This window comes from Intrasporangium mesophilum (assembly GCF_054783095.1).
Genome location: NZ_BAAGRF010000005.1, coordinates 1 through 55586, shown reverse-complemented (window position 1 = coordinate 55586; position 55586 = coordinate 1). Strand labels below are relative to the sequence as shown.

At 68.1% G+C, this 55586-nt stretch carries 54 protein-coding genes, 1 pseudogene and 1 riboswitch (1 of these 56 running past the window's edge); of the genes and pseudogenes, 27 read left to right on the top strand and 28 right to left on the bottom strand.

Annotated features, from left to right (window positions below):
- The 6 genes from ACYVLP_RS06005 to ACYVLP_RS05980 all read right to left on the bottom strand — a co-directional run.
- Positions 1 to 142 carry the 5' end (the start) of a phosphatase PAP2 family protein gene (locus tag ACYVLP_RS06005; RefSeq protein ID WP_460626431.1) on the bottom strand. Its footprint begins 410 nt before the window's first position, so the window shows 142 of its 552 coding nt (coding positions 1-142); it begins with the start codon at positions 140 to 142; the stop codon falls past the left edge of the window.
- A gap of 233 nt (positions 143 to 375) precedes the next feature.
- The gene (gene mhpA, locus ACYVLP_RS06000; RefSeq protein ID WP_460626430.1) at positions 376 to 1950 is read right to left on the bottom strand and encodes a bifunctional 3-(3-hydroxy-phenyl)propionate/3-hydroxycinnamic acid hydroxylase MhpA; all 1575 of its coding nucleotides are present in this window, start codon (positions 1948 to 1950) and stop codon (positions 376 to 378) included.
- Positions 1947 to 2300 carry a DoxX family protein gene (locus tag ACYVLP_RS05995; protein ID WP_460626429.1) on the bottom strand — a complete coding sequence of 118 codons (354 nt, stop codon included), beginning with the start codon at positions 2298 to 2300 and terminating at the stop codon, positions 1947 to 1949. Before ACYVLP_RS05995 ends, mhpA (ACYVLP_RS06000) begins: the two co-directional genes overlap by 4 nt.
- A complete protein-coding gene (locus ACYVLP_RS05990; protein WP_460626428.1) occupies positions 2297 to 4180 on the bottom strand; it encodes an acyl-CoA synthetase in 1884 nt (627 codons plus the stop codon). The genes ACYVLP_RS05995 and ACYVLP_RS05990 overlap by 4 nt, the downstream gene beginning before the upstream one ends.
- Positions 4180 to 5118, bottom strand: a complete 939-nt coding sequence (locus ACYVLP_RS05985) for a fumarylacetoacetate hydrolase family protein (protein ID WP_460626427.1) — start codon at positions 5116 to 5118, stop codon at positions 4180 to 4182. The genes ACYVLP_RS05990 and ACYVLP_RS05985 overlap by 1 nt, the downstream gene beginning before the upstream one ends.
- Entirely contained in the window at positions 5115 to 6248 is a 1134-nt protein-coding gene (locus ACYVLP_RS05980) for a VOC family protein (RefSeq protein ID WP_460626426.1), read from the bottom strand. The genes ACYVLP_RS05985 and ACYVLP_RS05980 overlap by 4 nt, the downstream gene beginning before the upstream one ends.
- 145 nt (positions 6249 to 6393) lie before the next feature.
- On the opposite strand from ACYVLP_RS05980, the gene ACYVLP_RS05975 reads away from it, so the two are divergent.
- From ACYVLP_RS05975 to phaZ, 3 genes are all read left to right on the top strand, one after another.
- On the top strand, positions 6394 to 7056 hold the full coding sequence (locus ACYVLP_RS05975) for a TetR/AcrR family transcriptional regulator (RefSeq protein WP_460626425.1): 663 nt from the start codon (positions 6394 to 6396) through the stop codon (positions 7054 to 7056).
- Between the two features lie 283 nt (positions 7057 to 7339).
- Positions 7340 to 9034: a PHA/PHB synthase family protein gene (locus tag ACYVLP_RS05970; RefSeq protein WP_460626424.1), complete on the top strand. Its 1695-nt coding sequence runs from the start codon at positions 7340 to 7342 to the stop codon at positions 9032 to 9034.
- Positions 9031 to 9834: a poly(3-hydroxyalkanoate) depolymerase gene (gene phaZ, locus ACYVLP_RS05965; RefSeq protein WP_460626423.1), complete on the top strand. Its 804-nt coding sequence runs from the start codon at positions 9031 to 9033 to the stop codon at positions 9832 to 9834. Before ACYVLP_RS05970 ends, phaZ begins: the two co-directional genes overlap by 4 nt.
- 36 nt (positions 9835 to 9870) lie before the next feature.
- On the opposite strand, the gene dmpG is transcribed toward phaZ, so the two are convergent.
- From dmpG to ACYVLP_RS05935, 6 genes are read right to left on the bottom strand one after another with little or no spacing between them, the layout of a single operon-like run.
- A complete protein-coding gene (gene dmpG / locus ACYVLP_RS05960; protein ID WP_460626422.1) occupies positions 9871 to 10878 on the bottom strand; it encodes a 4-hydroxy-2-oxovalerate aldolase in 1008 nt (335 codons plus the stop codon).
- Positions 10875 to 11909 (bottom strand): acetaldehyde dehydrogenase (acetylating), encoded by a 1035-nt coding sequence (locus ACYVLP_RS05955; protein WP_460626421.1) that lies wholly within the window; start codon positions 11907 to 11909, stop codon positions 10875 to 10877. The genes dmpG and ACYVLP_RS05955 overlap by 4 nt, the downstream gene beginning before the upstream one ends.
- Positions 11906 to 12751, bottom strand: a complete 846-nt coding sequence (locus ACYVLP_RS05950; protein WP_460626420.1) for a 2-keto-4-pentenoate hydratase — start codon at positions 12749 to 12751, stop codon at positions 11906 to 11908. Before ACYVLP_RS05950 ends, ACYVLP_RS05955 begins: the two co-directional genes overlap by 4 nt.
- The gene (gene mhpA / locus ACYVLP_RS05945; RefSeq protein WP_460626419.1) at positions 12748 to 14496 is read right to left on the bottom strand and encodes a bifunctional 3-(3-hydroxy-phenyl)propionate/3-hydroxycinnamic acid hydroxylase MhpA; all 1749 of its coding nucleotides are present in this window, start codon (positions 14494 to 14496) and stop codon (positions 12748 to 12750) included. Before mhpA (ACYVLP_RS05945) ends, ACYVLP_RS05950 begins: the two co-directional genes overlap by 4 nt.
- Positions 14493 to 15521 carry a VOC family protein gene (locus ACYVLP_RS05940; protein ID WP_460626418.1) on the bottom strand — a complete coding sequence of 343 codons (1029 nt, stop codon included), beginning with the start codon at positions 15519 to 15521 and terminating at the stop codon, positions 14493 to 14495. The genes mhpA (ACYVLP_RS05945) and ACYVLP_RS05940 overlap by 4 nt, the downstream gene beginning before the upstream one ends.
- Positions 15518 to 16393, bottom strand: a complete 876-nt coding sequence (locus ACYVLP_RS05935; RefSeq protein ID WP_460626417.1) for an alpha/beta fold hydrolase — start codon at positions 16391 to 16393, stop codon at positions 15518 to 15520. Before ACYVLP_RS05935 ends, ACYVLP_RS05940 begins: the two co-directional genes overlap by 4 nt.
- 176 nt (positions 16394 to 16569) lie before the next feature.
- On the opposite strand from ACYVLP_RS05935, the gene ACYVLP_RS05930 reads away from it, so the two are divergent.
- From ACYVLP_RS05930 to ACYVLP_RS05905, 6 genes are all read left to right on the top strand, one after another.
- Positions 16570 to 17211, top strand: a complete 642-nt coding sequence (locus tag ACYVLP_RS05930) for a TetR/AcrR family transcriptional regulator (RefSeq protein WP_460626416.1) — start codon at positions 16570 to 16572, stop codon at positions 17209 to 17211.
- Between the two features lie 382 nt (positions 17212 to 17593).
- A complete protein-coding gene (locus tag ACYVLP_RS05925; RefSeq protein ID WP_460626415.1) occupies positions 17594 to 18040 on the top strand; it encodes a hypothetical protein in 447 nt (148 codons plus the stop codon).
- 107 nt (positions 18041 to 18147) lie between these two features.
- The gene (locus ACYVLP_RS05920; protein ID WP_460626414.1) at positions 18148 to 18744 is read left to right on the top strand and encodes an HdeD family acid-resistance protein; all 597 of its coding nucleotides are present in this window, start codon (positions 18148 to 18150) and stop codon (positions 18742 to 18744) included.
- 142 nt (positions 18745 to 18886) lie between these two features.
- Positions 18887 to 19342, top strand: a complete 456-nt coding sequence (locus tag ACYVLP_RS05915) for a DUF1003 domain-containing protein (RefSeq protein WP_460626413.1) — start codon at positions 18887 to 18889, stop codon at positions 19340 to 19342.
- Positions 19339 to 20283, top strand: coding sequence for a diacylglycerol/lipid kinase family protein (locus ACYVLP_RS05910; protein WP_460626412.1), 945 nt, complete (start codon positions 19339 to 19341; stop codon positions 20281 to 20283). The genes ACYVLP_RS05915 and ACYVLP_RS05910 overlap by 4 nt, the downstream gene beginning before the upstream one ends.
- A gap of 45 nt (positions 20284 to 20328) precedes the next feature.
- Positions 20329 to 20454 (top strand): hypothetical protein, encoded by a 126-nt coding sequence (locus tag ACYVLP_RS05905; RefSeq protein ID WP_460626411.1) that lies wholly within the window; start codon positions 20329 to 20331, stop codon positions 20452 to 20454.
- A gap of 183 nt (positions 20455 to 20637) precedes the next feature.
- Here the strand turns inward: ACYVLP_RS05905 and ACYVLP_RS05900 are convergent, their stop codons facing one another.
- The 3 genes from ACYVLP_RS05900 to ACYVLP_RS05890 form a co-directional block, all read right to left on the bottom strand.
- Positions 20638 to 21069: a hypothetical protein gene (locus tag ACYVLP_RS05900; protein WP_460626410.1), complete on the bottom strand. Its 432-nt coding sequence runs from the start codon at positions 21067 to 21069 to the stop codon at positions 20638 to 20640.
- Between the two features lie 54 nt (positions 21070 to 21123).
- Positions 21124 to 21369, bottom strand: coding sequence for a hypothetical protein (locus ACYVLP_RS05895; protein ID WP_460626409.1), 246 nt, complete (start codon positions 21367 to 21369; stop codon positions 21124 to 21126).
- A gap of 110 nt (positions 21370 to 21479) precedes the next feature.
- A complete protein-coding gene (locus ACYVLP_RS05890) occupies positions 21480 to 24233 on the bottom strand; it encodes a helix-turn-helix transcriptional regulator (RefSeq protein ID WP_460626408.1) in 2754 nt (917 codons plus the stop codon).
- 140 nt (positions 24234 to 24373) lie between these two features.
- Between ACYVLP_RS05890 and ACYVLP_RS05885 the strand changes: the two genes are divergently transcribed.
- Both ACYVLP_RS05885 and ACYVLP_RS05880 read left to right on the top strand, forming a co-directional pair.
- Positions 24374 to 25339 carry an MBL fold metallo-hydrolase gene (locus tag ACYVLP_RS05885; protein WP_460626407.1) on the top strand — a complete coding sequence of 322 codons (966 nt, stop codon included), beginning with the start codon at positions 24374 to 24376 and terminating at the stop codon, positions 25337 to 25339.
- 135 nt (positions 25340 to 25474) lie between these two features.
- Positions 25475 to 26158, top strand: coding sequence for a DNA-3-methyladenine glycosylase family protein (locus ACYVLP_RS05880; protein WP_460626406.1), 684 nt, complete (start codon positions 25475 to 25477; stop codon positions 26156 to 26158).
- Between the two features lie 48 nt (positions 26159 to 26206).
- Here the strand turns inward: ACYVLP_RS05880 and ACYVLP_RS05875 are convergent, their stop codons facing one another.
- Genes ACYVLP_RS05875 through ACYVLP_RS05830 form a run of 10 tightly spaced genes read right to left on the bottom strand, consistent with a single transcriptional unit; the run spans position 26207 to position 37446 of the window.
- The gene (locus ACYVLP_RS05875; RefSeq protein ID WP_460626405.1) at positions 26207 to 27127 is read right to left on the bottom strand and encodes a sugar phosphate isomerase/epimerase family protein; all 921 of its coding nucleotides are present in this window, start codon (positions 27125 to 27127) and stop codon (positions 26207 to 26209) included.
- Between the two features lie 8 nt (positions 27128 to 27135).
- Complete coding sequence (locus ACYVLP_RS05870; RefSeq protein ID WP_460626404.1) at positions 27136 to 28170, bottom strand: Gfo/Idh/MocA family protein; 1035 nt, start codon at positions 28168 to 28170, stop codon at positions 27136 to 27138.
- A gap of 11 nt (positions 28171 to 28181) precedes the next feature.
- Positions 28182 to 29111, bottom strand: a complete 930-nt coding sequence (locus ACYVLP_RS05865; RefSeq protein WP_460626403.1) for a sugar phosphate isomerase/epimerase family protein — start codon at positions 29109 to 29111, stop codon at positions 28182 to 28184.
- Positions 29108 to 30112: a Gfo/Idh/MocA family protein gene (locus ACYVLP_RS05860; RefSeq protein ID WP_460626402.1), complete on the bottom strand. Its 1005-nt coding sequence runs from the start codon at positions 30110 to 30112 to the stop codon at positions 29108 to 29110. The genes ACYVLP_RS05865 and ACYVLP_RS05860 overlap by 4 nt, the downstream gene beginning before the upstream one ends.
- Positions 30113 to 30161: 49 nt before the next feature.
- On the bottom strand, positions 30162 to 30941 hold the full coding sequence (locus tag ACYVLP_RS05855; RefSeq protein ID WP_460626401.1) for an SDR family oxidoreductase: 780 nt from the start codon (positions 30939 to 30941) through the stop codon (positions 30162 to 30164).
- The gene (locus tag ACYVLP_RS05850) at positions 30938 to 31918 is read right to left on the bottom strand and encodes an NAD(P)-dependent oxidoreductase (protein ID WP_460626400.1); all 981 of its coding nucleotides are present in this window, start codon (positions 31916 to 31918) and stop codon (positions 30938 to 30940) included. The genes ACYVLP_RS05855 and ACYVLP_RS05850 overlap by 4 nt, the downstream gene beginning before the upstream one ends.
- The gene (locus ACYVLP_RS05845) at positions 31911 to 33161 is read right to left on the bottom strand and encodes a Gfo/Idh/MocA family protein (protein ID WP_460626399.1); all 1251 of its coding nucleotides are present in this window, start codon (positions 33159 to 33161) and stop codon (positions 31911 to 31913) included. The genes ACYVLP_RS05850 and ACYVLP_RS05845 overlap by 8 nt, the downstream gene beginning before the upstream one ends.
- Positions 33162 to 33186: 25 nt before the next feature.
- A complete protein-coding gene (locus tag ACYVLP_RS05840) occupies positions 33187 to 33990 on the bottom strand; it encodes an HpcH/HpaI aldolase family protein (RefSeq protein WP_460626398.1) in 804 nt (267 codons plus the stop codon).
- Positions 33987 to 35957, bottom strand: a complete 1971-nt coding sequence (gene iolD, locus ACYVLP_RS05835) for a 3D-(3,5/4)-trihydroxycyclohexane-1,2-dione acylhydrolase (decyclizing) (protein ID WP_460626397.1) — start codon at positions 35955 to 35957, stop codon at positions 33987 to 33989. The genes ACYVLP_RS05840 and iolD overlap by 4 nt, the downstream gene beginning before the upstream one ends.
- A gap of 58 nt (positions 35958 to 36015) precedes the next feature.
- Positions 36016 to 37446 carry an aldehyde dehydrogenase family protein gene (locus tag ACYVLP_RS05830; protein WP_460626396.1) on the bottom strand — a complete coding sequence of 477 codons (1431 nt, stop codon included), beginning with the start codon at positions 37444 to 37446 and terminating at the stop codon, positions 36016 to 36018.
- A 242-nt stretch (positions 37447 to 37688) separates the two neighbouring features.
- Here ACYVLP_RS05830 and ACYVLP_RS05825 point away from each other — a divergent pair, with 242 nt between their 5' ends.
- The 8 genes from ACYVLP_RS05825 to ACYVLP_RS05790 all read left to right on the top strand — a co-directional run bounded on the left by ACYVLP_RS05825 (position 37689) and on the right by ACYVLP_RS05790 (position 45464).
- Entirely contained in the window at positions 37689 to 38732 is a 1044-nt protein-coding gene (locus ACYVLP_RS05825) for a LacI family DNA-binding transcriptional regulator (protein WP_460626395.1), read from the top strand.
- Between the two features lie 265 nt (positions 38733 to 38997).
- A riboswitch (SAM riboswitch) is annotated at positions 38998 to 39110 on the top strand.
- Positions 39111 to 39141: 31 nt separating this feature from the next.
- Positions 39142 to 39213 (top strand): putative leader peptide, encoded by a 72-nt coding sequence (locus tag ACYVLP_RS05820; RefSeq protein WP_460626670.1) that lies wholly within the window; start codon positions 39142 to 39144, stop codon positions 39211 to 39213.
- Between the two features lie 287 nt (positions 39214 to 39500).
- Positions 39501 to 40073 (top strand): NADPH-dependent FMN reductase, encoded by a 573-nt coding sequence (ssuE, locus tag ACYVLP_RS05815; protein ID WP_460626394.1) that lies wholly within the window; start codon positions 39501 to 39503, stop codon positions 40071 to 40073.
- Positions 40074 to 40129: 56 nt separating this feature from the next.
- Complete coding sequence (locus ACYVLP_RS05810) at positions 40130 to 41149, top strand: ABC transporter substrate-binding protein (protein ID WP_460626393.1); 1020 nt, start codon at positions 40130 to 40132, stop codon at positions 41147 to 41149.
- A 6-nt stretch (positions 41150 to 41155) separates the two neighbouring features.
- A complete protein-coding gene (locus ACYVLP_RS05805) occupies positions 41156 to 42067 on the top strand; it encodes an ABC transporter ATP-binding protein (RefSeq protein ID WP_460626392.1) in 912 nt (303 codons plus the stop codon).
- A complete protein-coding gene (locus ACYVLP_RS05800; RefSeq protein ID WP_460626391.1) occupies positions 42067 to 42978 on the top strand; it encodes an ABC transporter permease in 912 nt (303 codons plus the stop codon). Before ACYVLP_RS05805 ends, ACYVLP_RS05800 begins: the two co-directional genes overlap by 1 nt.
- 75 nt (positions 42979 to 43053) lie before the next feature.
- On the top strand, positions 43054 to 44424 hold the full coding sequence (locus ACYVLP_RS05795; protein ID WP_460626390.1) for an LLM class flavin-dependent oxidoreductase: 1371 nt from the start codon (positions 43054 to 43056) through the stop codon (positions 44422 to 44424).
- A complete protein-coding gene (locus ACYVLP_RS05790) occupies positions 44421 to 45464 on the top strand; it encodes a TauD/TfdA dioxygenase family protein (protein ID WP_460626389.1) in 1044 nt (347 codons plus the stop codon). The genes ACYVLP_RS05795 and ACYVLP_RS05790 overlap by 4 nt, the downstream gene beginning before the upstream one ends.
- A gap of 377 nt (positions 45465 to 45841) precedes the next feature.
- On the opposite strand, the gene ACYVLP_RS05785 is transcribed toward ACYVLP_RS05790, so the two are convergent.
- Complete coding sequence (locus ACYVLP_RS05785; RefSeq protein WP_460626683.1) at positions 45842 to 45973, bottom strand: hypothetical protein; 132 nt, start codon at positions 45971 to 45973, stop codon at positions 45842 to 45844.
- 6 nt (positions 45974 to 45979) lie between these two features.
- Here ACYVLP_RS05785 and ACYVLP_RS05780 point away from each other — a divergent pair.
- From ACYVLP_RS05780 to ACYVLP_RS05745, 8 genes and pseudogenes are all read left to right on the top strand, one after another.
- Positions 45980 to 46027: pseudogene (locus tag ACYVLP_RS05780) on the top strand (hypothetical protein); the annotation flags it as partial.
- Positions 46028 to 46179: 152 nt separating this feature from the next.
- Entirely contained in the window at positions 46180 to 46359 is a 180-nt protein-coding gene (locus ACYVLP_RS05775; protein ID WP_460626682.1) for a hypothetical protein, read from the top strand.
- A gap of 349 nt (positions 46360 to 46708) precedes the next feature.
- Positions 46709 to 47557 carry a substrate-binding periplasmic protein gene (locus ACYVLP_RS05770; protein WP_460626388.1) on the top strand — a complete coding sequence of 283 codons (849 nt, stop codon included), beginning with the start codon at positions 46709 to 46711 and terminating at the stop codon, positions 47555 to 47557.
- A gap of 1 nt (position 47558) precedes the next feature.
- Positions 47559 to 48266, top strand: a complete 708-nt coding sequence (locus ACYVLP_RS05765; RefSeq protein ID WP_460626387.1) for an amino acid ABC transporter permease — start codon at positions 47559 to 47561, stop codon at positions 48264 to 48266.
- Entirely contained in the window at positions 48263 to 49126 is an 864-nt protein-coding gene (locus ACYVLP_RS05760) for an amino acid ABC transporter ATP-binding protein (RefSeq protein ID WP_460626386.1), read from the top strand. Before ACYVLP_RS05765 ends, ACYVLP_RS05760 begins: the two co-directional genes overlap by 4 nt.
- 78 nt (positions 49127 to 49204) lie before the next feature.
- Positions 49205 to 50452, top strand: a complete 1248-nt coding sequence (locus ACYVLP_RS05755) for an NAD(P)/FAD-dependent oxidoreductase (protein ID WP_460626385.1) — start codon at positions 49205 to 49207, stop codon at positions 50450 to 50452.
- Between the two features lie 285 nt (positions 50453 to 50737).
- Complete coding sequence (locus tag ACYVLP_RS05750) at positions 50738 to 51418, top strand: haloacid dehalogenase-like hydrolase (RefSeq protein WP_460626384.1); 681 nt, start codon at positions 50738 to 50740, stop codon at positions 51416 to 51418.
- Between the two features lie 377 nt (positions 51419 to 51795).
- Positions 51796 to 54045 carry a N,N-dimethylformamidase beta subunit family domain-containing protein gene (locus ACYVLP_RS05745; protein WP_460626383.1) on the top strand — a complete coding sequence of 750 codons (2250 nt, stop codon included), beginning with the start codon at positions 51796 to 51798 and terminating at the stop codon, positions 54043 to 54045.
- A 108-nt stretch (positions 54046 to 54153) separates the two neighbouring features.
- Here the strand turns inward: ACYVLP_RS05745 and ACYVLP_RS05740 are convergent, their stop codons facing one another.
- Both ACYVLP_RS05740 and ACYVLP_RS05735 read right to left on the bottom strand, forming a co-directional pair.
- Positions 54154 to 55053, bottom strand: coding sequence for an LLM class flavin-dependent oxidoreductase (locus ACYVLP_RS05740; protein WP_460626382.1), 900 nt, complete (start codon positions 55051 to 55053; stop codon positions 54154 to 54156).
- A gap of 89 nt (positions 55054 to 55142) precedes the next feature.
- A partial coding sequence (locus ACYVLP_RS05735) for a (Fe-S)-binding protein (protein WP_460626381.1) occupies positions 55143 to 55586 on the bottom strand: 444 nt, incomplete at its 5' end.

Sequence of the window (55586 nt, the reverse complement as noted above, 5' to 3'; positions counted from 1 at the left end):
CACTGCCGCCGACGGTCACAGCGAGCCAGAGCGCCAGCCGCCTCCGGCGGGCGAGCATGCAGGCGATGCACGTGGCGGTGGTAAGCACCACGATGGTGAGGCCGTTGCCCAGTGCGGTGACCCAGGTGGCACTTGCCTGCACCCAGGCATGGTGGGCCGTGTACGCGTAGCTTCGGGATGCCAAATCCTCGTCGAAGGCAACCAGCCGCGGCCAGCGCGTCCAGACCCACACGGTCAATATGGCGAATGCGAGGCCACACGCTCCGGCGGCCCTCGCGAGCCAAACGGGTGCAGGCTCACCGAACGTGACATCTGCCCGACGCCGCTCAGTCCCCGAAGGGAGAGATGGAACTGATCGGCTTGGAGAATGCCACGTCACTCGTGGCCACTTGCCGTTTCGGTGCGGGCGCGTTCCTCAGCAACCCGGAACGTGGGTGCTGCTTCGCAGAGTGCTGCGACGTCGCGGCCGGCCCGCATTACCGTGGAGTCCGGGCGTACCAGTGCGGCCGCGGCCTTGCCGTCCGCGAGCCACGTGTGCAGGGCCGAGCCGGGTGCCACCTCGAGGACCTCGGTCCCGCGGCCCGCCAGCAGCGCCCGCCGCTCGGGCGAGAGCGATACGCCGGTCACGAGAACGAACCCACCCCGGGTCACGTCGTCGTAGCGGATGTCGCCCGCCAGGACAGCGTTCGGGCACAGCCGCCCAGTAAGGGACTTTCGGATCGTGCGTCGATCCACCAGCTCGGACCGGGTCAGCGGTGGTGTCTCGCTGTCGAGGAGGCGGGCCCGCAGGCCCGGGACCCAGTGCAGCCGCGGGGCGATGGCCCTGCGGAGCAGGTCACCGGCCCTGCCGCCCTGCGTCATGGAGACCCCGATGAGCTTGGCGAGCTGGATGAGGGCCCGGGCGTGCGGTTTGCGCTCCACCTCATAGGTCTCGAGCACCGACTCGGGCAGGTCTGAGGAGAGGACGCCGGCGATCTTCCAGCTGAGGTTCATCGCGTCGCGGAGTCCCGCGCACAGCCCCTGTCCGACGAAGGGGGGAGTCAGGTGTGCGGCGTCGCCGAGGAGGAACACGTTGCGGTCGCGCCAGTGGTCTGCCAGCTGAGCCCGGAAGGTGTACTCCGCGACGCGCACCAGCTCGAGCTGGTCGCAGGGGATGCCCTTGACCCATGGTGCAATGAGGGGCTGAAGGGCTTCGATGGACTCGAAGTCAGCAGCGGTCTCGCCGGGCAGCAGCCGGAACTCCCAGCGGTAGCGGGTGTTGCCGATGCGCATGTACGTGGCTGCGCGCTCGGGGTCGCAGACCTGGTGCACGCCCTCCCACTGGTCGAGCTCGACCGTGCTGGCAACGTCGATCACGAGCCAGCGCTGCTCGAAGTTGAGGTCCTCCATCGTCGAGCCGATCGCCGTGCGCACCACGCTGTTGGCCCCGTCGCAGCCCAGCACATAGGTGGCCAGCACGGACTCGGGCTCGCCGGTGAGCCGGTCGGTGAAGTCCACCTGGACCCGGCCCTGGCCGTCCTGGGCGACGTCGGTGACCTCGACGTTCCCGCGCAGGGTGACGGTGGGCTGGTCCTGGAGGTTGGTGCGCATCAGCTGCTCGAGCTCGGGCTGGTCGAACATGTTGGCCTGGGGGTGCCCGTGCCGGCCGTTCTCGCCGTCCCGGTCGAATACTGCGAACACCCGGTGGTTCCGGTCGATAAGCTGCAGCCCTCGGGTGGGCCGGGACACGGCGGCGAACTGCTCGGCGATGCCGAGCCGTACCAGGACCCGGTAGATCTCGTCGTCGAGGTGCACGGCCCGCGGCTGGGGGTAGACGCCGTCCCAGCGGTCCAGGACGAGGCAGTCGATGCCGTACTGGCCGAGAAGGGTGGCGGCGGTGACGCCGACGGGGCCGCCCCCCACGACAACGACGGGAATCGGGTCGGCGCTGGTCCGCCGAGAACGGTTCATCGCAGGTCACCGACCACCAGCAAGAGGTAGCTCAGGGTCACCAGACCCAGAACGATGGCCGGGGCGACCTCGCGTATGCCGTCGCCGTTGCGCAGGTGGGCCACGACGGCCCCCGCAAGGAGCATCAGGAGTCCCGCAGCGGCCAGGGCGCCGATCACCGGGACGAACGCCCCGACGAGCAGGCCAACGACGCCGAGGACCTCGAGAAAGCCGATCTTTCGGTATGCCGCGACGCTGAAGCCGACGTGTTCGGCCCTGGCGCGCATGGCGGGCACGGCGGCCAGCTTGGCCGTGCCGAAGGCTGTGAAGGCGACGACGAGCAGGGCGGCAAGGATTGTGGTGGGGTTCATGGCAGTTCCAATCTCCAGGTGATGGCGAAGCGGTCGAGTGTTTCCCTGACCGGGGTCTGGTCGGCGCCCTGGGCCAGGGTGACGACGGCGACGACCGCACCGTCCTCGATGGCTCCTCGGATGCCGGTGACCGAGGCGAAGTCCGCGAGCGCGTGGGCGACGGCCTCTCGGGTGGCCTCGGCGCGTAGGGCGGGTTTGAAGTGTTTGCCCACGAGGGTGACCGGGAGTGCGTCCAGCACGGTGACGGCCTTGGGCGCTGCCGCCTGTTCGGGGACGCGGTGGGCGGCCCAGGCACGCAGCTCGTCAGGGGTCGCGTCGGCGCCCGGGGCAAGGGTGACGAACGCGACCGGCACCTCGCCGGCGTGCAGGTCCGGACGGCCCACTGCCTGCGCGGCCGTGACCGCCGGGTGTGTCATCAGCACGCTCTCGATGACCGACGGGTCGATGTTGTGACCGCCGCGGATGATCAGGTCCTTGGCTCGGCCGGCGAGGTGGATGAAGCCGTCTGCGTCGACCAGGGCCAGGTCTCCGGTGTCGAGCCAGCCATCGCGCAGCTTGCCCAGCCCGTCCAGCACGGGGCCGTCGGGACTCTGGTCAGTGACGTAGCCGGGGAACACGCTCGGCCCGCCGATGGCGAGCACGCCGACCTGACCGGCGGGCAGGTCGACCCAGTCACCGTCGTCGGTGACCTGGACGGCCTTCACGTGCTGGTACGGCAGGCGCTGGCCGACGGACCCCGGACGCGGATGTTGGGGAAAGCTCAAGGCGCTGACGCAGGTGGCCTCGGTGAGGCCGTAGCCCTCGACCAGCCGGATGCCAGTGGCGGACTCGAAGCCATCCCGGACCGCCTGTGGCAGGGGGGAGGCCCCGACGACGGCGAACCGCAGGCTGCTGATGTCGGCGTCGACAGGACAGCCGGCCAGGACGGCATACACCGTGGGCACAGCGCTCATCGTGGTGACCCCGTAGCGCTCGACGACCTTCCAGAAGTGCGAGAACAGCGCCTGGTCCCGGTAGCCTTGTGGGCCCGCCCAGACGACATGCAGGCCTCTGAACAGCGGGCCCAGAACGGTGACCAGGAGTGCGTTGACGTGGAACAGCGGCAGCGCCGCGAACACGACTGCGTCGTCGTGCAACAGGCTGTGGGCGGCGATCATCCAGGCGTCGCTGACCTCGTTGGCGTGGGTGTGCCCGGCGAGCTTCGGTGTGCCCGTCGTGCCCCCGGTGTGAAAGAGCGCCGCGAGGTCCGTGGCCGTGGGCGTTTCACCCGCGAAGGCGTCGTGCGGATGCTCCTCGGCCAGGGCAGACAGGTGGCCCACCCGGATGCCGTCGATCGAGTCCAGCTCTGCCTCTGCCGGGCGCGAGCCCGTCGGACTCAAGGCGAGGAGGGCATCGATTCCGGCTTCGGCGGCGAGCTGCCGTGCAGTCTCCCAGACCTGCGGCGCGAGGTCGGGACCGGCGGCCACGACGATTCGGGCGCCCGACCTTCGCAGCAGCTCGGCGATGTGCTCGCCGGAGAGCCCGATGTTGATCGGCGCGGCGATCCCGGCGAGCTCGGCGGCCAGGGTTGCGGTGACGAGCTCGTCGCAGTTAGGGGCGAGGAGGGCGACCGCGTCGGTGCGGCGCACCCCAAGCGTGTGCAGCACGTTGGCGTAGCGATGCACGTCCATCAGGAGCTCGGCGTGGGTGCGCTCGGCGGGCTGTTCCCACCGGTCGCCGTCTCGGAGCACGGATAGGGCGACGCGGTCCGGCCAGAGGCGCGCGGCCCGGACGAGGAGCTCGTACGTCGTGCCCGGCAGGCGGCGGTCGGCCAGCGGAACGGCTTCGATCGCGGCGAGGTCGCCCGGCGCGTCGTACGTGGGCCAGAGCAGGTCGCCCATCAGGCGGCCCTCACCACGGTCCGCTGCCGACCGAGGTCGATGGCGCCGTCCTCGGTGGCGATCGTGACCTCGACGACGTCGCCGTGCTTGAGGTACTTGGGGTTCCGGGCCTGGCTGGTGAAGAACATCTTCCACTTCACCGCCGGCGGCAGTATCGAGGCGATGAGCTCGACCGGCTTCGGCGGTGCGCTCAGTGCGGTTCCTTCGGGGGTCCCGGTCAGGATCAGGTCACCGGCGTCGAGCCTCTGGAATCGGCTCAAGGCCTGCAACGCCTCGAGCGGGGAGTAGATCATGTCGTCGGCGACCACCGAGTCCTGGCGCAGCTCGCCGTTGACCCACAGGCGCAAGCGCAGGTCGCTGAACTGCTTCAGCTCGTCGTCGTCGAGCAGCACGAGCGACGGTCCGACGGGCGTGAAGGTCGGGTAGGACTTGGACTCGAAGAACTGGGTCTTGGGAAGCTGCAGGTCTCGGGCCGAGATGTCGTTGGTCACCACCAGGCCGGCCACGAACGACGTCCAGTTGTCTGCGGTGACCTGTGTGCCGACCGGCAGCTCGCGGCCGATCACGAGTCCGATCTCCACCTCGTAGTCCAGAAACCGCACGTGAGACGGCCGGATGATGTCGGTGAACGGGCCGCTGATCGAGCCGGACGACTTGCGAAAGAACGTCAGCAGAATGGTGTCCGGGTTCAGGCCCGCGTCCTTGACATGGCTCGTGTAGTTCGTCATCTGCGCGACGACCCGGCAGGGTGTGGTCACCGGAGACACCAGCTCGAGGGTGGCCGGGTCGACGGCGTTCGAGCTACCCCGGGCGGCCTCGATCGTCTCCCGCTCGGCGAGCAGCGCGCCGGTGGTGGTCGCGTCGGTCTCGATGCGGATGGCGCCGCCAGGAGTCTGGACCCACCAGGCGTCGGGCGTACGAAGGATCGTGGTGCTCATGAGCTGGTCACTTTCAGAAGGCCGCGAAGGCGGGTCAGGTCGAACTCGTTGTTGTCGCGCAGCGAGCGAGCCATCGACACCAGCTCGTGCAACGCGTCTCGTCCCGGTGTGAGACCCAGGAAGTCCTTGCTGGCTGGTGGCCCCCACTGGGCGAGCCCGGACGCCGTCATCGGCGACCAGCCAGGCTCCAGGGTGGAGTCGAACAGGTCACCGTCGGCGAAGTGCTCGACCAGGAGCCCGTCGGGGTCGCGCCAGTAGTCGAAGATCTGGCTGCCCTCGATGTGCCGGCCGATCCCCCAGGAGCGGTTGAAGCCGAGCTGGCGCAGGTACTCCCCGCCGGCGGCCATCGCGTCGAGGTCTCCGACCTGGTACGCCGAGTGGACGTACCGGTCGCTGGGACCGAGCATCATCGCCAGCGTGTGGTGGTCGGTCGGAGTCGTGCCGCGGTCACAGCGGATGAAGCTCATCGTGGGGCCGCGCTCGCGTTGCCCCTGGTAGTACTTGAAGTCGCTGACGATGAGACCGAGGTGCTCCAGGTACCAGTTCAGGGTCTCGATGTACCTGGTGGTCTGCAGCACGACGTGGCCCAGTCGCTGGATCTTGGCGGGCTCACGCGGCGGGCGCTGCGTGGTGTTGGCGCGCCGCACGTCGTGCCCGAAGTTGAACTCCGTCGTCGGCTGGGGCGGTAGGGCTGCCAGCTCGTGGGTGTCGGCGACGACCCGGACCATGACCCCACTCGGGTCCCTCAGGTCCACGGTGAGCCCGCCCAGGCTCTCCGGCAACGTTTCGACGTTCGTGCCGGTGGCCCCGGCCAGCCGCACCAGGTCGGCGGTCTCCGCGGCCCGGAAGGCCGCACCGAGATATCGCGAGCGTGGTCCGCGGCGGACGATCACGCACGGGGCGCCGGGGTCGGTCCCACGCAGCTGTAGCTCGTCCGGCGTACGGCTCACGGTCGTGAACCCGAACGCGTGGGCGAAGCGCTCCGAGGCGGCCAGGTCGGGCTTGACGAACTCGAGCCAGGCCAGGTCGAGGACCTTGATGACAGGGTTCTTGGCGCGTCCGGGGTGCTCGGCGGGGTGCGCACCCTGCTCGCTGTGCAGGTCGCTGTGAGTCCCATGGTGACTGGTCATTGCTGCTCCTCAGTTGATCTACTGACGTAATCGTCACTCATGAGCGCATCCTCAGTCAAGAGGGTTCTGAATGAATCGTCATTACTGACTGGGCCGCGCTAGGATGGACACAGACAACCCGAGACGGAGACGCCCAGGAGCGGCCATGAGCAACGCACCAACGCAGCAGACCAACCGACTGGAGCGTCGCAAGGCGCAGACCCGAGCGGCACTCATCCGGGCCGCGCAGACGCTCATCGCCGAGGGCCGGACGAACGCGCCGATCATGGAGATCACCCAGGCCGCTGACGTGGGAATGGGCTCCTTCTACAACCACTTCGAGACCAAGGAGCAGCTGTTCGAGGCCGCCGTCGAGGACGTCATGGACGCCTACGGCCAGCTGCTCGACAAGCTGACGGCCGACATCGAGGACCCGGTGGAGGTGTTCGCCTGCAGCTACCGGCTCACCGGGCGGCTTTACCGGAGGGAGCCTGAGCTGAGCCGGGTCCTTCTCAACAACGTACTTCGGCTGCTCAGCGCCGACAGCGGTCTGGCGCCACGCGCCCGGCGGGACATCGCGGCCGCCGTGGATGCCGGCCGCTTCGACGTCGAGGACCTCGACGTCGCCGTCACGATGGCTGCCGGAGTGCTGCTCGCCCTCGGCCAGCTCCTGCACGACCAGCCGGACCGCGACGTGGAGGAGACCACCGACCGGGTGACCGAGGACCTGCTGCGGATGTTCGGAGTACCGCGGCGACGGGCGCAACGGATCTGCTCGCAGCCGCTGCCCGACATCGACGTGGCCCCCCGCAACGGCTCAGCGGCCTGACGGATCGTTCTGCCTTTCCTGGGCGGCTCCTCTCGGAGGGCTGGCGCACTCAAGCCCGACATGCCGCATACGGAACGAGGTATGCCGCCGGCGACGACGCCTTGACGGCCGGCCCAGCTTTCCTGCCCGTCTCCCGCGCCGCGGCTCTCTCCACTCCGGTGCTGCTGTGGTGAAGGTTACTGACGAAATCGTCACTCTAGAAGTATCCTTCAGTCGAGTGGTGGCCCATCGTCGAGCCACGACCCCCGACTGTCGCAACGTGAGACCCCCAGGAGACCCTTCGATGACCACTGCCACCACGACCACCGGGCTCGCGGAAAGCGCCGCGCCCCTCGACGTGCTTCTCGTCGATGCCGCCCTCGGTCCGCTGCACCGCTTCCTCCCGGACATGTCTACGGCGAAGTGGGCGATCTCCCTCGCGTGCAACCCGGAGACCACCGCTCGACGGCTGGGCGAGCTGGGCGCCGAGGCAGGACGGATCCTGACCGGCACCTCCACCGTGGCGCCGCACCGCGGGGACCGCCGGTTCACCGATGTCGCCTGGACCGAGAACCCGTTGCTGAAGCGTCTGGTCCAGCTCTACCTTGCCGGCAGCCACACCGCCGAGCAGCTGGTGGTCGAGGCTGACCTCGCCCCGCGCGACCGCGAGCGCGTGCGGTTCTTCGTGGAGAACGTCGCCGAGGCGGTTGCCCCCAGCAACGTCCCGCTGGTCAACCCGGTCTCGACCAAGGCGGTCATCGACACGGCGGGGCTCAGCCTGGTCCGCGGGGGCAGGCAGCTGGTCAAGGATCTGGCCTCGGCCCCCCGCGTGCCGGAGATGGTCGACGGCAGCGGCTTCGTCCTGGGCGACAACATCGCCGCGACGCCCGGTGCGGTCGTCCTCCGCACCGCGGTGCTGGAGCTGATCCAGTACGCGCCCCAGACCGACGAGGTCTATGACGTGCCGGCGCTGGTGATCCCGCCTACGATCAACAAGTTCTACGCACTGGACCTCGCCCCGGAGCGGAGCCTCGTCGAGTTCGGCGTCCAGCAGGGCAGGCAGATGTTCGTCATCTCCTGGCGCAACCCGGACTCGCGGCACGCCACCTGGGACCTCGACACCTACGTCCGTGCCGTCCTCGACGCCCTGGAGGCCGTGGAGGAGATCACGGGCAGCTCGCGGACGGTCCTTGGCGGTGTCTGCTCCGGCGGCATCCTCGCGAGCATCACCGCGGCCTACCTGAGCGGCATCGGCCGGCAGGACCGGCTGGCCGCGCTCTGCCTGGCCGTGACGGTCATCGACAACCACGACGCCGGGACGATGTCCGCCCTCGCGGACGAGCGGTTGGCGAGCCGGGCCAAGGCGAGGTCGGCGCGTCAGGGGTACCTCGACGGGCGGACGTTGGCCGAGGTCTTCGCGTGGCTCCGGCCGGGCGACCTGATTTGGAACTACTGGGTGAACAACTACCTGCTCGGCAGGCGACCCCCGGCGTTCGACATCCTGTTCTGGAACTCCGACACCACCCGGATGACCGCCGCACTGCACGCCGACTTCGTCGACCTGGCGATGGAGAACTCGCTGACCCGGCCCGGCGCCCTGACCGTCCTCGGCGTGCCGATCGACCTCGGCAGGATCACGGTCGACACCTACGTGGCGGCCGGCATCACCGACCACATCACCCCCTGGGAGAACTGCTACCGCAGCGCCCAGCTCTTCGGCGGCACGACCCGCTTCGTGCTGTCGTCCAGTGGCCACATCGCCGCCCTGGTCAACCCGCCAGGCAACCCCAAGGCGTCCTATCACACGAACGACGACCTGACCTCCGACGCCAAGGTCTGGCTCAAGGGCTCGGACCTCCACCAGGGCACGTGGTGGACCGACCTCGGGCTCTGGCTCGACGAGCGCTCCGGGCAGCTCCGTCGTTCGCCCAAGGAGCTCGGGTCGCACCGACTGGCCGTGCTGGCGGACGCCCCCGGCACGTACGTCTTCGACAAGTGACCCAGCTGCGACGGGTCCGGCTCCTCGGCCACGACGTCCGGGTCGCCGTCCGCCCGGGCACCGCACCCGGTCCGCCGCTGGTGCTCTGCAACGGCATCGGCGCCAGCCTGGACCTGCTCCAGCCGTTCGTCGACCAGGTCGACCCCCGGATCGAGGTCGTCCGCTTCGACGTACCCGGCGTGGGTGGTTCCCCGATGCCGAAGGTGGCGTACAACTTCCCACTGTTGGCGTGCTTCGTCGGGACGCTGCTCGACCGGCTCGGCTACGACCGGTTCGACGCCCTCGGCATCTCCTGGGGTGGCGGCCTGGCCCAGCAGCTGGCGTTCCAGTTCCCACGTCGCTGCCGACGACTGGTGCTGGTCAGCACCGGAACCGGAATGCTCATGGTGCCCGCTCGCTTCAGCGTGCTCCGCACGATGCTCACGCCCCGGCGCTACCGCGACCCGGCATACGCCAAGGCCATCGCGCCCGAGCTGTACGGCGGCCGGATGCGCCAGCAGCCCGGCGAGGTGCGGCATGTGGTGTACGAGCAGGAGCGCCTCGGGCCCGGAGCCGGCTACTACCTCCAGCTCCTTGCCGGCTTCGGCTGGTCCAGCCTCCCGGCCCTGCCACTGATCCGGCAGCCCACCCTGATCCTGGCCGGGAACGACGACCCACTGATTCCGCTGGTCAACGCGCGGATCATGCGTGCGCTGCTGCCCCACGCCTCGCTCCACGTCTTCGACGACGGCCACCTCGGGTTGATGACCGCCGCCGACGAGCTCGGCCCGCTCGTCTCTCGGTTCCTGAGCTCGCAGTGAGGCGAGGGCGCCTCATCTGGTGGCCGACAACTATCGCTATCCCGCTCTGCCGAGGTCGAGCGCGATGTCTACGATCATGTCCTCCTGGCCACCGACCAGGCCCCGGCGACCGGCCTCCTGCAGGATCGATCGCACGTCCACGCCGTACGTCGCCGAGGCCTGCTCGGCGTGCCGCAGGAAGCTGGAGTAGACCCCCGCGTAGCCCAGGGTGAGCGTCTCGCGGTCCACCTGGACCGGTCGGCCGATCAAGGGCCGGACCAGGTCGTCGGCTGCGTCCTGGAGCGCGAAGAGGTCTGCTCCGTGCTCCCAGCCCTGCAGCGTGGCCACCGCGACGAAAGGCTCGATCGGGCAGTTCCCCGCCCCGGCGCCGAGTCCGGCGAGCGACGCGTCCACCCGGGTGACGCCCTCCTCGACCGCGATGACGCTGTTGGCTACGGCGAGAGAAAGGTTCTGGTGGGCGTGGACGCCGATCTCGGTGGCTGGGTCCAGGACGTCGCGATAGGCACGGACCCGGGCGCGCATGCCATCCATCGTCAGCCGCCCTCCCGAGTCGGTGACGTAGACGCAGTGCGCGCCGTAGGACTCCATCAGCCCCGCCTGCCCGGCCAGGGTCTCGGGATCGGTCAGGTGGCTCATCATCAGGAACCCGGAGACGTCCATGCCGAGCTCACGGGCGGTGCCTATGTGCTGAGCGGAGATGTCGGCCTCCGTGCAGTGCGTGGCAATACGCACCGAACGCACGCCCAGGGCGTGCGCCCGCTTCAGGTCGTGGGTTGTGCCGATACCGGGGAGCAGGAGCGTCGTGAGCCGGGCCCTGGTCAGGTTCGCCGCAGCTACCTCGAGCCACTGCCAGTCGGTGTGGCTGCCGGGTCCGTAGCTGAGACTGCCGCCTGCCAGTCCGTCGCCGTGGGCGACCTCAATGGCATCGACCCCGGCGGCGTCGAGTGCCCGCACCATGCGGGCGACGCTTTCGAGCGTGACCCGGTGCCGCAGCGCGTGCATGCCGTCCCGCAGCGTGACGTCCTGGAGGAAGACCCGGGTCATGCCGACACCTCGGCGGCGCGGTTCCGACCATCGACCTGCCCGGTGATCTGCCCGGTGATCTGCCCGGTGATCTGCCCGGTGATCTGCCCGGTCATCTGCTCGCCGATCCGCTCGCCGATCTGCTCAGCGACGCGCACGGCTGCCGACGTCATGATGTCGAGGTTTCCGGCGTAGGCGGGCAGGTAGTGAGCCGCGCCCTCGACCTCGAGGAAGACCGCGATCTGGTGGCTGACTGGGTCCTCGCCCGCGAGCGTGTGCACGGGATCGTCCGGTCGCACCTCGGTGATCTGGACCTCCTGCTTGAGGCGGTAACCCGGTACGTACGCCGCGACGTCCGCCACCATTCGCGACACCGAGTCCCGGATCGCGGCCTGCCGCAGGCCGCCAGGGTCGTGGACGAGGGCGAGCACGGTATCCCGCATCACCATGGGCGGCTCAGCAGGGTTGAGGATGATGATCGCCTTGCCCCTGCGGGAGCCGCCCACCTCTGTGATGGCCTGTGCTGTGGTCTCGGTGAACTCGTCGATGTTCGCGCGGGTACCAGGTCCCGCGGACTTCGAGGCGATGGACGCGACGATCTCGGCGTAGGGAACGTCCACGACGCGCGCAAGCGCGGCGACCACGGGAATCGTTGCCTGGCCGCCGCAGGTCACCATGTTGACGTCGACGGCGTCCAGGTGCCGCTCGATGTTGACCGCCGGCACCACGAACGGCCCGATGGCCGCCGGGGTGAGGTCGACCAGTCGCTTGCCGTACGGCGCGAGCTGGGCGGCGTTCGCGCGGTGGGCCGTCGCAGAGGTGGCGTCGAAGACGATGTCGATCTCGGCGAAGCCCGGCATCGCGATCAGTCCCTGCACCCCCGCATGAGTCGTCGGCACCCCGAGACGGCGGGCTCGTGCCAGGCCGTCGGAGTCGGGGTCGATGCCGACCATCGCCGCCATCTCGAGGGTGTCGGACAAGCGCAGGACCTTGATCATCAGGTCGGTGCCGATGTTGCCGGAGCCGATCACGGCAACCTTGCTGCGTCTCATGCTTGCTCTCCTGGAAAGTCTGCGGTGACGGTGCCGAGCGGCCCGCCATCGATCGTGCATAGCTCAGCCCGGACCTGAGTCCCGGGCCGGACCGGCACCATGGGTCCGAGCGCCCCCGACAACACCAGCTGACCCGCCCTGAGCGGGTCGCCGAGGTCGCGGGCGGTCGCGGCGAGCCAGGTGAGGGCCCACAGCGGGTCGCCGAGACACGCGGTGCCCGTGCCGGTGGAGGCCGCCACGCCATCGACGTACACGGTCACGCTGGTGTCGAGGGGCTCGAAGTCCGCGAGCGTCAGGCGCTGGGCGCCGAGCACGAAGAGCCCACTGGACGCGTTGTCCGCAATGGTGTCGCAGATGGAGATGTCCCAGCCGTCGATGCGGCTGTCGACGATCTCCAGCGCGACCATGGCATGGTCGACAGCCGCTCGCACCGTGGCCGGGCTCACGTCGGTGTCGAGGTCGGCACCGAGGACGAAGGCGATCTCTGCCTCGACCTTGGGCTGCAGGAGTCGGTCCATCGGGACGGGGGTGCCCTCGGCCACCTGCATGTCCTCGAACAGCACGCCGAAGTCGGGCCGGTCCACGCCGAGCTGGGCCTGGACGGCAGCAGAGGTGAGGCCGATCTTGCGGCCGACGGGCCGGGCGCCTGCCGCCAGCCGGGCCTGGGTCAGCTGCAGCTGGACCGCGTATGCCGCATCCACGTCGGCGGTGCCGATGAGGTCGCGCACCGGGGCACAGGCTGTGCGGTCGATGGTGGCGGCTCGGAGCCGGCCGGCGGCCTGCCTGATCTGCTCCTGCCTGATCTGCTCCTGCCTGATCTGCTCCTGGGTGCCCGATGTCATTGGGTGGCTCCTGCCGTGGCTCGGGTGGGCGCGGCGGGCGCCGTGGGTGAGGTGGGAGCGTTGGGCGCGGGCTGCTGCAGGCCCAGCTGGGCAACCAGGGCCCGGGTGAGCTCCTCGGTCTGTCCATTGGAGACGCCGAACAGGTACTTGTCGGGGCGCAGCACCAGCACCGAGCCGTGCTTGGCGCCGGCCCGCCGCTGCCAACCGGTCAAGGCACCGGTGATGTCCTCGAGATCGACCAGGCCCTCTGCGCGCACGCCGTCGCCGGCCTTGCCTTGCGGCCGCTTTCCAGCGGCGTGGAGGGTCGCGAAGGTCGCCTCGACGCGCTGCCAGGTCTCGGCGTTGTCCCTGCCGAGCGCGTGACGGGGGTCGACGCCGATGCCCACCACGGCCCAGCCCGTGCCCAGCGCGTCGTCGAGGCGGACCGGCCGGCCGTCGTAGGTCCGGACCGTTGCCTGCGGCGCGAGCACTCCTTCGACACCTCGGACGCCGCGAGGAAGTCCGAGGTAGGCGCCCTTTGGATACTTCGGCTTGGGCTTCATGCCCATGTTGCGGACGTAGCCGCCCAACCCCGGCGTGCGGAGTGCGGCCCACAGCGCGGCGTCCCTGGCCTTTGCCTTGGCGGGGTGCTTCACCGAGACCAGGCCCTTGTTGAAGACCGAGAAGTCGATCATCGCCTTGGCGTGGGGTGACCGCTCGCCCTGGTAGCTGTCCAGGATCGCGGGGTCGGCGCCATGCCTGAGGATCGCGTGCAGCTTCCACGACAGGTTGTCCGCGTCCCGGATCCCCGCGTTCATGCCTTGTCCGACGAACTGGGGGGTCATGTGCGCCGCGTCCCCGGCCAGCAGCACGCGACCATCGCGCCAGCGGTCTGCGACCAATGCGTTGAAGGTGTAGACGAGCCGGCGAAGCACCACCACGTCGTCGGGGTTGACGTGCCGAGACAGCAGCCGGCGGACCGTGGCCTCGGCCTCGAACTGCTGTGTGTCGTCCCGGTCGGTGAGCGCGAACTCGAACCGGTGTCGCCGGCCCGGTTGGGGGCAGCTGACCGTGGGCCGAACCGGGTCGCAGATGAAGTCGAAGTATGGCCTGTGCCCGAAGGCGTCGACCCCCTCCTTGGCGGCCAGGTCGACGACAAGCCAGCGCTCCGGGAAGCTCTTGCCGGTCATCGTGCTGCCTAGCCGGGCCCGGACCAGGCTGCGGCCGCCGTCGGCGCCCACGAGGTATCGCGCGCGCACAGTCTGTGCCGTCGTCTCGTCAACAATGCTGGCGCCCTCGCCGTACGAGGCGCCGGTGGAGGATGCGTGCACGACGTAGACACCGTCGGCATCCTGGGTGAAGTCGACGAGCTCGCGGGCGCGCCGCACCTCGACGTGGGGGTAGCGGTCAAGCAGGGCCTCCAGCGTGTTCTCCAGCGTCGGCTGGTAGAGGAAGTTCACAACGGGCCAGCCCAGCGTCTGCTTCGTGGGCAGGAACTGGATCATGACCTCGCCGTCCGAGCGCACCCACTGCACAGGGCAGTCGATGTCCATGTCGGCATGCACCTCGTCCGCCACGCCCGCGGTCTGGAAGACCCGCATGGCCTCGTCGTCGGTATAGACGGCACGCGCGTTGCCGTAGAACGCCGGCTCACGCTCGAGGACCAGGACGCTGAGGCCGCGGCGGCCGAGCAAGTGGGCGAGGGTGAGTCCGGTGGGTCCGAGCCCCACCACGACGACGTCGTAGGTCTGGTCGGTGGTGCTCATCCGGGTGCTCCCGTCAGCTCGGGCACGGATACCTCGGCCTGGCGGGCGTTGCGCATGACGTTGGCGAACTGGTTGAGCTTGGTGAGCACGGCCTCGCCGGCCGGGGTGTGGCCCCAGATGCTGATGCCCTTGTACGTTGCGGGTTCCCACGTGGCCTCTCGCTCTGGGCCGACCGTGACCGGATTCCATCCCATCTCGAGCTCGAAGCCGGATGGCGTCACGCAGTAGAAGGACAGCGACCTGTCGTTGGTGTGCTGGCCCACCGACCAGGCCAACTTGAAGCCAAGTTCGCGCACCCGCTGGTGGGCGGAGAGCATGTCGTCGAGCGTGGTTGCCTGGATGTTGACGTGCTGTGCCTTGGTGCGGATTGGGTCGACCTTGAGCTGCTGCACGTTGGCGATCGCGACCGAATGGTGCCGCTCGTTGACGCGCAGGAAGCGGATCTTGAGGCTCATCCCCCCGACGTTCTCGTCGATGTAGTCCGAGAGCCGGGAGTCGAAGATCGTGTTGAAGTAGGCGTGCAGCCCGCGTGGGTCGCGCGTCGTGATGGCCACGTGACCCATCCCGGCATCGCCGGTCACGAAGCCACTGGTGATCATGTGCAGGGGCGTGGCAGTTGTCACGGGCGACGTGAAGATCTCCTGGGTGATGGCCTTGGGGCCGGCGAAGCGCCACAGCCGCTCCACGCCGCGCACGGCCGCCTCCTCCGGGGTGCCCTCCGCGATCGGGACGCCGCGCTCGGTCACGCGCCTGACGATGCGGTCGAACGTCTCGTGGTCGTCGACCTGCCAGCCCATGGCCATCAGGTCCTCGGCCGGCCCACGCTGGATCAGGAACCGGCACTCACGGTCGTCCAGCCGGAACCGCAGCACGTCCTGCGTGAGCTCGTCGACGTGCACGCCGATCGCGTCGGCACCGAACCGCCGCCAGTCCGTGAGGCGTTGGGACTGCACCACCACGTAGCCCAGGTGGACCGACCCGAACACCGAACCGTCGGTGTTGGGCTGCATGAACGTCGTGCTCATCGGGATGCTTCCTTTCCGCCGAGGAAGTCCAGGGCGAGCGAGTTGAACAGGTCGGGGCGCTCCCACTGGACCCAGTGGCCGGTCCGGGCAGCGAGGTAGAGGTCGCAGTTCGGCATGGTGCGGGCGAGCGACAGGGCGCCCGCGGGGCGGTTCACCCTGTCGTCCGCCCCCCAGATGACCAGGGTGGGTGTGTGCAGGTGGCCCAGCCGCCGATCTCGCGTGAAGTCCATCCGCAACAGCGTGCGCAGCGCGGCAGGGGATGGGCGGCGCAGCGGCGGGTCAGCGACCACCTCGGGCTGGATGCTGGCGTCGTAGCGCAGGTCGATGAGCTCGTCGGGCACCGCTGCACCGTCGTACACCAGGTACTCGCGGATGAACGTGGCGAGCTTGTCCCGGCTGGGCCCCTCGCCGCCGTAGTAGCCGAAGAGCGCGTTGAGGCCCTTGGTCGGGAGCGCACGGGTAGTGCGGACCCCGCCCGGACCCATCAGGATCAACCTGTCCACTTTGTCGGGCCGGTCCAACGCCAGCCGAAGGGCGGCGGCGCCACCAAAGGAGTTGCCCACGAGATGGGCTTTCTCGATGCCGAGCTCGTCCAGCAGACCACGGATCGCGAAGGCGAGGTCGCCGAACGGGTCAGTGTGGTCGATGTCTTTCGACGACTGCCCATAACCGGGCATGTCCGGGACGATCACCCGGAACCGACTGGCGAGCACGTCGATGTTGCGGGAGTAGTTCGACGCCCCGGTCGCTCCGGGCCCCCCGCCGTGAAGCAGTACGACCGGATCTCCGCTGCCCGCCTCGGTGACGAACAGGCTCCGGTGACCGAGCTTGAGAACCGACTCGGTGCGTGGGACACGCTCCAGAACTTCCATGTGATACCTCCGACTCACTGATCTGATGAGATCATCAGTAACGACGGAACCCTCTGTCAAGAGTTTCTGATGGAATCATCAGAAGTTGTCCGTCAGCCGCTCCTTGCGATTCTGATGAATCGATCAGATACGATGGCGGCTCCAGGAGTGCTCGAAACGGGATCGGAGGCCCGGTCATGACCGCGCAGGCCACGAGGTCAGCGAACCGCGTCGACCGCCGGAAAGAGCGCACACGCAACGCGCTGGTGAAGGCCGCACGGCAGCTGCTCGCCGAAGGCAGGACCAACGTGAGCATCCAAGAGATCACCGACGCGGCCGATGTCGGCTTCGGCAGCTTCTACAACCACTTCGAGAGCAAGGACGAGCTCTTCGAGGCCGCGGTGACCCAGACGCTCCAGGCCTACGTGGACCTGCGGGACGCGGTGGTGGCGGGCCACGACGACCCGGCGGAGATCTTCACGGTGAGCTTCCGGATGACCGGCCGACTCCAGCAGCAGCATCCCGAGCTGGTGCGCGTGCTGCTCAACACCGGCCCGAGGATCCTCGTCCACGACGCCGGGCTGGCGCCGAGGGCCCGCCAGGACATCGCGGCCGCCAAGGAGGCCGGAAGGTTCGACGTCGACAACGTCGACCTCGCGCTCATGGCCGCCGGTGGCGCGATGCTCGGCCTACTGCAGCTACTGGAGTCCGAGCCCGAGGCAGACGCGGCGGCCCTGACGGACCAGATGACCTTTTCGGTGCTGCGCATGTTCGGGATGACCAAGCGGGAGGCCACCAAGCTCTGCAGCCGCCCGCTTCCGCCCCAGCCCGAGCTCTGACCGGCCTCGAAGGCCCGCCCGAGCCGCCCTGGCGAGTTACTACCGACGCGACGGCCGCAGTCCGTCGTCGCCTCGGGAAGCAGCCGGCCCGGTTCAGACGGTGCAGGCGTGTATCCATCCGGGGACGCCGACGTTTGGCGTGGCTGCCTGCCTCGTCTCGGCAGGACAACCCGGTGGTGGCGCCCCCGGGACCGCGCTCGCCAGGCAGATCTTCGACAGATCTTCGACAGCGCGGCGACAGCTCATCGCCAGGTAGCTGACTGAGGACCTCGTCACATCTGCGCCACCGGATTGACTGCCTGCAGTACTGACGATATCGTCAGTACTGCAGGAATGTTACAGGTGGCCCCCAGGGGGCCGGAATCGAAAGAGGTGGTAACGCATGACGCAGCACACAAACTTCTCCACCCGGCTGGATGATCTGCAGCAGCGGGTCGCGACGGCCAGGTCGACGGTGCAGACGGCCGCGACCGAGTCCGAGACGCAGCTCAAGGAGCGGATCGAGCGGGCTCAGGCCGACCTCGACCAGTCGGTCCAGGACGCACGCGAGGAGGTCTCGCAGGCCGCGGACAGCGCTCGCGCGAAGTGGGCGCAGCTCAAGGCTGATGTTGCGGTCAAGATGAGTGACGTCAAGGCGAATGTCGACAAGCGGACCCGTCACGTGGACGCCAAGGTCGCCGCCAAGGACGCCGACTGGGCAGAGGATGACGCTGCCGAGGCCCTCGACTTCGCCGACTGGGCGGTCGAGAACGCCGAGCTGGCGATCCTCGACGCCATCCACGCCCGCGCCTACGCCGACAACCTCGCCGAAGCCGCAGTCAGCTCGTAGTCCCCGACGAACTGGGTCAGCAATCCCCCGTTCGCCTCATACACCCGTCGCCGCGGGCAGGCACAACAGCGGCCTGCCCGCGCGGCGTCACCCGAAGGAAGTTTGAAATGACCCAAGATCTGAAGCCTGCTGACCCGCTACGCGACCCGCTCCGGGCCGGCGCCCGGGAGGCGTCGACCGCCTGGGGGTGGATCGTGGCCCTGGGCGTCCTATGGATTTGGTTCGGCACGTTCGTGCTCTCATACAAGGTGGGCAGCCTGGTAGCGGTGGCGTCGTTCGCTGGCGTGGCTTTCCTGTTCGGCGGCATCACGCAGCTCGTGGTGGCCAGCCGTGTACCCACGATGCGCTGGCTGTCCATCGTGAGCGGGATCCTCGGCGTGGCCGCCGGCATCCTCACCTTCGTCTGGCCAGCCATCACCCTCTACGTCGTGTCGATCATGGCTGCCTGGTACCTGATCGTCTTTGGCACCGTCCACATCGTCAGCGCGCTGGCCGGCCCCAAGCTGCCGTGGTGGTGGACCGGGCTGCTGCTCGGCATCTCCGAGCTGGTGCTCGGCGTGTGGGCAGCCCGCTCCTGGGAGCGCTCCCTGGTGACGCTGGTGACCCTCGTCGGAGTGTGGGCCATCTGCCGCGGCGTGAACGAGATCTTCGCCGGCTTCAGCCTGCGCCAGGTCGGCAAGGAGGCCGACCGGCTGGTTGTATGACCCCTGCCGAGCGCCCTGATCAGTCAGCCCTGCGCCCGACGCGGAACGGCATACGGACGCGTTGCCGACGCCGTCCCGGACGTCGCCACGGTCTCAGACTTTCCGCGTCGGCGCGCGCGGGGCACCGAGCAAAGGAGTAGAGGTGAGAACCAACCAACCGGAAACGGGCAACCCGGCGCTGCTGCGGCATCTGCGCGAGCGCGGCCAGCACCGGGAGAACCGCGTTGCCGACCAGATCACACGCTTCGCTGGTTCGATGAAGTTCGTGTACATCCATGTCGTCTGGTTCAGCCTGTGGATCGGCCTAGGCGTGGAGGATTATCCTTTCGGACTGCTGACGATGATCGTGTCGCTGGAGGCCATCTTCCTGTCGACATTCGTGATGATCAGCCAGAACCGCGCCGACGAGAAGCGCCAGGTGATCGCGGACGAGGCTTGGCGGACAGTCCAGCAGGAGGAGCAACAGAATGAGAGGCTGCTCCGCCTGTCCACCGAGATCCTCGATCTCACCAAGGAGATCCACGCGGCGAAGGCTTCAGCCACGCTGGGCGCCAGGGAGCACGACCAGGAAAGCCGCGACGAGCTGAGAGCGACATGAACCGTCCACCGCATCCCGCGCCGCGGCTGGCGACGCTGATGAGCCGTGGCTGGCGCCCGGTCGAGCCTCCTCGACGGCCGGTGCTGTTCGTCAACCCCAGGTCTGGTGATGGCGCGGCGACCCGCAAGAAGGTCCTCGAGCGGGCACGTGAGCGCGGAGTCGAAGCAGTGACCCTCCGCTCCGGCGACGACCTGATGACGCGCGTCCTGGAGGTCGTGGCCGACGGAGCTGATGCGCTCGGGATGGCGGGCGGCGATGGGTCGCTCGCAACAGTGGCTGCAGTCGCTGCGGCGCATGGGCTGCCCTTCGTCTGTATCCCAGTCGGGACGCGCAACCACTTTGCCCTCGACCTCGGTGTGGACCGCCAGGACGTGCCCGGGGCCCTTGACGCCTTCACCGAAGGGTTGGAGCGCCTCATCGACGTGGGCGAGGTGAACGGCCGGATCTTCCTGAACAACGTCTCCCTCGGCATCTACGGAGAGGCAGTGCAGCAGGCTGGCTATCGCGACACCAAGGTCCGCACGCTGGCGGAGACGGCGAGCAGGGTGCTTGGTCCCAGTGGGCCAATGCCCGCCCTGCACGTCATCGACGACACGGGACGAGAGCATGCACGACTTGCTGTCCTGCTGGTCTCCAACAATCCGTATGCGTTGAGCGGGCCTGGTCTTGGCACTCGACCCACGCTTGCCGGCGGTCAGCTGGGGATTCTGATCCTCGACACCCCAGAGGAACGGCAACACCCACCGGGCCGGGCCTGGAGCGCTCCTCACCTGGAGGTTCAGGCCTCGGAGACTCTGCATGCCGGCATCGACGGCGAAGCCGTCGAGCTTGTTGCCCCGCTGGCGTTCGCCGTCCGCCCTGCGGCGCTGCGGGTCCGGATCTCCGCGCGCCACCCCGGCGCCTCGCCGGCCGCACGGGTCCCATCCCCACCGTCACGTTAGCCAGCAGCAGCTCCTGGAGAAGTTCGAAGGCAGCCTCAACGGTTCATGGCCGAGCGCGCGAAGGCCACGATCGTGGAGGTCGCGGCCTCACACGTGTCCTTCGTGTCCCAGCCCGAGGCCGCGACCCAGCTGATCCTGCAGGCGGTCGAGGCGACGGGGACGACCGACTGATCAGCGCAGCGTTCGGTCGTCGACCGCGACCAGCGCCGCGGGACGACCTGTCGCGGACACAGCGAGGCTGCCGGGAGGTTCTCGGCAGCCCCACGCTTTGCCTAGCGCCACCCCGCTGACTGTGGGGTGGCGCCGCATCGCTTGATGTGCCTCACCGCGCCTAGCGCCCAGGCTGCGCCCTCGTCAGGACTTGGCGACCGCGGCCAGCTCGTCCGCTCGCGCACGAGCGTCCAAGGCATCGAGCGCGGCGAGCCGCGCGTTCTCCACCGCCCAGCCGGCGTAGTCGATCGCATCGAGCGCATCGGCCTCTGCCCAGTCGGCGTCTGTGCTGGCTGCCGCGGCGTCGATCTCGTCCGCTCTCTTCTCGGCCTTGGCCTGGACCTCGTCCATCTTCTTTCGCGCGTCGGCCTTCATCTGTGCCCACTTGCTCTGGGCGCGGTCCTTGGCCTCGGTAGCGGCCTGTTCAGTGTCCTTGAGCGCGAGGTTGGCGTCGACCTGCGCCTGGTCGATTCGCTGCTTGAGCTTTGCCCGGTCCTCGGCCGCCGCGGCCCGTACGCTCGCGGCGGTGTCCGATGCGCGCTGTTGGAGCTTGTCGAGTTGTTCGTTGAAGTCCATCCCCACTCCTGTTTCGATGTCAGTCTGTCGCGCGGCTGCGAGAGCGCCGCAGCGCTACATGTTGTCCTTGAGATCGATACGGCTCATGCCGAGGACCACGTCACCGGTCACCGCACAAGGCCCGTATGCCACTCGTAAGGTCGACGGCAAGGCCGCCGGCACAAACCACGGTTGCGGCGCCAACCGCGAGCCAAGGCCGAACTGGCTGCCCTGAACGGATGGCCATTGGTGGAAGCCGAGGAGCGTCGTCGCCTCGCCATCAAAGCGGTGAGTCACCACACCGGCCAACGACGGCGTCATACCGGGGCGTCCCCACAGACACCAAGACCGGCCCGCCAGAGAAGAGCGGCCCTATCCAGACTGCCACCGTCCACCTTCCTGCGGAACCCTTGTCGACCGCGAAGAGGTGCCTATGTGATGCGCTTCGCGAGCTGCGCGCGTGACTTCACATCGAGCTTCCAGAAGGCCTTCCGCAGGTGGTACTCAACCGTCTTTGGGCTGATGAACAGTTGAGCCGCGATCTCTCGGTTGGTGTTGCCCTTCGCGACGAGGCGCGAGATCTGCGCCTCCTGCGGCGTGAGCTGGCGGGAGGAGTCGACAGTACGCTTCCGGGCATGCTCGCCGGTCGCGAGCAGCTCGATCCTCGCCCGCTCGGCGAAGGCCTCCATCCCGAAGTCGGAGAACCGCTCGTGCGCGAGGCGCAGCTCCACGCGGGCGTCCGCACGTCGGCGTTCACGCCGCAACCATTCGCCATAAAGGAGGTGGGCACGAGCGAGATCTACCGCGATGCGGGTCCGACCGAGCCGGTCGATCGCCTCGAGGTACAAGGGTTCCGCCGCCGGCCCCTGGGTGAGGAGCGCTTCCGATCGCGATGCGATCCCTACGACCCAGTCGGTGCCGCTTGCCCGAGCGATCGACGCCAGATGACGACGGGCGTCTGCGGCCACCTCGGGCGTTCCCGCCCGGACCGCTGCCTCGATCACCTCGGCCATGATCCACATCGACGGGTTGAGGTCGTGGGCGGCAACGCGTAGAGCGGCTTCGCATGCTTCCTCGTAGCGGCCCAGGCTGTTGTACAGGACCGCCGCGGCCCAATCGAGCACCGAGAGTCCGATGCCTTCGCCGCGCGGTGTCACCTCCGTCCGGGTGCGTTCGATCAGGTACTCGGCCTCGGCCGCGCGCCCGCGGAGTGCAGCAAGTCCCACGCTGGCGTACGGCGCAAGGTCGCTGCCGGTCGTCTCCGTCGCTCGTTGGATCTCCTCGACGAGGGACGCTGCTGCATCTAGTTCGCCGGTGAGGAGATGCAGATAGATGCGCTGCGTAAGAGCAAGAGGCAGATCACCCAACGCTCCAGCCCTGCGGGCGATCATGATGTGTCGCTCCGAGAGCGTCTCCCACATCTCGTCGTCCCACAGCTGGACCGATGCGATCGTTGCGAGCCAGATCCAGCGCATCTGCTCGCTCGCAGATCTGTCGGTGCCGAAGGCTCCGGCGGCGCGCCGGAGGACGGGTACAGCAGCCTCGTAGCTTCCAGTGAGCAACGTGGTGAGGGCGTCGAGCAGGACGTCAGGTCCGCGGGGCTCGCGGGCGGGCGCAGGTGCCGTCCGGGCGGCGTGCGCGATGTCCAGTGCGCTGCCGCCCGGTAGCGCGAGGCGGCCCGCGAACAGGGCCGCTGACAAGGCGTCGAGGTAGGTGTCGCGAGAGAGGGACGGATCGAGGGAGCTCAGGCGCCGGGCCGCTTCGAGGATGAGCAGCGGTGCGTCGCTTCCGTGCGTTGCGACGAACGTGATCTGAGCGCGGAGCAGGTCGGCGCGCGCGCGCTCGAGGCCAGACAGGGGGCCCGTCTGAGCCGCCGCGAGCAGATCGAGCGCGTCGTCGAGAGCGCCTGCCTGAAACATCGTGTGCGCCGCCGCGAGTAAGCGTTCCGCATGCCGGGAGGGATCCGGCGTCAGCGCGGCCGCTCGCTCGAGGAACACCCCGGCGGCAGCGAGTCCGCCCCGTCCTTGGGCGCGGAGGGCTGAACGTTCCAACTCCGCGGCAACATCCTCATCCGGCGCCGCCGCCGCCTGAGCCCGGTGCCATGCCCGGCGATCTGGGTCGATGTCCGGGTCGGTTGCGTCGGCGAGCGCTCGGTGAGTCTCGCGCCGCTCTTTGAGCCCCGATGCGCGATAGGCCGCAGATCGTACAAGCGGATGCCGGAATACGACCCGTGGACCGAACGTCAGCAGACCCTCGGATTCGAGCGCGGTAGCCGTCCCGTCAGGGATGCCGAGGCGTTCAGCGGCACGACGGACCAATGCCGGATCGCCGACCGGGTCGGCCGCCGCCACGAGCAGGAGCCGTCGCGCGTCGTACGGAAGCGCCGCTAGCCGTCGCGTGAAGCTCTCCTCGATACTCGCCGACAGGGGCGCGTTCGCGGGCAGCCCGAAACCGCCAGCAAGCTGGGTCGGCGTCAACCCGCGGGGCAGCTCGAGCAGTGCGAGCGGATTCCCGCCCGTCTCCTCGACGATCCGGTCGAGCACACGCTCGTCCAGCGGCGCCGGCAGGATGGACTCCAGCAGCGACCTCGCGTCGCGGTGTCCCAACGGCTCGACGCGGAGCTCAGGGAGGCGCGTGAGCGCGCCGACCTGCTCGCGCGTCGCGAACACGAGCGCGATCTTCTCCGCCAACAGGCGGCGGGCGACGAACATGAGCGCGCGTGCCGACCCGGCGTCGAGCCACTGCGCGTCGTCGACGACGGCCAGCAGCGGCCCTTCCTCGGAAGCCTCCGACACCAGCCCCAAGACCGCCAGTCCGACAAGGAAGGGGTTCGGCGGTGGTCCCGCGGTCAGGCCGAAGGCGACGCCGAGAGCATCGCCCTGCGGTTTCGGAAGTCGCACCGCCAGCTCGAGGAAGGACGAGCACAGCTGTTGGAGCGCGGCGAAGGGGAGTTCCATCTCCCCTTCCACCCCGCTGGTTCTTGCGACGCGATACCCGTGTCCTGCCTCGATCGCGCACTCGAGCAGTGCGGTCTTGCCAACGCCCGGCTCGCCGTGGACCACCAGGACACCACCGTCGCCCCCGCGCGCGCCCTCGAGCAAACGGTCGAGCACGGCACGCTCGCGTTTTCGTCCGACCAGGTGTGCCCCCGGAGCCCGGACCTGTGACGGCCGTCCGCCCACCATCGTCTGACAGTAGCGCCCGGGGCCGGATCAGGTTCAGGGACTAGGGAGATCCCTGATTCGAGCGCCGATCTCGGCCGCGAAGATCGTCATCGCCGGCGTGGGAAGCCCACGTGATGAAGGCATCGACAGAGGAGAACACGATGAGTACGCAAGGAACTTCAGCCGACGCTATGCCGGACTACGCGCCGATCCCCCAGTCGTCATTCGGGCCGGCCGTCAACGACCAGGGCTACTACGTCGGGCGCGTCGAGCGGAACCTCTACTGGGTCACAGATGGCGTATATCAGGCCGCCTTCCTGACCACCCAGGACGGCGTCGTCCTCTTCGATGCACCGCCGAGCATCGGGCACAACCTCCAGCGAGCGATCGACGAGATCGCGCGAGCCAACGGCGTGAGCAACAGGGTGACCCACCTGATCCACACACACCACCACGCGGACCATGGCGGCGCGTCCTCGCTCTTCGGAAAGGACGTCGTCCGGATCGGGCACGAGGAGACCCGGCGGCTCCTGCTCCGGGACGACGACCCGGCCCGACCCGCACCGGAGGAGACCTTCAGCGATCGCCGGACCTTCGAGATCGGTGGCGAAAGGTTCGAGCTCTCCTGGCACGGCCCGAACCACACGCCCGACAACAGCCTCGTCCACTTCCCCGACCACGACGCGCTGATGATGGTCGACATCGTCAATGCGGGTTGGGTGCCGGTCTACGTCGTCAACCTGTCCGACGACATCCCGGGCTACCTGCACATGCCGGCCGCAGCGTTGACGTACCCGTGGAAGACGCTTGTCAGTGGCCACCTGGGTCGGCTCGGCACGCGCGAGGACGTCACCCTGCACCAGCAGTACATGGCCGACCTCGAGGCCAGCGCCAGGACCGCCCTCGACACCGTCGATCCGACGCCCTACTTCCAGCGGGGCGGCGCGAACGTGTGGGCCAGCGTCAAGGGCTACCTCGACGCGGTCGGCGATGCAACGGCCGCCCCGGTCATCGACAAGTACACCGGAGTGCTCGGAGCCGCGGACGTGTTCACGCCCGAGGTTGCGTTCTGGCTGATGGAGTCCATCCGGCTCAACCACGGCTACGGCTTGCAGGTGCACCCATGAACGGCGCCATCGCCTCATACACTCGGCGCTATCCGAGAAGCTGGTCGCCGGCACCTCCGCTCGAGGTGATGGAATCGATCGGGCTTAACCTCGGTCATGGCTCGCAGGTCCGTTCGTGAGACGGAGGAGGGTTCGTTGAACGTCGCCCAGGACGACTCAGGGAAGACCGCCCCGCGCCGAAGGCGGGCCGCCGCGGCGGATCGCGAGGCGACCGCGTACCTCCGGCGCGCCGACCCGGTCCTCGCGGGGCTGATCGACGCGCGACCGGACTTCCGTCCGCGCGCGTGGATGGACGAGCTTCCCACGCTCGACGCGTTCGGGACGCTGATCTTCCAGGTGGCCGGCCAGCAGCTCTCCGTGAAGGCGACCCGAACGATCCTCTCTCGCCTGGAGGCCCACTTCGGAGGGCGTCTCCCGTCGCCCGCAGAGCTGCTCGAGACGGATCCCCAGGTGATCCGCGACAGCGGACTGTCGTTCCGTAAGGGCGCAACGATCCGCGCCCTCGCTGAACGCTTCGTCGACGGACGCCTCAGCGACGAAGCCTTCGCGCGCATGACCGACGACGAGGTCGAGACGACGTTGACGGAAGTCCCCGGGATCGGTCCCTGGACGGCGCACGGGTTCCTGCTCGTCGCGCTCGACCGGCCCGACGTCTTCCTGCCAGGGGACGTCGCGCTACGGCGCGCGATCCAGCGAGCCTACGGATTCGACCACGTGCCGTCGGAGGACGAGCTGACGGAGATCACCGATCGCTGGCGACCGTACCGGAGCCTCGCGGTGAGCTACCTGTTCGCGTCCGAGTACGACGGAGGTCGGTGACGGACGCGCGCTCGGCCATGAACGGTCGTTGCCGCACTTTGTCCCCGGTCAGCCTCGCCGTCGTGCGCTGTCACGCGTCGGGGTTGCGGCTGCATCTCGACGCGCTTGCTCCAGGATACGGCGGGCGCTGTCGGCGGCCCTTCGGAGCGCGTCGTTGACCGGCTGGGATCGGTGCTCGACGGACAGGATCTCGACGCCCCACGGTCCGTTCCACCCCGCGGTACGCAGCGCCGTGATCATGGCAGACAGGTTGAACGACCCCTCGCCGCAGTAGCGCCGTCGATGGACCGTGTCTTCAAAGAGGGTCCCCACAACCTGCTCGTCGGCGTCGTTCAGCTCGACGCCGATGATGCGGTGCAGCGGCACGGCTTCGAGTTCGTCGACGGGCGTGCGCGCGCGGGCGATATGCCAGGTGTCGATCACCACGCCCCCGGCATCGTGTCCGGCGTCTTCGACGAGCTGCAGGCCGTCCCGCAATGTCTTGACGTTCGACCACGGAAAGAACTCGATCCCTAGCCGTGCCCCGACATCGTGTGCCTGGGTCGCGAGCTCGGCGAACCTCTCTGCCCAGCGCGCGCGGTCCCATGGCTCGTCCTCACCATCGGGTGTGACCTTGATGTGCCGAGCGCCGAGTGCTTCCGCCGCCTCCAGCAGGCCATGCCTGATCCGGTCAGACTCTTCGTGCCGGGGGCCGTCATCCCACCAGTACGGGATTCCCTCGAGCTCGAGGTGCACGATCCCGTTGTCGGCGAGCATGGCCCGGATTCCGGTCATTCGGTATTCCGCGACGGCGCCGGGCAGATCATCAGACAGCAGGCCGAAGCCTCGGAAGCCGGCCGACGAGGCGGCCTCGATCCGCTCGCGGAGGGGCAGCGGACTGCGCAGGTCCGATCGGTCGGATGCGGCGTCCCCTGCGCTGCTCCAGCAGGTGGCCAGTAGTTCGTCCGCGACCTGTTGGTCCCTGTGCATGCTCGGGCCTACTCTCGTCTATCGTCGTGGATCGCGTCCGTGAGCTGCGGCTGTCTCGGTCGCGGTGACATTCCGACGGCCTCATAACACTGGTCGACCAAGCGCATGGTCTTCACGGCGTCGGCAGCGTCGGTGGGAGCGGGTATGCCGGTGCGTATCGCCGTGGTGAAGGCCTCCAGCTGGTAGGTGTACGAGGACCGCCTGCCGAGCCGTTCCGTGCGAGTGCCGTCACGGGTGGTGACGATGAGCCGGTCGTCCTCGTGCGGGTTGACGAAGTCAGTGATGACCGCTTCACCGGCGGTGCCGATCAGGCGATGGCTCATCTGGTGGTGGTCGCTGGCCATGTTGCACCCAGCGGTGCCGGTGGCGCCGCTCGGGAACTGCAGCGTTGCGGTGACCCATTCGTCGACACCAGGGTGGCCGGCCCGTTCGCCGCCCGTTGCTGAGACGAGGGTGGGTTCTCCGCCTGCGAACGGGGCCAGGATCCGCATCGTGTGCAGGCTGTAACATCCGAGGTCCATGAGGGCGCCCCCGCTGAGCTCCAGTGACCATCGGGGATCGGTGGAGGCGGGCGCGGGCATGTCCATCACGGTCTCGACGTGCCGCAGGTCGCCCAGCTCCCCGTTGGCGAGGATGGCGTGGAGCCTTGCGACGAGCGGGTGCCAGAGATAGTGGAATCCCTCGAAGAACTGCCGATCCGTTCCCCTCACATAGGCAGCGACTTCCTCGGCCTCGGTCGCATTGCTGGCCGAGGGCTTCTCGGTGAACACATGCTTTCCCGCTGCCAGGGCGGCCAGGTTCCACGGCCCGTGCAGGCCGTTTGGCAGCGGGTTGTACACGGCCTCTACGTCGGGATCGTTGATGACGTCCAGGTAGGACTCGTGGACCTTGCGAATATCGTGTGCATTCGCGAATGCCCTGGCGCGGCCGGGATCCCGAGCAGCCACGGCGATCAGTTCGGTGCCGGTGATCTTCGCCGGCTTGACGAGGGCCAAGTCGGTGATTCGGGCAGCTCCGAGGATGCCCAACCTCAGTGGCTCCATGTCCGTGTGGCTCACGTCGATGCCGCCGGCGCTGTGGTGAGTATGCCGCGAACGAACTCGGCACTGATCCGCACGTCGCGGCCGGGGCCTTCATCCCGAGGTTCCTCGGTGAGGATGGTGTCCTGTTCGAGGGTGTACCACCCCTGGTAGCCGTTGCCTTGAAGGGTGTTGACGATTGATGCGATGTCGACGTCTCCGGTGCCCAGCGGCCGGTACATGCCCTGGACCACGGCTTCGGTGTAGGTGAGGCGCCCGCCGCGGACCTTCTCCGCGATCGTGTTGTCGACATCCTTGAGGTGCGTGTGGGCGACGCGCTCCGGCGCTTGACGGGTGAGCTCAGCCGGATCGGTCCCCCCGATCAGCAGGTGACCGGTGTCCAGGCACAGTGCGATGGACGACCCGTCGAGGACCCGTTGGACCTCGGGACCGGACTCGACCATGGTCCCGACGTGCGGGTGGAGCACTGCACGCACACCATGTTCGGACGCCAGCCGCGCGATGCGGTCAAGGTTGTCCAGCAGTCGCTTCCAGCCCGCGTCGTCAAGGATCGGTCTGCTGTCGTATCCGTCGAGTCCCGAAACAGCGGAGAGCACAAGCACCTCTGCGTGGGTGGCGTCATAGCCTGTGAGGATCCGGTTGATCTCAGGCAGCGGGTCATGACCGGCACGGTGCATGAGGACCGGGGTGAAGCCCCCGACCGCGGTCAGGTTGTGGGTGTCGAGCACGGCGGCCATCTGTTGTGGGTCGGCCGGGAGGAACCCGTCCGGGCCGAGCTCGGTCGCCGCGAGTCCGACATCCTGCATGTCGGCGAGGACCCGTTCCGGAGTGAGCTGGTGACCCCAGTTGGGAACCTCGCAGACGCCCCAGGAGATGGGGGCTCCGGCGATCCGGAGGGTGGCGTCGGCCGCGTGGTCGTTCGCGTGCAGGCTGGGAGTAGTCATGACGGTCGGACCTCGTCGATCTGCACCGGGCGGTGCTGTTGGAGGGAAAGGGTGGCGGCCTCGGCGATGTAGGCAACGGCCAGGGCATCGTCGACGGTGCACGGTGATTTCCGTTGCCCGGCAACGACTTCGGTGAAGGCCTGGAGCTCGGCTCGAAATGCGCTGGTGAGCCGGTCCATGAAGAAGGTGGCCGGCGGCCCTGACGGCCACGTCGCTCCCGGCTCGAGGTTGCGCAGGGGGGTGGTGTCGCTCCAGCCGGCCGCGACGCTGTCGTTGGTGCCGTGCAGCTCCAGTCGAACGTCGTACCCGCGTGGGTTGTACCGCGTGTTCGACACGATGGCTGTGGCGCCGTCGTCGAAGGTGAGCACAGTGGCAGCGGTGGCGACGTCGCGAAACTCGGCGAAGAAGTCGGCACCCTTGGCGCTGCCGGTTGAATACACCTCGACGACCTCCCGGCCGGTGACCCACCGGACGGTGTCGAAGTCATGGACGCTGCAGTCCCGGAAGATCCCGCCGGATACCTCGATGTATCCACGTGGCGCGGGTGCGGGATCGAGGGTGGTCGACCGTACCGTGTGAACCCAGCCCAGCTCCCCAGTCTCCACCGCGGCTCGGGCTGCGCTGAACGCCGGGTCGAACCTGCGCGGGTAGCCGACCTGCACCGGTATCCCGCTGTCGGTGACGTACCGGGCGATGGACACGGCCTCGGCGAGGTCGCCGGACACGGGCTTTTCGCAGAACACCGGAATTCCGGCGTCGATGCCGGACCTGATCAGCTGGGTGTGGGCGTTGGTGGCTGCCGCGATGACGATGGCGTCGACGCCACTGCTGATGAGGCTCTCAGGGGAGTCAGCCACGTCCGCCCCGACCCGCTCCGCGACGGACTTGGTGACAGCGGGAACGGTGTCGGTGACAACGAGAGAGTCGACCGCGGGAAGCCGGCACAGGGTGTCGGCATGGAACGAGCCGATTCTTCCGAGACCGATCAGGCCAAGGCGCATGATTCTCTCCTCGATACGGGTTGGGGGCACTGGATGGCGAGGCGTTCGGTCAACCGAGACCGCCGATCACGTTCTGGTCCCAGTCGATCACCGAACCGGTGACCACCCCGCTGCGGTCGGAGAGCAGGAAGACCACGAAGTCGGCGATCTCGTCGACCTGGCCGAGTTTGCCCATCGGCAGCCGTGCCGCGGCCTGCTTCTCCCAGTCCGCGCCGGCACCGTGCGCCTGTTGCTGCGTGAGGCTCTCTCCGTCGGTAGCCGACCATCCGATGTTGAGGCCGTTGATCCTGATCCGGTCCCAGCGGTGGGCGTGTGCGGCGTTCTTTGTCAGGCCAGCGAGTCCCGCCTTCGCGGCAACATACGGGGCGAGGAACGCCTGGCCGCCGTGGGAGTCAATGGACAGGATGTTGACGATGGTGCCCGGTTCGCCTCGGTTCCTCATGTCGGCGATCGCTGCCTGCAGGAGGAAGAACGGCCCGCGCAGGTTCACTGCGATGTGCTGGTCGAACAGCTCGGGCGTGGTGTCCAGGATGGTGCCGCGAGTCGTCAGACCGGCCGCGTTGACCAGGCAGTCGATCCGGCCATGCTGCTCGATGGTCGCCGCGACCGCTGCCTGTGCCTGGGGCACGTCGCTGATGTCGGTGCGCACGAAAGCCGCGTCGACGCCGGCATCCTTGAGCTCGGTGGCAACCGCCTCGCCGTTGTCGGCGTTGCGGCCGGCAACCACCAGGGTCGCGCCCTCCCGGGCGGCGACTCGGGCGATCCCTGCGCCGAGGCCCTGCGTGCCGCCACTGATGAGGAGCACCTTGTCTTTGAGGAGATCCTTCATCTGGGCTCCCAAGCCTGGGTCGTCAGAGGTGCCGCCTGTTCCCACCCGGGGTTGGCCACCGCGGCCGGTCCAACGCCGGTGAGCACATCGAGCACACCCTGGGCAGCGTCGAGAAAGGTGGTCGCGCTGGCCTGGCGGCTCATCCCCATGACGTGGGGTGTGAGCACGACGTCGGGGTGATCGAACAGCGGGTGATGATCCGGAGGCTCCGGGTCGAAGACATCGAGCCCGACGCCGGAAAGCCGGCCGTCCAGCAGCGCCGCGTGCACCGCATCCAGGTCGGTGAGTCCCCCTCGCCCGCAGTTGATCAGCACCGCTCCTGGTTTGACGTGGCGCAGAAGCTCGGCCCCGACGAGGTGACGGGTGGAGTGCAGCAGCGGGAGGTGCAGGGTGATCACGTCGCTGCGACTGACCAGGTCTTCGAGGTCCGCGCAGCGGACATCGGCGGGAGGCTCGCTGAGAGGGTCGTAGGCCAGAACTGACATGCCCAGCGCGCTGCCGAGGGCCGCGGCGCGCTGTCCGATGCGGCCGAAGCCGACGACCCCGAGGACCGACCCGGCGAGGTCGCCGACCGAGATGGTGCCGCGAGCCGCCCACTGCCCGGATCTGACCAGGCTGGTGAGCCGCCCGAAGCGCTTCACGAGGTGCAGCGCCATGCCGATGGCACCTTCGGCGACGGCGGTGGCCCCCGCGCCGGGCGTGATCACCACGGCGATCCCACGCGCCGTGGCAGCGTCGAGGTCCACCCGTTCGACGCCCACTCCGGTCCGGGCCACGACCCGCAGCCGGGGCGTTAGGCCTAGGAGCGCGCCGTCGACCAGGGCATCCGCCCGGACGATGGCACCCTGGGCCTGCGCCAGGTCCGCCTCCGTCGGCTCCGGAACGAAACGGCAGTGCCCGTCGAGGATCGGATTCACCTGGTCCGGGTCGACGGGTCCGAGGCCCACCACCACCGGCAGGTCCGAGACCCTAGGCATGGCTGGCCACTCGGTGCCCGCTGTGACCGAAGGTCGCCCCCCGAACCTGCGGGACCTGGCGCCACTGCCCGTCGGCCGCTGAGGCCGCCGCGGCTGCGATGACCTCTGCGTCCGCGAGAGCTTCCTCGATGGTGGAGTTCCGCTGCTCTCCCCCGGTGACGGCGACGAGGAACTTCTTGGCCTCGACCACCTTGAGGTCGTCGTAGCCCAGGCTGTTGCCCGGGCCGGGCTGGAACGCGGCGTAGTCGCCCTGGGAGGAGTTGCCCAGAATGGTGGTGTAGCCCTGGCTGGGGCCGGTGCGGCCCAGCGCCAGCCTGAGCTCGTTCATCTGCTCGAAGTTCCAGGATGCGGAGCCCTCGGTGCCGTAGACCTCGAAACTCAGCCCGCACTGTGGGCCGACAATGACCCTGGACGCCTCCAGAGTGCCGACCGCGCCCGCGCCCGGCGAGTCAGCAGAGAACCGGACGAGAGCGGCTGCGTAGTCGTCGTTCTCCACGTCACCGAGCTCACCGCCCTCGATCACCGCGAAATGGGTGGCCTGGCCCATCGGCAGAATGGGTCGCCGCTGGTGCACGGTGGAGAGCAGCGCGCTGACGTCGGTGATGGGGCCGACAACATACTGCATCAGGTCGACCACGTGGCTGAGCAGGTCTCCGAGCGCCCCGCTCCCCGCGAGGTCTCGCTTGAAACGCCAGGACAGGGCACCGTTGGGTTCTGATGCGTAGCCATTGAAGAAGACCGCGCGGACATTGGTGATGCGCCCCAGCTCGCCGTTGCTGATCAGCTCGCGGATGCGTTCCACCGCGGGTGCATGCCGGTAGTTGTAGCCGATTGATGTCGCAACACCCGCCGCGGCGGCTGCGGCAGCGACTGCGGCCGTGTCGACTGCATCGCGCCCCACGGGCTTCTCGATCCAGAACGGCTTGCCGGCCTCCGCTGCGGCGATGCCGATCTCCCGGTGCAGCAGGTTCGGCGCGCAGATCGAGACGACGTCGACCTCCGGATCTGCGAGTACGTCGCGGTAGTCGGTGCTTGCTCGGAGGTATCCAAGGACGTCCCGGGCGTAGTCGGCACGGTCGGGTGCGGTGTCCGCGGCATGGACCGGCCGGGGACGGATCTTCAGCTCCGGGTACACGACCGGAATGGCCTGGTAGGCCCGGCTGTGCAGCTTGCCCATCCAGCCGACGCTGATCAGCCCCACGCCCAGCTCGGTGATGCCCTTGTCGGTGATGCGTCCAACCATGACGATGTCGCTTTCTGAAGAGGAGTCAAGAAGTGAGGTGGGGCACGGGTTGCCGGGCCCGGGTCAGCGCCGTTCGGGACGCTGCGGCGAGCAGGGTGGAGTCGGACCCGATCGCCACGAAGGTCCAGCCCTGCTCGAGGCGTTGCGCCGCAGCCACACCGTCACTGACAAGCAGCCCGCAGGCCTTGCCGTGTCGCTTGCCGGCGGCCAGCACGGTCTCCAGAGCCTCGGTGAAGACCACCGCGGTCGTGTCGCCGGGTACTCCGAGGTCGTGGCTGAGGTCCCGAGGCCCGATGAACAGCACATCCACACCGTCGAGCGCCGCGATCTCGTCGGCGGCCTCCACTGCTGCGGCCGACTCGATCTGGACAATGACGAGGATCTGCTCGTCGGCCCGGTCCAGGGCGCCGGGATCGAGGCCGAACCGGCAGGCCCGGTTGTAGGTGGCCACCCCCCGGTCCCCAAGTGGGGGGAACCGGAGGTGGGTCAGCGCCCGGCTGACCTGCAGCGCACTGTCCATGCGAGGCAACATGATTCCCGCAGCACCGCTGTCCAGCACCCGGCCGATCCGGATCCGGGAGTCGGTCTCGACCCGGACAACCGTGGGCACTCCGTACGCGCCGGCCACGGGGACGACGTCGCGGACCTGTTCCTCACCGCCCGCGCCGTGCTCCAGGTCGAGCAGCAGCCAGTCGAACCCGGCGGCTGCGCAGACCTCGGCGATGACCGCGGACGCGGCGCCCACGAAGGTGCCCAGGGTGGTGTCCCCGTTGCGCACCGCCCGGGCCAGGGCACCGTTGTTGAGGGGACTTGGAACGGTCCGGCTCATCCGAACCACCGCTGGGTCTGCCGGTCATTCTCGTACTCGGCGCGGAGCGCCGGCACGGTGGGCACCTCGGACACCTCTGCCGGGGCAACGTCCCACCACACGCCCGCCGGTGGTAGGTCTGCGTGTGGGATGGCCGGGACCACGATGACGACCGTGCCCTGGTGTCCGCGTGTGTCGTCGAGGGCGTCGCGCAGCTCGTCGGCCGTGGTCGGGCGCATCGCCTTCGCACCGAGGCCGGCGCCGATCTGTGCAAGGTCGACGGTCAGATACTCACCGTTCAGGCGTGCGGCCTTCTCCACCTCGGTGGCCCCGGCCAGCTCCAGCGACTCGGTGCGGTAGCGGAACTCGTTGCCGAACTCGCGACCGTTGCGGAACATCTGCAGTCGGTGGATCACCTGATACCCATGGTTCTCCGGGATCACGACCGTGATCGCCAGACCCTCCTGTGCCGCGGTGACCAGCTCCGTGGGTGCCATGATGAAGGTCCCGTCGCCGAGGAACGCGGTGACCCGGGCCGAGGGGTCAGGGTGCGCCATCCGGACCCCGATGGCAGCGGGAATCTCATACCCCATGCAGGAGAACCCGAACTCCAGGTGGCAGGTGCGTCCGCCCGTGGCGTCCCACACCTTCTGCAGGTCACCAGGCGGACCGCCGGCCGCGGCGACGATGACGTCGCCGGGGCGAGCGCGCTCCTGCAGCACACCGATGATCTGCCCCTGGGTCAGCACGGCGTCGGTGGTGGTGACCACATCGGAGTCGGCGCCGACGGCGGACTTGTCGAACAGCTGGTCGGGGTTCAAGGCGTCGGCCCGCTCGATCGCCCAGGCGTCGACCAGCTCCTCGACCCGGGTCCTCCAGGACGGGTCGGGCTCTACCTGGCGCTCGATGACGGCCTCGGTGAGCGCGGCGAGCGCGCGTTTGGCGTCGCCGACGACTCCAGCGGCTCCCAACCGGTCCGCGTCGCGGACGTTGACGTTGACGCTGGCGAAGCGCACGTCCGGGTTGCCGAAGATGGAGTGTGAGCCGGTGGCGAAGTCGGTCAGCCGGGAGCCGACGGTGAGCACCAGATCGGCCTCGTTGGCCATGGTGTTGGTGGCCGGAGTCCCCTCCAACCCGATGCCGCCGACCTGCCACCAGGCAGCCGTCTGCACGGCGCCCTTGCCGCCAAAGGTCTCGGCAACGGGTGCTCCGATGGCGGCCGCGAGCCCCTCGAGCTCGGTCGTGGCATCGGAGTAGATCACCCCGCCCCCGGCGATGATGATCGGCCTCTTCGCCGAGGCGAGCAGGTCTGCGACGACAGCAACCTCGTCGGTGTCCACGGCGGGGCGGCGGATGACCCAGTCGCGCTCGGTGAAGAACTCGGCTGGGAAGTCGTACGCGTGGGCCTGCACGTCCTGCGGCAGGGAAAGCACCACGGCGCCGGTCTCGACCGGGTCGACCAGGGTGCGGATCGCAGCCGGTAAGGCGGTCAGCAGCTGCTCCGGGCGGGTGATCCTGTCGAAGAAGCGGCTGATCGGCCGGAAGACGTCGTTCACGCTGAGGTCGGCATCGACCGGGTGCTGCAGCTGCTGTAGCACCGGTCCCTGGTGGCGGGTGGCGTAGGTGTCACCCGGCAGCAGGAGCACGGGGAGCCGGTTCACGCTGGCCAGCGCCGCCCCGGTGACCATATTCATCGCGCCAGGACCGATCGACGCGGTCACCGCCAGGGTCGCACGTCGCCGGGAGTGCTTGGCGAACCCCACCGCAGCATGGACCAGGGACTGCTCGTTGCGGCCCTGGATAAACGGCATCGACTCGTTCAGCTGGTCCAGGGCCTGACCCAGGCCGGCTACGTTGCCGTGCCCGAAGATGCCCAGGGTGGCGGGGATCAGCCGACGGCGCTCGCCGTCAGCCACGGAGTACTGCCGGGACAGGTACGTCACCACGGCCTGGGCGACGGTCAGTCGGACGGTAGGAGCAGCGGTCATCGTGGGCTCTTTCACAGGTGGAGTCAGGTCAGGGAGGCTGGAGCGGGTGGGCCGTTGCCTACCAAGGACGGCCATGCAGGATGACGGTCTTGACATCTGTCATCTCGGCGACCGCGGGACGGGGGCCTTCCTTCCCGATGCCGCTGCCCTTCAGGCCGCCGTAGGGCATCAGGTCGGCGCGCCACAGTGGGGTCCAGTTGATGTGGATGGTGCCGGCATCGATCTCCCGGATGGCACGCACCGCACCGGAGACGTCCGAGGTGAAGATCCCCGCGCCCAGTCCGTATGCCGTGTCGTTGGCCTGCGCGATCGCGGACTGCCAGTCCGCGGCCGTCGACACCGCGACCGCCGGACCGAACAGCTCGTCCTGGCTGAACGGTGAGCGGGGGTCGACACCCGAAACCACGGTGGGCGAGACGATGGCGCCATCTCGCTCGCCACCGGTCAGCAGCGTGGCCCCGCCCTGCACAGCGGCGCGGATCGACCCCTCGACGCGCTCGGCCTCCTGACGCGTGATCAGGGTGCCCATGACCGTATCGGGGGAACCCGGGTTCCCGGTACTGATCTTCTCCACCCGTGGGACCAGGGCGTCGAGGAAGTCACCGGCGATCGTCGGGTGGGTGATGACCCGCTGTACGGAGATGCACACCTGTCCGGCGTTGACGAAACCTCCGAGAGCGACGGCAGCAGCGGCAGCGTCGATGTCGGCGTCGGGCAGGACGACCACCGGACATGACGCGCCCAGCTCGAGGGACAGCTTCTTCACGCCGGCCCTCTGGGTGATGCGGGTGCCCGTGACGGTCGAGCCGGTGAACGAGATCTTGTTCACGCGCGGGTCGCCGACCAGGGCATCGCCCAGTTCCGCGCCGGGGCCCGTCAACACCGACAGGACCCCCTCGGGAAGACCGGCATCGACGAAGCATGCGGCGAGGGCCAGGGCGGTCAGTGGTGTCGTACGGGCCGGCTTGAGCACCACGGCATTCCCGGCAGCCAGTGCCGGAGCGACCTTGTGCAGCACCAGCAGTGATGGGTAGTTGAAAGGCGTGATGGCAACCACGACTCCGACCGGCTGGCGAACGGTGAACCCCACCTTGTCGAATCCCGTCCCGGGGTTCGCGTCGAGCGGAAGCGAGTCGCCGTAGAGCTGGGTCCCCTCGAAGGCGGCCAGCCGGATCAGCTCACCGGACCGGGAGGTCTCGCCGCGGGCCTCGGTGATGGTCTTGCCGGCCTCCGCGCTGATGGTCTGCGCGATCGCCTCCGCCCGCTCATCCGCCAGGTCGGCCGCCGCCAACAGGACCCGAATCCGCTGATGCGCCGGGGTGCGTCGCCACACCCTTGCCCCCTCCGCCGCCGCGGCCAGGGCCGTGTCGACATCCTCGACGCCAGCCACCGGCACGGACCCGACCACCGACCCATCGAAGGGCGACGTCACATCCTCCCGACGGCCCGAAGCAGCGTCGCCCCACTGGCCACCAACCAACAGCTTCACCGTGAACTCCGTCCATCGACATCGAAGGCGGACTACCGGGCGATTCACTCGCTCAGGCGGCGGTCCAGTTCCATCAGCGTGACGGTCGTGGGGTGCGCCGGTCAAGAAACGAAATCCATCAAAAGCCCATCATCATGGATCTCTAATCTCTAGCACTGGCAACCGAACTGCGGTCTCCACGCGTTGACGCGGAGACTAGCCTGGCCCTTGTGAATCCATCACAGACCCATCAGACTGAGGTCATGGGCCACCCCTATCCGATCCGCGAGATCGCCCGCCAGTCCGGACTGAGCGAGGCCACCGTGGACCGCGTGCTGAACAAGCGACCCGGGGTCCGTCCGAGCACGGCGGCCAACGTCGCACAGGCGATCAGCGATCTTGACAGGCAGCGCAGCCAGCTCCGTCTCAGCGGCCGCACCTTCATTGTCGATGTCGTCATGCAGACTCCCGACCGGTTCTCGGCCGCCGTCAAGTCAGCACTGGAGCTCGAGCTGCCCATGCTGCGACCGGCAGTCGTCCGGTCGCGATTTGACTTCCGCGAGAAGGCGCGGCCGCGGGAGCTGGTGAGAACTCTCGACGACATCGGGCGCCGCGGCTCGATGGGGGTCATCCTCAAGGCACCCGACGAGCCCGAAGTCAGCGACGCGATCAACAGGCTGCATGACACCGGGATTCCGGTGGTCACCCTCGTCACCGACATCCCGCTGAGTCAGCGCGTGGCGTACGTGGGCATAGACAACCGGGCGGCAGGCGCGACCGCGGCCTACCTCATGGACCAGTTGCTCCCAACGGGCGAGGACGCGATCCTGATCGCGTTGAGCCGTACCGCGTTCCGCGGTGAGGAGGAACGCGAGATGGGTTTCCGAGCGGCCATGCGGGAGCGAACAGGAGGCCGAAGGCTGTATGAGGCCACCGATACCGACGGCATCGACACGGCGGTCCGGGACCAGACCATCTCCCTGCTTCGTGAACACCCCGACGTCACCGCGGTCTACTCGATCGGCGGAGGAAACCGGGCGATCCTGGACGCCTTCGAGGTCGTCGAACGGAGGTGCCGGGTCTTCATCGCTCACGACCTGGACCGTGACAACCTGTCGCTGATCCAGAACCGGCAGATCACCGCCGTGCTGCACCACGACCTGCGACAGGACATGCGCCGCGCCTGTCACGTGATCATGCAAGCCAACGGGGCTGTCGACGGGCCGATCGAGTCCATCCCGTCACAGATCAATGTCATCACGCCCCACAACATCCCCTCCCATCCCATGCACTCGAGCGTCCGCTGACCGCATCCCAGATCGGCGGATGCGTGGCTGGCTTCCGCAGTCGGCTCTCGGCGGACGACAGGGACGATGGCGAACCCCTCCGGGTGCCGCTCATCGCGACTGCCTGCAGGACGGGTCTGGTGTGCTCGCCACCCGTTCTGTACTGCCCCAGGCCGGGGCTCGGAGCCTCACTCGGGGCGGAGGCCCCGAGACCGGCGTCTCGTCATGAGAGACATTCCCTAGAGAACTAGTAGGAAATGCGGCGAGCCCGCTACTGTCGTCGACAGGTCACGAGATCCAGTGCCAAGCCCCGGCTCGCTGGACAGCAACCCTCCCTCGCGGTGGGGTGCTCCGGGTGACGACCCGGTGGCCACCAACCGGTGGCCGCAAGCGCGAGGCTCACCAGAGCCTCGGTCCAAGAGGACGGCTCATGAACCTCCGCCTGACCGGTCGGCGCCACGTCGACCTGCAGCGCGTCGCCAGCGCCCTCTGTCGCGCCTGAGACCACGAGGTATGCCGCTGTCCGCCGGCCGCGGCCCCGCCACCTGACGCTTCGGTCACCTGACCGCCCCGTCAGCTGACCGTCGTCGTTCCCCGCAGCAACGCGGTGCCTCCTGGGCCCTGCGACGTCGGCTTCGGCCCTGCCGGGACTCGCTGCAGCCGTGCCCTGCTCGGCCGTGCCCTGCTCGGCCATGCCCCGCTCGGCATGCGGCCTTCGCTCTGCCCGCCCCGCCTGCACCACTTCCGCACCACTGCCCGCACACCACCACACCCGTCGAAGGGTCTCCCATGGCACGCATCGCCACCATCTCCAGCAGCCCGTCCGAGGTATCGCGCACCGAAGCGGTCCTCGCCGACGTCAGCGCGCGGGTCACCAGCCACGGCCACCAGGTCACGCGCCTCGTGCTACGCGACCTGCCGGCGGAGCCCCTGCTGCTCGGCCGCGCCGACGATCCCGCCGTGGCGGCCGCCGTCGCGGTCATCGCGAACGCCGACGCGGTCGTGGTGTCCACGCCCGTCTACAAGGCGGCATACGCCGGCCTGCTGAAGACCTTCCTCGACCTGCTCCCGCAGTTCGCGCTCCGCGACAAGGTCGTCCTGCCAGTTGCCACCGGCGGGACCGCGGCCCACGTGCTCGCCATCGACTACGCGCTGCGGCCGGTTCTGACCAGCCTCGGCGCCACCACCGTCACGCCCGGCTGGTTCGTCCTGTCCTCCCAGGTCACCTGGGCCGACGACGGCTCGCCCGTGCTCGACGAGGCGGCGGCGACCCCGCTGCGCGACGTCACCCACGGGTTCCTCGCCGCCATCGCGCGTCACCAGGCACTCGGTGCCCACATCGAGCGCACTGCCGTCGCCTGACGACCGCTCCCCCGCCTCCGCCCCGCACCCCCGCACCCCCAGAGAAGGAACAAACCATGACGCACCTCATCTCGCGCACTGTTGCCCTGCCGGTGGCCTTGCTGGTCACCTCTCTCGCGGCCGCATGCTCGACCGCCGCCGGAGCCGAGACGGACACGGCCGGCGCGGTGACCCTGCGCTACCAGGGCAGCGCCAACGCGGTGTCGTTGCCCGAGCTCGCCGCCGACCTCGGCTACTTCAAGGTCGTCAAGCTGAAGTGGGTGGGCAACACGATCAGCGGCCCGCAGGATATCCAGTCCGCCGCGACCGACCAGACCGACTTCGGCGGCGCCTTCGCCGGGGCGGTCGTCAAGCTGATCAGCGCCGGCGCCCCGGTCAAGGCCGTCATCAACTACTACGGCGAGGACGCCAAGACGTTCAACGGCTTCTACGTCAAGGCCGACGGCCCGATCAAGGCCCCCCGCGATCTGATCGGCAAGAAGATCGCGGTCAACACGCTCGGCGCGCACAGCGAGGCGGTCATCAACACCTACCTGAAGAAGAACGGCCTCACGCCGGACGAGATCAAGCAGGTCCAGCTGGTCGTGGTGCCACCGAACGACACCGAGCAGGCCATCCGCCGCGACCAGGTCGATGTCGGCGCGCTGGGCGGCATACTCCAGGACCGCGCCATCGCCGACGGTGGGCTGCGTCGCCTGTTCAGCGACTACGAGCTCTTCGGTGCCTTCAACGGCGGCCAGTACGTCCTGCGGAACGACTTCATCAAGAGCAACCCCGAGGCCGCCAGGGACTTCGTCACGGGCGTGGCCAAGGCCATCGAGTGGGAGCGCACCACGCCACGTGAGCAGGTCATCGCCCGGTTCACCTCAATCATCGACAAGCGCGGCCGCAACGAGAAGACGGACAACCTGAAGTACTGGAAGAGCGTCGGCGTCACCGAGCGCGGCATCGTCAGCGATGCGGACTTCAGCCGTTGGGGCAGCTGGCTCGAGGAGAAGGGCTTCCTGGGCGGCAAGCCGCTGGACCCCGCCTCCTACTACACCAACGAGCTCAACGGGCTCGCCAAGGAGGGGTGACCGGCTATGCCCGACACACTGACCGACACGAAGACCAACGCACCCCCGGACCCGCAGACCCCGCGCATCTCACTGCGCGCCGTGACCAAGGAGTTCCAGGTCCGCCCCACCGCGGGCGACCCCGCCGGCCACGTCCTCCGGGCGCTCGACGACGTCACGCTCGACGTGCGCGCCGGCGAGTTCCTCACCCTCGTGGGCCCGAGCGGCTCGGGCAAGACGACCCTTCTCGACATCCTCGGCGGGCTGAGCCAGCCCACGGCCGGAGAGGTGCTCGTCGACGGACACCCCGTCACCGGCCCCGGCCTGGACCGCGGGATCGTGTTCCAGCAGTACGCCCTGTTTCCGTGGCGCACGGCAATCGGCAACGTGGCGTTCGGGCTCGAGGCGCGGCAGTTCGCCAAGCAGGGCCTCGGGAAGAAGGAGCGGCTCGAGCGAGCTCGGGAGTACCTCGCGCTCGTCGGTCTCGGCGGCTTCGAGGAGCGTTACCCCCACGAGCTCTCCGGAGGCATGAAGCAGCGCGTCGCCATCGCACGCAGCCTCGCCTACGAGCCCGGGATCCTGCTCATGGACGAGCCCTTCGCGGCCCTCGACGCCCAGACCCGCGAGCAGCTACAGGACGAGCTGCTCCGCATCTGGCGCACCACCGGCACCACCGCGGTGTTCATCACCCACGGCATCGAGGAAGCGGTCTACCTCGGGCAGCGGATCGCGGTGCTGAGCGCGCGGCCCGGACGCCTCAAGGCCCTGGTCGATGTCCACCTCGGCGACCGCACCCCCGGGGCCGGCGACCTGCGCTCGACCCCCGAGTTCGTCGCCTACCGGCACCAGGTGTGGGAGCTCCTGCACGACGAGGTCGCCCGGGCCCAGCACGCCGGCCACCAGAAGATCCAGCCCGACGGCACGGAAAGGGCAGCCTGATGACCACCACAACCACCATCACCGAGCGCCCCACCCCCCAGGTCTCCCCGGCAGCGGAGGAGACACCTGCACCCGACACGGCCCCGACCGCGTCAACAGCCCGCGACCCGGGTGACAAGGCAGCGTTCGAGAAGGTCCTCCGGATCGTCAGAACCGCCGCCTGGCGGTCGGCCGCGATCGTCCTGTTCCTCGCGATCTGGGAGGTCGTGCCGCAAACCCTCCTCAGCGACAGCACCCGGGTCTTCCTGCCGCCGCTCCACGAGGTGCTCGCGGCGCTGCGCGAGCTCATCGCGAGCGGCGAGCTCGGCGACGACCTGACCGCCAGCCTCAGCCGCTCGGTGCTCGGCTTCTCGATCGCGGTCGTCGCCGGGATCGCCCTGGGCCTCGTCCTGTCGTGGTACCGCGGTCTCGCGTCCTTCCTCACGCCCCTGCTCGAGCTCTTCCGCAACACCGCGGCGCTCGCGCTCCTGCCGGTGTTCGTCCTGCTCCTGGGCATCGGCGAGACATCGAAGGTCACGATCGTGGCCTACGCGAGCTTCTTCCCGGTGCTGCTCAACACCATCGCCGGCGCCACGACGGTGGACCCGCTGCTCATCCGGGCCGCGCGCTCGCTCGGCCTCTCGCAGGTCCGCCTCTTCCAGAAGGTGATCCTGCCGTCCGCGGTCCCGACGATCTTCACCGGCATCCGCATGGGTGGCACGGCCTCGATCCTCGTGCTCATCGCTGCCGAGATGGTCGGAGCGAAGGCCGGTCTCGGCTTCCAGATCGTCAACGCCCAGAGCAGCTTCCTCATCCCCCAGATGTATGCCGGCATCCTCACGGTCTCCCTGCTCGGCCTCGTGGTGAACTCCGGCCTGGTCCGCCTGGAGGCGCACTTCTCCCGCTGGCGCACTTTCGCGCCCACCCGCTGACCGACGAGGTATGCCGCCGGCCCCGGGCATGCGGCATACCTCCCACCCACACCCACCACGCAGGAAGGCATCCCCATGTCCGCACCGTCCGCACCCGAGCGCAAGCTGCACCTCAACGCGTTCCTCATGGCCAACGGCCACCACGAGGCGGCCTGGCGCCACCCGTCGGTCGACCCGGCCCGAGCGCTCACCCTCCAGCACTTCATCGACGTCGCGAGGACCGCCGAGCGCGGGCTGCTCGACTCCGTGTTCCTGGCTGACGGCGTCGCCCTGTGGGGCAACGTCCGGTGGAACTCGCACGCCCCGTTCGAGCCCCTGACCCTGCTGTCGGCGATCGCCGCCCACACCGAGCACATCGGGCTCATCGCGACGGCGTCGACGACGTACTACGAGCCGTACACGCTGGCCCGCGCCTTCGCCTCCCTGGACCACCTCAGCGGCGGCCGGGCTGGCTGGAACATCGTCACCTCCGCCGGCCGCGACGAGGCCCGCAACTTCGGCCGCGAGGACCGGCCCGACCACGAGTTCCGCTACGAGCGGGCGACGGAGTTCGTCGACATCGTCAAGCGGCTATGGGACAGCTGGGACGACGACGCCGTGGTGCTCGACAAGGACTCGGGCATCTTCGCCGACGACGACCGCATCCAGGCGCTCGACCACATCGGTGAGCACTTCCGCGTGCGTGGCCCGCTCAACGTCCGCCGCCCGGTGCAGGGCCACCCGCTGCTCGTGCAGGCCGGGTCGTCAGAGACCGGCCGGCAGTACGCGGGCCGGTTCGCCGAGGCGGTGTTCACCGCGCAGCAGACCCTCGAGGACGGGATCGCGTTCGCGACCGACGTCAAGGACCGCGCCGAGACCTACGGGCGCCGTCGCGAGGACGTCCTGATCCTGCCCGGCATCAGCCCGGTCATCGGCGCGACCGAGGCCGAGGCGAAGACGAAGGAGGCAGAGCTCAACGGTTTGACAAACCCGGCATACGGCCTGTCCCAGCTCTCCACACTCGTCGACATCCGGCTGACCGAGGACGATCTCGATCGCCCCCTCCCGGCGGTGCCGCAGGGCACCGAAGGCAACCAGAGCCGCCTCGAGCTGGTCACCACTCTCGCCCGCCGGGAGGACCTCACCGTGCGCCAGCTCATCGAACGGCTGGCCGGGGGCCGGGGCCACCGGGTCTTCGCCGGCACCGCGGTGCAGGTCGCCGACGAGATCCAGGAGTGGTTCGAGGCTGGCGCGGCCGACGGCTTCAACGTCATGCCGCCGACCCTCCCCCACGGCCTCACCGACTTCGTCGACCAGGTCGTCCCCGAACTGCAGCGCCGCGGGCTGTTCCGCACCGCCTACGAGGGCCGCACCCTGCGCGAGAACTACGGCCTGGCCCGGCCCGAGCGCCGTAACCCTGCCGTCAGCACCATCCCCACCCAGAAGAAAGAGGAGAACGCAGCATGACCACCACCACCACCGCACAGCACACCGGCCCCACCACAGCTCCGACGGCAGCGGCCACCGCAGCGCCGACGGCAGCGCCGACCGCAGCGCCGACCGCAGCGCCCACAGGCCAGCAGACCGAAGCGACGGGCGGCCTCGGGATCCAGAAGCTCGGCGCGCACATCGGCGCCGTCGTGACCGGGGTCGACCTCACCCAGGACCTCGACGCCACCACGATCGCGGCGATCCGCGTGGCGCTGCTCGAGCACAAGGCGCTCGTCTTCCGCGACGCCCCGCTCGACGACGCCGGACAGGAGCGGGTCGCCGGCTACTTCGGCAGCCTCACCACCGCGCACCCGACGGTCCCGGCCGTGGACGGTGCGCCACAGGTGCTGCCCGTCGACAGCGAGCGCGGCCGCGCCAACCAGTGGCACACCGACGTCACCTTCGTCCAGGCTCCCCCGGCGATCAGCACCCTCGTCAGCCACACGGTGCCGGCCTACGGAGGCGAGACGCTCATCGCTAGCTCGGCCGCGGCATACCGGGCGCTCCCGGAGCCGCTGCGGGCGCTCGCGGACAGCCTCTGGGCCGTGCACACCAACGAGTACGACTACGCCGACCGGGCCGTGGAGTCCTTCGACGACGCGGCGAAGGGCTACCAAGAGGTGTTCCAGTCGATCGCGTTCGAGACCCACCACCCGGTCGTACGGGTGCACCCCGAGACGGGCGAGCGGGGGCTGTTCATCGGCGGGTTCGTGCGCCGGTTCGTGGGTCTCTCGGTCACCGAGTCGAAGGATCTCCTGCGGCTGCTGCAGGCCTACGTGACGAGGCCGGACCACGTCCTGCGGGTCGGCTGGGAGCAGAACCAGCTGGTCGTCTTCGACAACCGGATCACGCAGCACTACGCGGTCGACAACTACGACGACCAGCCCCGCCTGCTGCACCGGGTGACGGTCGCAGGCGACGTGCCGGTCGGGATCGACGGCGAGCCCAGCCGCGCCGTGAGGGGCGACGCCTCGCACTACACCGCGCCGGAGCCGGTGCCCGTCTCCGCTGCCTGAGACAGAGCTCGGCCCGGACCGGCGCGGTCGTCCTGCTGGCCCTTGGCCACGACCCTCACGGCGCTGCCCGCCGGTCGAGGTCTCGGCTCAGCGGGCTCAACCTTCGAGCCGGCCCCGTAAGCACGCTAGTAAGTCGCATGGGCAAGCTCCCGTCAGGGGAGTAACCCATTCGATCCGCAGCTCGTGCTTCTCCCTGTTATCGGACGGTCGCCGGTTCGACCCCGCCCCTGGCCACAAGCCCGAAACCGCAGGTCGCAGCCAATGTGACCTGCGGTTTCGTCCTTTGTGGCCTTACTGGGACTGGTGCCGCGCGACAGTCGCGAGTGACCGTGACTGACCGCGACACGCCGAGGGATCGCCGGGAGTTGTCGCACGAGCTATGGCACGACGCCTCGACGGCGAAAGACCTGCGCGGCGACCGCAGAGCACGATGTCGGCCAGTGGCACTTGCCGATCTCACCGACGACCAGCTCGCCGGCTTCGACGCCCTCTTCGCTCCAGGAGGCCACGGCTCGATGGTGAACCTGCCCGAGGACGCGAACGTCTCGCGTCTCGTGAGCACGCTTCATGCGCGCGGAGCGCCGATCGCTGCGCTCTGCCACGGGCGGGCCCTCCTGCTCTCTCTGCGCCGGAGCGCCTCGACGGCCAGTGGCTCTTCGAGGGCTACCGGCTCACCGCATTCACCAATGACTCGGAGCACCAGAACGACATCGGAATGCTCGGGCTCACCAGGTACTTGGCTTCGGCACTCCAGAACGCCGCCGCGATCCTGGATGACGCCCCGCTGCGGTGGGCGCCCCACATCGTCGTCGACCGGAACCTGATCACGGGTCAGAACCCGTATTCGACCGAGGCCACGGTCGGCGCCCTGATCAAGGCCCTGGCTATACGGTGACCTCTGGGCTGGTCACCCTGACAGGCAACGGTGCGGACGTCCGAGGTTGCAGGCCCCACTGCCGGATCCGAACCAGGCCGGACGAACAATTGCTCGAGGGTTGGCGAAGTCACCTCGCCCGGGGGCCAGGCGGAACCTCGCGCCCTCATGGTTTCGCACTTAGAGCCAACCCACCCACCCTGGAGAGGACCCCCTGCAGACGGCGGCGAGCTTGGGCGAGCGCCGCTCTGACCACCGCGGACCATGCCGCGGACTACACCTTGACATCCACGAGCGCACTGCCCAGGATTGCCGATCGTCGACAATCAACAAACGCAACGATGCGGTCGACCGTGTTGAAGGAGCGTGCATGAAGAGGTCAACGAAGCAGTCTCTCGGGATCATCGCCATCGTGCTGGTGGCGGTCGTGGCCGGCGTCTTGGGTGGCAAGTTCAGTGGCGGTTCGGCCGCTGCTGCACCGGCTGCCACTCAGGGTTCCTGGGCCGATGGGATCAAGTCCCGCGGTGAGCTGCGGGTGGGGGTCGCGGCCTTCGCTCCGATGGTCGAGGAGACCAACGGGCAATGGCGGGGACCGGTGCTTGAGCCGCTCGAGTCGCTCGCCAAGTCGCTGGGTGTGAAGTTCTCGCCGGTCCCCGCCTCCTGGGGGACGATCGTTGCCGGGCTCAAGGCGGACAAGTTCGACATCGCGGCAGGCCTCGACATCACGGGTGAACGCTCACTGAGCATCATGTACACCGACCCGTACTACTCGGACAACGGCGTGTGGGTCGTGCGTCGCGACAGCGGACTGACCAGCACGGCCGCGATCCTCAAGACCGGCATCCCGGTGGCTTCGTCCCAGGGCACGGCACACGAGGCAGCAGTCAAGGCCGCCGGCTTCAAGACGCTCAGCGTCGACTCGTGGACGAACGCGATCCAGGCCGTCAAGGCTGGTCGCGCCCCGGGGCAGTTCACCGACTACGGCAACGCCTTGGGTCAGGTCCGCTCGGACAAGACACTGGCCATCGTCGTTCCCGAGTCCCCGCTGTGGATTGCCCCCGTGGCCTTCGGGGTGAGTGAGAACATCGACCCGCACTCGCTACAGACGGTGAACGTCGCAATCCGCGAGTCAATCGCCTCGGGGCAGCGAGACCGTGACTTCGACAAGGTGGGCTACATCAGCCTCGACAAGCTGGGCAGCCTCAGGATGGGCTCCTGACGTGGGCTCCACCGACTGGGGCGTCATCCTCAACGTCTTGCCCAGTCTGCTCGACGGGCTGAAAACGAGTCTGTCGATCACGCTGCTGGTGATCCTCATCAGCGCGGTCGCTGCGGTTCCCGTGGCGCTGGCCCGCATGGCCGAGTTCGACCTGATTCGCTGGGTCGCCCAGGGCTATATCGAGCTGTTCCGGTGCACGCCGATCCTTATCCAGCTCTTCTGGATGTTCTACGCGTTGCCGATGCTGCTCGACATCCGCCTGTCCGGGTTTACGGCGGCCGTGATCGCCATCAGCGCCAACCTGACGGCCCAGGTCGCCGAGGTGTACCGCGCTGGCTTTCAGTCAGTCCCCGTCGAACAACTCGAAGCCGCCCGCGTCCTCCAGGTGCCGCGGTACTACCAGGTGATTCACATCATCGTGCCGCAGACCCTGCGACAGCAGCTGCCGGCTCTGCTGTCCATCGCGATCAATGGCTTCAAAGACACGGCGCTGGTCTCCGTCATTGGTGTGGTGGACCTGATGTTCGCCGCGAACACGACGGCGGCACAGACCTACCGGTCCCTGGAGATCCTCACCGGCGCCGCAATCGTGTACTTTGCCGTCGCCTTCCCGCTGTCGCTCCTGGTCAGCCACCTGGAGCGCCGTGGCAACCGACGGCGACTCTCCGTCTCTCCAGCGCGTCGGGCCAAGGAGGTTGTAGCCGCATGAGCATGTCAGCCCACACCGCGACCGCATCCCCAGCACAGCGGGACGTGCCGGCCGGCTCGATAGGACTCGGGACGGTCGGTACCACATCGACCACCGGCGCTGAAATCGACGCTCCCCAGCGGATCGTGAGCGTCCGAGGCCTTTCCAAGCAGTTCGGTTTCACGCCCGTCCTGGATGACGTCAGCCTGGACCTGCATGCCGGAGAGATCACCGTCATCATCGGACGCAGCGGCTCAGGGAAGAGCACGCTACTTCGAGTCATCGCAGGGCTGGAGCAGCCCGATGCGGGGACGATCGATCTCGACGGCCAGCGTGTGCTGGATGACGGCGAACAGACGGATGCCTGGACGAAGGCGCAGGCAGCTATCGGCATGATCTTCCAGTCGTACACGCTGTGGCCGCACATGAACGTCATCGACAACCTGACTTTCGCCCCCCGGATCGTGCGCAAGGAGAAGGCGGCCGGGCTGCGGGAGCGGGCCGAGCACGCCTTGGCCGAGGTGGGCATGCGTGACTTCGTCAACGCACGGCCCCACCAGCTCTCGGGAGGTCAGCGGCAACGCGTCGCGATCGCCCGAGCCCTCATGATGCGCCCCAAGCTGCTGCTGTGTGACGAGATAACCTCGGCGCTGGACCCGCCAGTCTCGGCCGAGGTGCTCGCTGTCCTTAGCCGGCTCAAGCGAGACGAGGGCATCAGCGTCGCACTCGTCACGCACGACATGGCGTTTGCCGCCAAAGCCGCGGACCGGCTGATGTTCTTCAACCATGGCCAGATCGCGTACGACGGGCCGCCGAAGGAGGCATTCGTGCAGACGGACAACGAAGACCTTCGGGCGTTCGTCGACGCCGTCAGGTTCTAGCCGTTCGATCCAATGCGCGCCGGGCGCGCCTGTTCGGCGACAGGCGCGCGAGTATGCGGCTGATTGAGGAACGGAGCCATGATGAGAATCGTCATCGTCGGAGCTGGCATTGTCGGACTCGCCTGTGCCTATGAGCTGCTCCAGGACGGCCACGACGTGGTCGTCCTGGAGCGGTCGGCCGCGGGCCAGGCCGTTTCCCACGGCAACGCCGCGAAGATCGCCGTCGCCGAGACGGGGCCCGTACCAGCTCCCGGCATGGTGGTACAAGGCCTCAAATGGATGCTGCGGCCCGACAGCCCGCTCTACGTGCGGCCGTCGCTGTCGCCGCCCTTCGTCCGCTTCCTGGTGCAGATGGCGCGGAACTGCACCGCGCAGCAGTTCCGGACCGGCCTGACTGCGAACCTCCGCCTGGCTCAGGGGGCGAACGACCTGTTCGACGAGTGGCGCGACGCGGGGGTCCACTTCGAGATGCACACCCGCGGCGTGGTGCTCGCGTACGAGGATGCCCACCACTTCGACGACCGGCTGGCGTACCAGGGCGTTTTCGACGCCCATGGCGCGCGAGCCGAAGTGCTCGCGGGGGCATCGGTGCGCGAGGTCGAGCCAGCGCTGTCGGAACGGATCACCCGCGGGCTGTACTACCCCGACGACCGCCAGGTCGAACCGGACTCGCTCACCGCCTCCCTCGTCGAACACATCGGTAGGCTGGGCGGCGTCGTCCACGAAAACACAGGTGTCGTCGGCTTCGACCGCGGCCCACGCGGTGTCGTCGCAGTCCGGACAGGCGACGGGCAGCGTTACGCCTGCGACGGCCTCGTGCTCGCCGCCGGCGTCTGGACGGCGGCGCTGGCCAAAAAGCTGGGGACAGTTCTCCCGCTGCAGCCGGGCAAGGGGTACAGCGTCGACTACACCCCGGCACCTGTCGAGCTGCGCACCTCCCTGACGCTGGAGGACGCGCACGTGGCGATCACGCCGCTCGACGGGATGGTTCGCGTCGCCGGCACGATGGAGTTCGCCGGCTTCGACGAGTCGGTGAACCCGACCCGTGTGGACGCCATCAAGCAGGCCGCCCACGACGGCCTACGCGAGTGGGATCCGTCAGCCCCGCATCATGAGGCCTGGGCTGGCCTCCGCCCGATGACACCCGACGGTCTTCCAGTCATCGGTCCGCTGACCGACGACGGCAATATCTGGGTCGCGACCGGCCACGGGATGCTTGGTCTCACCCAAGCCCCCACGACCGCGCGCACCCTGCGCCAGATCTTGCAGGGTAGCCGTTCACCTATGGGCGAGACGAGTCCATCCCGCTTTCGCCGCCGACGGTGAACCAAATCCAGGACGTCATGGACCACGATCAGCATAGGAGCCCCCGGAACTCGGACACCTTGCCCCAGACCTCTCGGCATTGGAGGGGAACACGACGCTCACTCGGACGACATGCGCATAATGAACCGCATCGACCTGCCCCACCTCGTCTGGGCGTTGGAGTCGGCCCGTCGAGCGCCATGTCGCCAACCCGATCCGTGTCGACCCACAGATGCAGGCTGAGGCTCGGGCATTCCGGGACCGCACCCTCGCTCTACGCGGCACACCGACAGGGACCATGCGCCGATGATTGATCCCGAGGCCGATGACCGCACGCCGACGGCAATGTTCGACTTCGACGGAGTCCTACTGCGAGGCGACTCCACTGTGTCCTACCTAGCACGGACGCTCCGGCGCTCGCCCAGATTGTTGACTCGCGTCGCGGCTCCAGCACTTGCCTTCGCGACCGCAACGCGCCGCGCCAATGACGAGGACGTGACCCGTCATGCGGCTCGGGTCATCAGCCTCTGCCTCAAGGGAGCTGGTCTCCGGGACGTGACTGAATCCCTCAAGGCTGAAGGCGTTCACCTTGCGCTTACACCGGAGCGCAGCTGCGCACCGGCTCTCTCGACCCTGCGCTCCCTGAGGACGGAAGGCGTGCGCGTTGTCGTCAACACGGCCGCCCCAGACCAGCTGGTCCGGTCGTGGCTCGCCACGCTCGACTTGGCGGACGTACCGGTTGTCGCCTCGACGCTCGCACAAGGGTCAAATGGGGTGATCCTCGCCCGCCACAATCGTGGCGAGCGCAAGGTCCGAGGCGCCTCCGACGCTGGCTACGGGTCACGCTGGACATTCGCGTTCGCCGACTCGATCGCCGATCTACCAATGCTTAAGCGGGCCTCCCAGCCATTCCTGGTGAACCCATCACGCCGTACGAGAGCAATCGTTCGCGATCTCGTCGACGAGATCATCGAGGTGACCTGGTGAGCCCAGAACCGCGCATTCGGCCGTGCCATCGCCCCAGATCCGATGGTTCCCCGTGGCGCGCAGGCGTCGCGGCGGTCAGCCGGGCTTGGTAGCACAGGAAAGGGCCCGATGGGTTCCACGCCGAAGGGCCCTTTCGTGAGAGACGTCCTACCGGTGCGCCTCTCAGGTCCGATGCTACAACGGGCCTAGCAACCGGTCGCGACAACTCGACTGCCACCTGAGATCCGACTCTGTCCCGGCCGGCTGCTTGGTGCGAGGACCCCCGGGCCACCGCGCCCAGTTGCTCGCGCAGAGAGTCCGCGAGTCATCGCTACAGAGTTGCTTCAGTCATGCGGTATTGTCGACAGTCAACAATATGTGTGTGGCAGGAGTGACCGGTGGACAGAATCCTGGGCTACGTGCAGCCGATCAGCGTCCGGCCCGGCGCTGACCTTGAGGTGAACCTGAGCGGCAACCCATCAGTCATCGCGCCCAGCGTCGTACGTCTGCATGGCCCTGACACGGCAGAGCATGAGGACGCGGTGGTCCGCCGTGTTCTACAGACATGGGGAAGAGAACCCGCGGTCGACATTCAGCCGCAGCCGCTTCGCCCGGGCTCCTACATGCACGCGTCGATGGCCGGCCTTGGCCTTCCGGAGCTTGGTTTCAGCCTGTGGGCAATGCCGACGCTCCATTCCGGTGAGCCGCAAACCCTCATGGCTGGATACACCGAGACCATGAGCTGGTTACTACAGTTGGTCGACACTAGGCTTCGTCTTTCCATAGCCCAGGGGGGCGCGTCAGCGCCCGATGGGTTGGCAAACCATTCTCAGTCATATGCCGTGGACCTTGAACTTCGCGCCACGCGGAATCGTTGGATCAGGATAGTCGGCGGCCTTGCTCCAGGCCGTGGAGAGTTCGTCATAGCCGCCAAAGTTGGGTCTACAAGGCGCGCGACTGAGTGGCGGCACGAACGCGCACGATTCTCAGCCCTGCCGTCCGGCCCGATGACTCGAATGGCGCTCGCCGCCCACGCACCAGGCACAGGTGGTCCACCGGAACAGTTCTTTAACGGTCGGTTGGATCGGCCGGCAATCTATGGGCACATTCCTACTTCGAACGAAATCCGTCTCCTGGAGGCGGGCAGCGACAATTTCAACGCAGATCATCCAGATGCTCGCCTTGCTTGGGATTTCAGCAAGGAAATGGATTCACATAGAGTTGTCGAGGTACGGCGTGGGAATCACGGACATCTGGCAAATAGGCCAACCCGGGCGGTCCGAAGCCACGACTGGGAGCCCGGGAATCAGGACTTCCGGGTACATCCAGAACTGTGGTCAGCGATACACTTTCACGAGGACGACCTGGACGACGCCGGATGGGCGACAACGTACAGTATTAAAGTTCCGCCGGACACGGCGAGTGGAGTCTACGCGGTTGACTTAGGTGGCGCTGCTAGCGAGTTGCTGCCGTTCTACGTCCTGCCCAGTGGTGATCCTGCTCAAGTCCTCTTTCTCGCACCAACCAACACGTACTTGGCCTACGGCAATGAACACTTGGGGGAGGGCGAACGAGGACAGGCACATCAGAAGATGATGGCCTCGCCGATTGAGCTCAATGAGACCGACGGCTACGTTCATGCCCACCCTGAGCTCGGGTTGTCCCTGTACGACAGGCACAGCGACGGCAGCGGCGTGACTTACGCATCATGGCGACGGCCGATCCTCAACTTTCACCCAGACTACAGGACGTGGCTGAACGCTGGGCGACGCCACTTCGCCGCGGACTTCTACATCACAGGGTGGCTGGAAAGCCTCAACATCCCTTTTGACGTGATGACGGACGCAGACTTGCACCAGGAAGGCGTCGAGTCCTTGTCACCCTATTCGGTCGTTATTACCGGAACCCACCCGGAGTACCCCAGCACGCCGGAACTTGACGCGTTGAGCGCATATGTCGCCCGCGGGGGCAATCTCATGTATCTCGGTGGCAACGGATTCTACTGGGTGACAGCGTTCTCGCCCGACGGCACCGACGTAGTCGAGTGTCGACGTGGATTCGCAGCTCAACGAAACTGGAGCAGCGAGCCGGGTGAGGTTCACCTGAGCTTCACAGGAGAACCGGGCGGGGCCCACATTCACCTCGGGCGAACCCCCCGCAGCTTGGTCGGCGTCCTGTCTGTTGCCGCAGGATGGGGAGCAGCGGGCGGTTATCGCCGAGGTAAGGATGCGGACGACGTTACGTGGGCGTTCGACGGTGTGTCACCTGGTGTCATAGGAACGAATGGTCTCGTCCTCGGGGGCGCTGCGGGAGACGAGGTTGACAGCGCGGACTACGACGCCGGGACTCCTCCAGAGGCCAGAGTGCTCCTGACATCGACCAACTTGGGGCCCAAATACTATCCATTCCTGGATGCTGTCTTGGCGGTCGAGCCAGGGCAGAGCGGGATGGAGAATCAAGCTGTCCGGAGCGATGTCGTGCTGATCCCCGGCGCCGGTGGAAGCGGAAGCGTGTTCTCGGCAGGCTCGATCTGTTGGGCGGGAGCGATGGCGTGGCGAGGCTACTCGAACGATATATCTCGTCTCACAGAAAACGTGCTGATGCGGTTTATGGCAACGAGGGACAGGCCTGAAACGACCTCTGAGTGACGCCGCGGATTTTCCTGCCCCGGCCACCGCTCCGAAGTCGAACCTGGCATGTTGCCGAAGGCCTTAACTGCATCCGCATTCAGAGAACGGCCCCGCAAATTGATATGCCTACTTCTTCCTGACAAGCGCCGCCACTTCACCTACATTTTCGATGAAGTGTCCGACCGACACCTCATCCTGAGTCGGCTGAAGGACGACACGGTTCACGCCAGCTTCGATCCAAGGTGACAGCGCCTCGGCCACCGCAATCGGTGGTCCCGCGACACCGACGGTGGAAGCACTGGGCCAACCCCAGCGCTCAGCCTCCTTCGCGAGGCGGCCCTCGGCATTGGGGCCGAAAGCCGCAGGTATGTATGCAATGACCGCATGATCAGCGCGGCTCATCGTCTGCAGCGAGCCTGAGGAGATGTGCGCTGCCGCTGCGCGGACGTCGTCGGGACTGGTCCCACTGGTGAGGACGGTCCCGTTCGACAGCTCACCAGACAACTTAAGGCTTCTAGGGCCTTCGGCGCCCATAAATAGAAGTGGTCGGACCGGGGGCGGCCAGCCCAATGCAACGCCATCGAGACGTACATATCTTCCATGCGTCGTCACACGTTCACCTGCCAGCAGGCGCGAGAGTGCGTCGAAATATTCGCGCATCAAGGTGAGCGGAGAGGCGACCCGTTCACCGACCTGCTGCATCCAGTCCTGCACACCGTGCCCGACAGCGGGAGCAAAACGGCCAGGAAACACGCGATCAAGTGTGGCGATCTCCATGGCGGTGAGCGCGACATTGCGTAGAGGCACGGGGAGCACGCCAACTCCGACGGCTAGGCGGTCGGTCGATGCGAGCGCGATCGCAGCAGTCGAGATGCCCGCTTCGAGGAAGCAGTCTTCCCAAAGCCACATCTCATCCAGACCTGACTGCTCCGCCGTGCGGGCTGCTTCCACGAGTTCTTCAGGCGGTGACTGAGGCCGAAAGACTACGCCGACTCGGATCGATCCACTTGCTGGCGATGCGTTCAACGCGCGCTCCCGTCTGCTCTGTTCGGACGACCGTGTGGCTCGCCTTCTACGTCCGGTCATCAATGTTGCAAGGGAAAGAGGCGATCAGGTTAGCCGCCGATGGGCTGCGGGTCGGGCTGGGGCTGGGGCTCGGCCTCGACCGCGGGCTGGCCGCCATCGTCCCCACGGCGCACGGCGGCGAGCAGCATCTGGGCGATGTCGACGACCTCGACGTCCTCGGATGCCTTGCCGTCGTGCTTCGCGGCGTTGAGTCCGTCGGTGAGCATCACCTTGCAGAACGGGCAGCCGATCGCGATCCGGTCGGCGCCGGTGGCCAGGGCCTCCTCGGTGCGGTTGTTGTTGATCCGTGTGCCGAGCTTCTCCTCCATCCACATCCGGGCGCCACCGGCTCCGCAGCAGAACGACTTCTCCTGGTTGCGGGGCATCTCGGCGTACTCCACGCCGGGGAGTGTGGCGATCAGCTCGCGCGGCGGGGCGTAGACCTGGTTGTGCCGGCCGAGGTAGCACGGGTCGTGGTAGGTGACCTTGGTGCC

Excerpts from the sequence above, each read along its gene's own strand:
- ACYVLP_RS05905 (WP_460626411.1), top strand. The coding sequence starts at position 20,329 with ATGGCCGAGCGCGCGAAGGCCACGATCGTGGAGGTCGCGGCCTCACAC.
- iolD (WP_460626397.1), bottom strand. The coding sequence starts at position 35,957 with ATGACCGCTGCTCCTACCGTCCGACTGACCGTCGCCCAGGCCGTGGTG.
- ACYVLP_RS05865 (WP_460626403.1), bottom strand. The coding sequence starts at position 29,111 with ATGACTACTCCCAGCCTGCACGCGAACGACCACGCGGCCGACGCCACC.
- ACYVLP_RS05805 (WP_460626392.1), top strand. The coding sequence starts at position 41,156 with ATGCCCGACACACTGACCGACACGAAGACCAACGCACCCCCGGACCCG.
- ACYVLP_RS05935 (WP_460626417.1), bottom strand. The coding sequence starts at position 16,393 with ATGGAAGTTCTGGAGCGTGTCCCACGCACCGAGTCGGTTCTCAAGCTC.
- ACYVLP_RS05850 (WP_460626400.1), bottom strand. The coding sequence starts at position 31,918 with ATGCCTAGGGTCTCGGACCTGCCGGTGGTGGTGGGCCTCGGACCCGTC.
- ACYVLP_RS05795 (WP_460626390.1), top strand. The coding sequence starts at position 43,054 with ATGTCCGCACCGTCCGCACCCGAGCGCAAGCTGCACCTCAACGCGTTC.
- ACYVLP_RS05890 (WP_460626408.1), bottom strand. The coding sequence starts at position 24,233 with ATGGTGGGCGGACGGCCGTCACAGGTCCGGGCTCCGGGGGCACACCTG.
- ACYVLP_RS05810 (WP_460626393.1), top strand. The coding sequence starts at position 40,130 with ATGACGCACCTCATCTCGCGCACTGTTGCCCTGCCGGTGGCCTTGCTG.
- ACYVLP_RS05920 (WP_460626414.1), top strand. The coding sequence starts at position 18,148 with ATGACCCAAGATCTGAAGCCTGCTGACCCGCTACGCGACCCGCTCCGG.
- ACYVLP_RS05750 (WP_460626384.1), top strand. The coding sequence starts at position 50,738 with ATGATTGATCCCGAGGCCGATGACCGCACGCCGACGGCAATGTTCGAC.
- mhpA (WP_460626430.1), bottom strand. The coding sequence starts at position 1,950 with ATGAACCGTTCTCGGCGGACCAGCGCCGACCCGATTCCCGTCGTTGTC.
- ACYVLP_RS05955 (WP_460626421.1), bottom strand. The coding sequence starts at position 11,909 with ATGAGACGCAGCAAGGTTGCCGTGATCGGCTCCGGCAACATCGGCACC.
- ACYVLP_RS05800 (WP_460626391.1), top strand. The coding sequence starts at position 42,067 with ATGACCACCACAACCACCATCACCGAGCGCCCCACCCCCCAGGTCTCC.
- ACYVLP_RS05930 (WP_460626416.1), top strand. The coding sequence starts at position 16,570 with ATGACCGCGCAGGCCACGAGGTCAGCGAACCGCGTCGACCGCCGGAAA.
- dmpG (WP_460626422.1), bottom strand. The coding sequence starts at position 10,878 with ATGACCCGGGTCTTCCTCCAGGACGTCACGCTGCGGGACGGCATGCAC.
- ACYVLP_RS05825 (WP_460626395.1), top strand. The coding sequence starts at position 37,689 with ATGGGCCACCCCTATCCGATCCGCGAGATCGCCCGCCAGTCCGGACTG.
- ACYVLP_RS05885 (WP_460626407.1), top strand. The coding sequence starts at position 24,374 with ATGAGTACGCAAGGAACTTCAGCCGACGCTATGCCGGACTACGCGCCG.
- ACYVLP_RS05900 (WP_460626410.1), bottom strand. The coding sequence starts at position 21,069 with ATGGACTTCAACGAACAACTCGACAAGCTCCAACAGCGCGCATCGGAC.
- ACYVLP_RS05855 (WP_460626401.1), bottom strand. The coding sequence starts at position 30,941 with ATGAAGGATCTCCTCAAAGACAAGGTGCTCCTCATCAGTGGCGGCACG.
- ACYVLP_RS05840 (WP_460626398.1), bottom strand. The coding sequence starts at position 33,990 with ATGAGCCGGACCGTTCCAAGTCCCCTCAACAACGGTGCCCTGGCCCGG.
- ACYVLP_RS05925 (WP_460626415.1), top strand. The coding sequence starts at position 17,594 with ATGACGCAGCACACAAACTTCTCCACCCGGCTGGATGATCTGCAGCAG.
- ACYVLP_RS05895 (WP_460626409.1), bottom strand. The coding sequence starts at position 21,369 with ATGACGCCGTCGTTGGCCGGTGTGGTGACTCACCGCTTTGATGGCGAG.
- ACYVLP_RS05985 (WP_460626427.1), bottom strand. The coding sequence starts at position 5,118 with ATGAGCACCACGATCCTTCGTACGCCCGACGCCTGGTGGGTCCAGACT.
- ACYVLP_RS05790 (WP_460626389.1), top strand. The coding sequence starts at position 44,421 with ATGACCACCACCACCACCGCACAGCACACCGGCCCCACCACAGCTCCG.
- ACYVLP_RS05970 (WP_460626424.1), top strand. The coding sequence starts at position 7,340 with ATGACCACTGCCACCACGACCACCGGGCTCGCGGAAAGCGCCGCGCCC.
- ACYVLP_RS05770 (WP_460626388.1), top strand. The coding sequence starts at position 46,709 with ATGAAGAGGTCAACGAAGCAGTCTCTCGGGATCATCGCCATCGTGCTG.
- ACYVLP_RS05940 (WP_460626418.1), bottom strand. The coding sequence starts at position 15,521 with ATGAGCACGACGTTCATGCAGCCCAACACCGACGGTTCGGTGTTCGGG.
- ACYVLP_RS05910 (WP_460626412.1), top strand. The coding sequence starts at position 19,339 with ATGAACCGTCCACCGCATCCCGCGCCGCGGCTGGCGACGCTGATGAGC.
- ACYVLP_RS05870 (WP_460626404.1), bottom strand. The coding sequence starts at position 28,170 with ATGGAGCCACTGAGGTTGGGCATCCTCGGAGCTGCCCGAATCACCGAC.
- ACYVLP_RS05995 (WP_460626429.1), bottom strand. The coding sequence starts at position 2,300 with ATGAACCCCACCACAATCCTTGCCGCCCTGCTCGTCGTCGCCTTCACA.
- ACYVLP_RS05875 (WP_460626405.1), bottom strand. The coding sequence starts at position 27,127 with ATGCACAGGGACCAACAGGTCGCGGACGAACTACTGGCCACCTGCTGG.
- ACYVLP_RS05845 (WP_460626399.1), bottom strand. The coding sequence starts at position 33,161 with ATGGTTGGACGCATCACCGACAAGGGCATCACCGAGCTGGGCGTGGGG.
- ACYVLP_RS05975 (WP_460626425.1), top strand. The coding sequence starts at position 6,394 with ATGAGCAACGCACCAACGCAGCAGACCAACCGACTGGAGCGTCGCAAG.
- ACYVLP_RS05950 (WP_460626420.1), bottom strand. The coding sequence starts at position 12,751 with ATGACATCGGGCACCCAGGAGCAGATCAGGCAGGAGCAGATCAGGCAG.
- ACYVLP_RS05860 (WP_460626402.1), bottom strand. The coding sequence starts at position 30,112 with ATGCGCCTTGGCCTGATCGGTCTCGGAAGAATCGGCTCGTTCCATGCC.
- ACYVLP_RS05760 (WP_460626386.1), top strand. The coding sequence starts at position 48,263 with ATGAGCATGTCAGCCCACACCGCGACCGCATCCCCAGCACAGCGGGAC.
- ACYVLP_RS05980 (WP_460626426.1), bottom strand. The coding sequence starts at position 6,248 with ATGACCAGTCACCATGGGACTCACAGCGACCTGCACAGCGAGCAGGGT.
- mhpA (WP_460626419.1), bottom strand. The coding sequence starts at position 14,496 with ATGAGCACCACCGACCAGACCTACGACGTCGTCGTGGTGGGGCTCGGA.
- ACYVLP_RS05755 (WP_460626385.1), top strand. The coding sequence starts at position 49,205 with ATGATGAGAATCGTCATCGTCGGAGCTGGCATTGTCGGACTCGCCTGT.
- ACYVLP_RS05990 (WP_460626428.1), bottom strand. The coding sequence starts at position 4,180 with ATGGGCGACCTGCTCTGGCCCACGTACGACGCGCCGGGCGACCTCGCC.
- ACYVLP_RS05775 (WP_460626682.1), top strand. The coding sequence starts at position 46,180 with ATGCTCGGGCTCACCAGGTACTTGGCTTCGGCACTCCAGAACGCCGCC.
- ssuE (WP_460626394.1), top strand. The coding sequence starts at position 39,501 with ATGGCACGCATCGCCACCATCTCCAGCAGCCCGTCCGAGGTATCGCGC.